Annotated in this window: 53 protein-coding genes and 2 pseudogenes (1 of these 55 only partly in view); 22 read left to right on the top strand and 33 right to left on the bottom strand. The window is 61.5% G+C overall.

Annotated elements, in window-relative coordinates; all coding sequences use genetic code 11:
- Positions 1-15, top strand: partial view of a bifunctional diguanylate cyclase/phosphodiesterase gene (locus K6N12_RS00275; protein WP_222148545.1) — the 3' portion only. 2,310 nt of this gene lie to the left of the window's left edge; the window shows 15 of its 2,325 coding nt (coding positions 2,311-2,325); the start codon falls outside the window, past its left edge; its stop codon occupies positions 13-15.
- 40 nt (positions 16-55) lie between these two features.
- Here K6N12_RS00275 and K6N12_RS00270 read toward each other — a convergent pair whose 3' ends face one another.
- Both K6N12_RS00270 and K6N12_RS00265 read right to left on the bottom strand, forming a co-directional pair.
- On the bottom strand, positions 56-778 hold the full coding sequence (locus K6N12_RS00270) for a response regulator transcription factor (RefSeq protein WP_183778158.1): 723 nt from the start codon (positions 776-778) through the stop codon (positions 56-58).
- Between the two features lie 13 nt (positions 779-791).
- On the bottom strand, positions 792-2,030 hold the full coding sequence (locus tag K6N12_RS00265; RefSeq protein ID WP_183778160.1) for a GAF domain-containing sensor histidine kinase: 1,239 nt from the start codon (positions 2,028-2,030) through the stop codon (positions 792-794).
- 279 nt (positions 2,031-2,309) lie between these two features.
- On the opposite strand from K6N12_RS00265, the gene K6N12_RS00260 reads away from it, so the two are divergent.
- The 8 genes from K6N12_RS00260 to ligD (K6N12_RS00225) all read left to right on the top strand — a co-directional run bounded on the left by K6N12_RS00260 (position 2,310) and on the right by ligD (K6N12_RS00225) (position 11,980).
- Entirely contained in the window at positions 2,310-3,326 is a 1,017-nt protein-coding gene (locus tag K6N12_RS00260) for an ABC transporter substrate-binding protein (protein WP_183778162.1), read from the top strand.
- 72 nt (positions 3,327-3,398) lie between these two features.
- Positions 3,399-4,850 carry a sugar ABC transporter ATP-binding protein gene (locus K6N12_RS00255; protein WP_183778164.1) on the top strand — a complete coding sequence of 484 codons (1,452 nt, stop codon included), beginning with the start codon at positions 3,399-3,401 and terminating at the stop codon, positions 4,848-4,850.
- The gene (locus K6N12_RS00250) at positions 4,847-5,794 is read left to right on the top strand and encodes an ABC transporter permease (protein WP_183778166.1); all 948 of its coding nucleotides are present in this window, start codon (positions 4,847-4,849) and stop codon (positions 5,792-5,794) included. The genes K6N12_RS00255 and K6N12_RS00250 overlap by 4 nt, the downstream gene beginning before the upstream one ends.
- A complete protein-coding gene (locus tag K6N12_RS00245; RefSeq protein WP_183778168.1) occupies positions 5,791-6,738 on the top strand; it encodes an ABC transporter permease in 948 nt (315 codons plus the stop codon). Before K6N12_RS00250 ends, K6N12_RS00245 begins: the two co-directional genes overlap by 4 nt.
- Positions 6,739-6,755: 17 nt before the next feature.
- A complete protein-coding gene (locus K6N12_RS00240) occupies positions 6,756-7,670 on the top strand; it encodes an SMP-30/gluconolactonase/LRE family protein (protein WP_183778170.1) in 915 nt (304 codons plus the stop codon).
- Positions 7,671-8,007: 337 nt separating this feature from the next.
- Complete coding sequence (locus tag K6N12_RS00235; RefSeq protein WP_183854503.1) at positions 8,008-9,192, top strand: MFS transporter; 1,185 nt, start codon at positions 8,008-8,010, stop codon at positions 9,190-9,192.
- Positions 9,193-9,395: 203 nt separating this feature from the next.
- Positions 9,396-10,601 (top strand): MFS transporter, encoded by a 1,206-nt coding sequence (locus K6N12_RS00230; protein WP_183778174.1) that lies wholly within the window; start codon positions 9,396-9,398, stop codon positions 10,599-10,601.
- A gap of 326 nt (positions 10,602-10,927) precedes the next feature.
- Positions 10,928-11,980 (top strand): non-homologous end-joining DNA ligase, encoded by a 1,053-nt coding sequence (ligD, locus tag K6N12_RS00225; protein WP_183778176.1) that lies wholly within the window; start codon positions 10,928-10,930, stop codon positions 11,978-11,980.
- A 20-nt stretch (positions 11,981-12,000) separates the two neighbouring features.
- On the opposite strand, the gene K6N12_RS00220 is transcribed toward ligD (K6N12_RS00225), so the two are convergent.
- Genes K6N12_RS00220 through K6N12_RS00195 form a run of 6 tightly spaced genes read right to left on the bottom strand, consistent with a single transcriptional unit; the run spans position 12,001 to position 17,042 of the window.
- Positions 12,001-12,309 (bottom strand): YciI family protein, encoded by a 309-nt coding sequence (locus tag K6N12_RS00220; RefSeq protein ID WP_222148544.1) that lies wholly within the window; start codon positions 12,307-12,309, stop codon positions 12,001-12,003.
- A complete protein-coding gene (locus tag K6N12_RS00215) occupies positions 12,306-13,154 on the bottom strand; it encodes a dioxygenase family protein (RefSeq protein WP_183778180.1) in 849 nt (282 codons plus the stop codon). The genes K6N12_RS00220 and K6N12_RS00215 overlap by 4 nt, the downstream gene beginning before the upstream one ends.
- A 20-nt stretch (positions 13,155-13,174) precedes the next feature.
- Entirely contained in the window at positions 13,175-14,233 is a 1,059-nt protein-coding gene (locus tag K6N12_RS00210) for a maleylacetate reductase (protein WP_222148543.1), read from the bottom strand.
- A 1-nt stretch (position 14,234) separates the two neighbouring features.
- Positions 14,235-15,215, bottom strand: coding sequence for a gamma-resorcylate decarboxylase (tsdA, locus tag K6N12_RS00205; RefSeq protein WP_183854496.1), 981 nt, complete (start codon positions 15,213-15,215; stop codon positions 14,235-14,237).
- A gap of 44 nt (positions 15,216-15,259) precedes the next feature.
- Complete coding sequence (locus K6N12_RS00200; RefSeq protein ID WP_222148542.1) at positions 15,260-16,492, bottom strand: flavin-dependent monooxygenase; 1,233 nt, start codon at positions 16,490-16,492, stop codon at positions 15,260-15,262.
- Positions 16,493-16,502: 10 nt separating this feature from the next.
- Positions 16,503-17,042, bottom strand: a complete 540-nt coding sequence (locus K6N12_RS00195; protein WP_183778194.1) for a flavin reductase family protein — start codon at positions 17,040-17,042, stop codon at positions 16,503-16,505.
- Between the two features lie 201 nt (positions 17,043-17,243).
- Here K6N12_RS00195 and K6N12_RS00190 point away from each other — a divergent pair, with 201 nt between their 5' ends.
- From K6N12_RS00190 to K6N12_RS00180, 3 genes are all read left to right on the top strand, one after another.
- On the top strand, positions 17,244-17,696 hold the full coding sequence (locus K6N12_RS00190; protein ID WP_183778196.1) for a MarR family winged helix-turn-helix transcriptional regulator: 453 nt from the start codon (positions 17,244-17,246) through the stop codon (positions 17,694-17,696).
- Positions 17,697-17,878: 182 nt separating this feature from the next.
- Positions 17,879-19,174: an MFS transporter gene (locus tag K6N12_RS00185; RefSeq protein WP_183778198.1), complete on the top strand. Its 1,296-nt coding sequence runs from the start codon at positions 17,879-17,881 to the stop codon at positions 19,172-19,174.
- Positions 19,175-19,672: 498 nt separating this feature from the next.
- A complete protein-coding gene (locus K6N12_RS00180) occupies positions 19,673-21,718 on the top strand; it encodes an SPFH domain-containing protein (RefSeq protein ID WP_222148541.1) in 2,046 nt (681 codons plus the stop codon).
- Between the two features lie 42 nt (positions 21,719-21,760).
- On the opposite strand, the gene K6N12_RS00175 is transcribed toward K6N12_RS00180, so the two are convergent.
- The 3 genes from K6N12_RS00175 to K6N12_RS00165 form a co-directional block, all read right to left on the bottom strand.
- Positions 21,761-22,042: a hypothetical protein gene (locus K6N12_RS00175; RefSeq protein WP_054184529.1), complete on the bottom strand. Its 282-nt coding sequence runs from the start codon at positions 22,040-22,042 to the stop codon at positions 21,761-21,763.
- 173 nt (positions 22,043-22,215) lie between these two features.
- Complete coding sequence (locus K6N12_RS00170; RefSeq protein WP_183778203.1) at positions 22,216-22,680, bottom strand: NUDIX hydrolase; 465 nt, start codon at positions 22,678-22,680, stop codon at positions 22,216-22,218.
- Between the two features lie 327 nt (positions 22,681-23,007).
- Positions 23,008-23,406, bottom strand: a complete 399-nt coding sequence (locus K6N12_RS00165; protein ID WP_179612893.1) for a RidA family protein — start codon at positions 23,404-23,406, stop codon at positions 23,008-23,010.
- A 157-nt stretch (positions 23,407-23,563) separates the two neighbouring features.
- Here K6N12_RS00165 and K6N12_RS00160 point away from each other — a divergent pair, with 157 nt between their 5' ends.
- Positions 23,564-24,157: a TetR/AcrR family transcriptional regulator gene (locus K6N12_RS00160; RefSeq protein WP_183778205.1), complete on the top strand. Its 594-nt coding sequence runs from the start codon at positions 23,564-23,566 to the stop codon at positions 24,155-24,157.
- Between the two features lie 36 nt (positions 24,158-24,193).
- Here the strand turns inward: K6N12_RS00160 and K6N12_RS00155 are convergent, their stop codons facing one another.
- From K6N12_RS00155 to ligD (K6N12_RS00120), 8 genes are all read right to left on the bottom strand, one after another.
- Positions 24,194-24,874: a redoxin domain-containing protein gene (locus tag K6N12_RS00155; RefSeq protein ID WP_183778207.1), complete on the bottom strand. Its 681-nt coding sequence runs from the start codon at positions 24,872-24,874 to the stop codon at positions 24,194-24,196.
- A 123-nt stretch (positions 24,875-24,997) separates the two neighbouring features.
- The gene (locus tag K6N12_RS00150; protein ID WP_183778209.1) at positions 24,998-25,897 is read right to left on the bottom strand and encodes a carbohydrate ABC transporter permease; all 900 of its coding nucleotides are present in this window, start codon (positions 25,895-25,897) and stop codon (positions 24,998-25,000) included.
- Positions 25,898-25,907: 10 nt separating this feature from the next.
- A complete protein-coding gene (locus K6N12_RS00145; protein ID WP_097629031.1) occupies positions 25,908-26,840 on the bottom strand; it encodes a carbohydrate ABC transporter permease in 933 nt (310 codons plus the stop codon).
- 143 nt (positions 26,841-26,983) lie between these two features.
- Positions 26,984-28,288, bottom strand: a complete 1,305-nt coding sequence (locus K6N12_RS00140) for an ABC transporter substrate-binding protein (RefSeq protein ID WP_183778213.1) — start codon at positions 28,286-28,288, stop codon at positions 26,984-26,986.
- A 157-nt stretch (positions 28,289-28,445) separates the two neighbouring features.
- On the bottom strand, positions 28,446-29,513 hold the full coding sequence (locus K6N12_RS00135) for an ABC transporter ATP-binding protein (RefSeq protein ID WP_183778215.1): 1,068 nt from the start codon (positions 29,511-29,513) through the stop codon (positions 28,446-28,448).
- 147 nt (positions 29,514-29,660) lie between these two features.
- Positions 29,661-30,650, bottom strand: coding sequence for a D-erythronate dehydrogenase (gene denD / locus K6N12_RS00130; RefSeq protein WP_222148540.1), 990 nt, complete (start codon positions 30,648-30,650; stop codon positions 29,661-29,663).
- A 49-nt stretch (positions 30,651-30,699) separates the two neighbouring features.
- Positions 30,700-31,425, bottom strand: a complete 726-nt coding sequence (locus K6N12_RS00125) for a FadR/GntR family transcriptional regulator (protein WP_183778219.1) — start codon at positions 31,423-31,425, stop codon at positions 30,700-30,702.
- Positions 31,426-31,620: 195 nt separating this feature from the next.
- Entirely contained in the window at positions 31,621-34,263 is a 2,643-nt protein-coding gene (ligD, locus tag K6N12_RS00120) for a DNA ligase D (protein ID WP_222148539.1), read from the bottom strand.
- Positions 34,264-34,455: 192 nt separating this feature from the next.
- Between ligD (K6N12_RS00120) and K6N12_RS00115 the strand changes: the two genes are divergently transcribed.
- Entirely contained in the window at positions 34,456-36,222 is a 1,767-nt protein-coding gene (locus K6N12_RS00115; protein ID WP_183778223.1) for an SLC13 family permease, read from the top strand.
- Between the two features lie 66 nt (positions 36,223-36,288).
- On the opposite strand, the gene K6N12_RS00110 is transcribed toward K6N12_RS00115, so the two are convergent.
- Positions 36,289-36,528, bottom strand: a complete 240-nt coding sequence (locus tag K6N12_RS00110) for a hypothetical protein (protein ID WP_183778225.1) — start codon at positions 36,526-36,528, stop codon at positions 36,289-36,291.
- A gap of 179 nt (positions 36,529-36,707) precedes the next feature.
- Between K6N12_RS00110 and K6N12_RS00105 the strand changes: the two genes are divergently transcribed.
- Positions 36,708-37,193 (top strand): DMT family transporter, encoded by a 486-nt coding sequence (locus K6N12_RS00105; RefSeq protein ID WP_183778227.1) that lies wholly within the window; start codon positions 36,708-36,710, stop codon positions 37,191-37,193.
- Positions 37,190-37,630: a DMT family transporter gene (locus K6N12_RS00100; protein ID WP_183778229.1), complete on the top strand. Its 441-nt coding sequence runs from the start codon at positions 37,190-37,192 to the stop codon at positions 37,628-37,630. Before K6N12_RS00105 ends, K6N12_RS00100 begins: the two co-directional genes overlap by 4 nt.
- Positions 37,631-37,672: 42 nt before the next feature.
- Here the strand turns inward: K6N12_RS00100 and K6N12_RS00095 are convergent, their stop codons facing one another.
- The 11 genes and pseudogenes from K6N12_RS00095 to K6N12_RS00045 form a co-directional block, all read right to left on the bottom strand.
- Positions 37,673-37,891: a hypothetical protein gene (locus K6N12_RS00095; protein ID WP_097629041.1), complete on the bottom strand. Its 219-nt coding sequence runs from the start codon at positions 37,889-37,891 to the stop codon at positions 37,673-37,675.
- Between the two features lie 71 nt (positions 37,892-37,962).
- Positions 37,963-38,808 carry a pirin family protein gene (locus K6N12_RS00090; RefSeq protein WP_183778230.1) on the bottom strand — a complete coding sequence of 282 codons (846 nt, stop codon included), beginning with the start codon at positions 38,806-38,808 and terminating at the stop codon, positions 37,963-37,965.
- 179 nt (positions 38,809-38,987) lie between these two features.
- The gene (locus K6N12_RS00085) at positions 38,988-40,148 is read right to left on the bottom strand and encodes an amidase family protein (RefSeq protein ID WP_183778232.1); all 1,161 of its coding nucleotides are present in this window, start codon (positions 40,146-40,148) and stop codon (positions 38,988-38,990) included.
- 10 nt (positions 40,149-40,158) lie between these two features.
- On the bottom strand, positions 40,159-40,866 hold the full coding sequence (locus K6N12_RS00080; RefSeq protein ID WP_183778234.1) for an ABC transporter ATP-binding protein: 708 nt from the start codon (positions 40,864-40,866) through the stop codon (positions 40,159-40,161).
- Entirely contained in the window at positions 40,859-42,616 is a 1,758-nt protein-coding gene (locus tag K6N12_RS00075) for a branched-chain amino acid ABC transporter ATP-binding protein/permease (RefSeq protein ID WP_425517700.1), read from the bottom strand. Before K6N12_RS00075 ends, K6N12_RS00080 begins: the two co-directional genes overlap by 8 nt.
- Entirely contained in the window at positions 42,609-43,442 is an 834-nt protein-coding gene (locus K6N12_RS00070) for a branched-chain amino acid ABC transporter permease (RefSeq protein WP_131710811.1), read from the bottom strand. Before K6N12_RS00070 ends, K6N12_RS00075 begins: the two co-directional genes overlap by 8 nt.
- 51 nt (positions 43,443-43,493) lie before the next feature.
- A complete protein-coding gene (locus K6N12_RS00065; RefSeq protein ID WP_131710810.1) occupies positions 43,494-44,642 on the bottom strand; it encodes a substrate-binding protein in 1,149 nt (382 codons plus the stop codon).
- Between the two features lie 30 nt (positions 44,643-44,672).
- Positions 44,673-45,518: a nitrilase family protein gene (locus tag K6N12_RS00060; protein WP_097629047.1), complete on the bottom strand. Its 846-nt coding sequence runs from the start codon at positions 45,516-45,518 to the stop codon at positions 44,673-44,675.
- Between the two features lie 194 nt (positions 45,519-45,712).
- Positions 45,713-46,336 (bottom strand): ANTAR domain-containing response regulator, encoded by a 624-nt coding sequence (locus tag K6N12_RS00055; protein WP_097629048.1) that lies wholly within the window; start codon positions 46,334-46,336, stop codon positions 45,713-45,715.
- 1 nt (position 46,337) lies between these two features.
- Positions 46,338-47,471 carry a transporter substrate-binding domain-containing protein gene (locus K6N12_RS00050; RefSeq protein WP_097629049.1) on the bottom strand — a complete coding sequence of 378 codons (1,134 nt, stop codon included), beginning with the start codon at positions 47,469-47,471 and terminating at the stop codon, positions 46,338-46,340.
- Positions 47,472-47,613: 142 nt separating this feature from the next.
- Positions 47,614-48,486: pseudogene (locus tag K6N12_RS00045) on the bottom strand (zinc-binding metallopeptidase family protein); the annotation flags it as partial.
- Here K6N12_RS00045 and K6N12_RS00040 point away from each other — a divergent pair.
- Positions 48,466-49,035 (top strand): annotated as a pseudogene (locus tag K6N12_RS00040) (MmgE/PrpD family protein); the annotation flags it as partial. The pseudogenes K6N12_RS00045 and K6N12_RS00040 overlap by 21 nt on opposite strands.
- A 68-nt stretch (positions 49,036-49,103) precedes the next feature.
- Here the strand turns inward: K6N12_RS00040 and yghX are convergent.
- Positions 49,104-49,991 carry a YghX family hydrolase gene (gene yghX / locus K6N12_RS00035; protein WP_097629058.1) on the bottom strand — a complete coding sequence of 296 codons (888 nt, stop codon included), beginning with the start codon at positions 49,989-49,991 and terminating at the stop codon, positions 49,104-49,106.
- A 330-nt stretch (positions 49,992-50,321) separates the two neighbouring features.
- Between yghX and K6N12_RS00030 the strand changes: the two genes are divergently transcribed.
- The 5 genes from K6N12_RS00030 to K6N12_RS00010 all read left to right on the top strand — a co-directional run bounded on the left by K6N12_RS00030 (position 50,322) and on the right by K6N12_RS00010 (position 55,735).
- Positions 50,322-51,479 (top strand): Gfo/Idh/MocA family protein, encoded by a 1,158-nt coding sequence (locus K6N12_RS00030; RefSeq protein ID WP_116409423.1) that lies wholly within the window; start codon positions 50,322-50,324, stop codon positions 51,477-51,479.
- 13 nt (positions 51,480-51,492) lie between these two features.
- Positions 51,493-52,377, top strand: a complete 885-nt coding sequence (locus K6N12_RS00025; RefSeq protein WP_049735830.1) for a carbohydrate ABC transporter permease — start codon at positions 51,493-51,495, stop codon at positions 52,375-52,377.
- Positions 52,374-53,231 (top strand): carbohydrate ABC transporter permease, encoded by an 858-nt coding sequence (locus K6N12_RS00020; protein WP_222148538.1) that lies wholly within the window; start codon positions 52,374-52,376, stop codon positions 53,229-53,231. The genes K6N12_RS00025 and K6N12_RS00020 overlap by 4 nt, the downstream gene beginning before the upstream one ends.
- A gap of 73 nt (positions 53,232-53,304) precedes the next feature.
- Complete coding sequence (locus K6N12_RS00015) at positions 53,305-54,510, top strand: ABC transporter substrate-binding protein (protein ID WP_097629061.1); 1,206 nt, start codon at positions 53,305-53,307, stop codon at positions 54,508-54,510.
- A 91-nt stretch (positions 54,511-54,601) separates the two neighbouring features.
- Complete coding sequence (locus K6N12_RS00010) at positions 54,602-55,735, top strand: ABC transporter ATP-binding protein (protein WP_097629062.1); 1,134 nt, start codon at positions 54,602-54,604, stop codon at positions 55,733-55,735.
- A gap of 364 nt (positions 55,736-56,099) precedes the next feature.
- On the opposite strand, the gene K6N12_RS00005 is transcribed toward K6N12_RS00010, so the two are convergent.
- Positions 56,100-56,891, bottom strand: a complete 792-nt coding sequence (locus K6N12_RS00005) for an SDR family NAD(P)-dependent oxidoreductase (RefSeq protein WP_097629063.1) — start codon at positions 56,889-56,891, stop codon at positions 56,100-56,102.
- Positions 56,892-57,111: the final 220 nt, after the last annotated feature.

Below are 57,111 nucleotides of genomic sequence, written 5' to 3'. Positions count from 1 at the left end.
AAAGCGATCGCCTGACCCGCCTGGGCAGAATTGTGGGTTTTCCAGCCGCTCCGGACTACTTTCCGTCGAGCCATTCTTGCAGTTCCGCCTCTGCCCGCTCCAGTGCGCTGTAGTTCAAGAGCTTGCGCAGGAAAGCCACGGTGACGGCGCGGGCGCGGAGATTGAAGCGGCCGTCCTCGTGATCGTCACCGGCGCTCTGGTAGACGTCGAGCTTGTCGTAGAGCTGCTGCAGGCGGTTCTGCACGCTGCGCAGCGACAGGCCCCGGCGTTTGGCGATCGCCCTGTCCGTCAGGCCGAGCGCGATATCGACGAGGACCTCGTATTCGGAATCGGTAAAACCGTTGGTCTGGCCGAGACTTTTCTGCTGCAGGCCGCGCACCTCGCGGTCGATGACGCACTGGCTCTCGATGAAGATCGAGCGCAGCGCCAGCTTCAGCCGCTCGTCCGAGGCGGATTTCAGCACATAGCCATAGGCGGCGCCATCCGGCACGATGCGCGAGACGCCGCGCACATAGGCCTCGTCGGAATAATTCGACCAGAACAGGATGCGGGTCTCGGGCCGCTCCTTCCAGATGGTGCGCGCCGCCTCGATGCCATTGCGGCTCGCCATTTGCAGGTCCATGACGATATGCGCCGACTTGTGGTCGCGGGCGAGCTTCTCGCCGACCGTTCCGTTCTCGGCCTCGATCACCGTGTCGCATTCCGGCAGGGCGGCGTTGACCGCCTCGTGCAGGTAGGAGCGGTGCAGCGGGTCGTCCTCGACGATCAGAACCTTCATTGCGCGTTTCTCCTCAGTCCGGCCCGCTTGCCGGGTTGTGCGGGGTCAGCGGCAGCACGACGCGCACCACGGTCCCGCGATTGTTGTGGCCGGGCCCGGTGGTGAAGCGCGCCGAGATCAGCCGCGCACGGGTCTTCATATTGTCGATGCCGCCGCCGATCCGTCCCCGCGCCTTGGCAAGCCCCGTTCCGTCGTCGAAAATTTCGATCGACAGCCGTTCCTCATCGGCCTCGAGCCGCACCGTCACGGCGAGGGGCGCGGCATGGCGCACCGCATTGTTGATCGCCTCCTGCGCGATCCGGAACAGCGCGACGCTGACGGTCGGTTCCAGCCGCTCCAATGCGCCGTGCGTTTCGTCGACCAGACCCCATTCGATGGCCGATCCCGTGTCGCGGGTCGAGCGGTCGAGATGATGCTCGATTGCCTGCGCGAGACCGAAGAGCTGGAGCACAGATGGTTTTGCCTGTTCGATGATTTGCCGCAGATCCTGCATGCAATGCTGCAGCGAACGCGAGACCGGCTCCAGCGCCTCCGGTGTCACCTCGCCGTTGCGCGACAGCCGATCGATCCGGCGGGCGAGCCGCGTCAGGTCGGCAAGCGTCTGGTCGTGCAGGTCCATGCCGATCCGCTGGCGTTCCTGCTCCAGCGCCTCGGTCAGCTTCAGCGCGCCCTGCCGCAGCCCCTCCTCGCGGGCGCGGGCCTCGGCCTCGACGATCGCCGAGCGTTGCGCCTGTTCGGCAGCCTGCAGCGCGAAGAAATAGGGCGTCAGCAGGTCGGCGATGATGCGGGCGCGTTCGATATCCTCCATCGTATAGACACCAGCCGTTCGCGATGAACAGGAGAGCGCCGCGATGATCGTGCCCTGCACCTTCATCGGCACATGCAGACGGCTTCTCAGCGACTCCTCGACGATCGGCCGCTTGAACGCACCCTCGAAATGGAAACGCGGGTCCGTCATGGCGTCTTCCGCCAGCAGAAAGTCCACCTCGCCCCAGAGCAGCGAACGGATCGGGCTGTTGACCACCGGCGCGCCGGCAAGATCGCCCCAGGCGGTTTCGATGCCCGTCTCGTAGGCCGTGTGGTAGTTGCCGCCCTCCAAGAGCACGCAGACATCGAGGTGGTCGTGCGGGATGATATGGGCGACCTCGGCCGCAACCGAACGGATGGCCGAGCGGAAGTCGAGCTGGCCCGCGAGCAGCCGGGAAATACCGAGATAGTGGTCGAACATCGCTGCGGGTGTGAGATGCAGCATTGTGATTCCTCCCCGAGACGGCACAGGCTCCTCAACCCGCCGCGATCCCTTCGCAGTAAGCGCCCGCGGAAGCGCCGCCGTCTTGCGTAAACCCGCAGCTAATTGCGCAAAACCCGCAAACGACTTGCTGCCTTGCCCCTGTACAGGCCGGTCGATCTCCCGCATCCTGCCCTTACTGAGAGGAGGAAGCTCAGTGCAAGAACAATTTTCACTCGGCCCCGATTGGGCAGGCAGGAGTGAAGCGATCCGCCGACCGGCGCGATCATCAGGGAGGAAGACATGACAATCCGCAAGATGCTTTTGGCATCGGCCGCTATTGCTTGCGCCGCGATGCCCGTTTCTGCCTTTGCCGACACGTCGGCCAAGAAAATCGCTCTTTCCAACAACTATGCCGGCAACTCATGGCGCCAGGCCATGCTGACGAGCTGGGGCAAGGTGACGGGCGAGGCCGTCAAGGCCGGCACCGTTGCCGCAGCCGACCCTTTCACCACCGCCGAGAACCAGGCAACGGAACAGGCCGCGCAGATCCAGAACATGATCCTGCAGGGTTATGACGCAATCGTGCTCAACGCCGCCTCGCCGACGGCGCTGAACGGCGCGGTCAAGGAAGCCTGCGACGCCGGCATCACCGTGGTGTCCTTCGACGGCATCGTCACCGAACCTTGCGCCTGGCGCATCGCCGTCAACTTCAAGGAAATGGGCCGCAGCGAAGTGGAGTACCTGTCGCAGAAACTCCCGCAGGGCGGCAACCTGCTCGAGATCCGCGGTCTTGCTGGTGTCTTCGTCGATGACGAGATCTCGGCCGGCATTCACGACGGCGTCAAGCAGTACCCGCAGTTCAAGGTCGTCGGCTCCGTTCACGGAGACTGGGCGCAGGACGTGGCGCAGAAGGCGGTTGCCGGCATCCTGCCGAGCCTGCCCGACATCGTCGGCGTGGTGACGCAGGGCGGCGACGGTTATGGCGCCGCGCAGGCGATTGCGGCGACCGACCGGAAGATGCCGACCATCATCATGGGCAACCGCGAAGACGAACTGAAGTGGTGGAAGGAGCAGAAGGACGGCAAGGGCTACGAGACCATGTCCGTGTCGATCGCGCCCGGCGTCTCCACGCTCGCCTTCTGGGTCGCTCAGCAGATCCTCGACGGCAAGGAAGTCAAGAAGGACCTCGTCGTGCCCTTCCTGCGCATCGACCAGGACAATCTCGAAACCAACCTCGCCAATACCCAGGCCGGCGGCGTCGCCAACGTGGAATACACGCAGGCAGACGCAATCAAGGTCATCGAGTCGGCAAAGTAACTCTCCCGGCGACTGCCGCGCGGCCGCACATGGCCGCGCGACATTCTTTGTGAAGCGGATCTGGCGGGCAGGATGAATGAGGTTTTGAAGGCGGTGATCGCCGTCGATGACGCCAAGGTGAGCTTCGGCGCGGTCAAGGCGCTCGACGGCGTCACGCTCCGCGTCATGCCGGGCGAATGCGTCGGGCTCGTCGGCCACAATGGCGCCGGCAAATCGACGATTGTCAGCGTGATCAACGGCGGTCTCACCCCGCACGAAGGAAGCGTTGCGAGCGACGGCGAACGGCTGGAACGCTATGGCATCAATGCCGCGCGTGCCCGCGGCGTGCGCTGCGTCTTCCAGGAGCTTTCGCTCTGCCCCAACCTTTCCATCGTCGAGAACACGCGCATCATGCATCGCCATCTCGGTGGCTTCGGCTGGCGGCGGCGCGCCGCAAAAATCATCGAGACGAGCCTCGACGCCGTCTTTCCCGGCCACGGCATCGACAGCGGCCGGGCCGTGGGCGATCTGTCGATTGCCGAGCGGCAGATGGTCGAGATTTCAATGGCCTTTTCCAACGCCGGCGTGGCGCCGCGCCTGGTGATCCTCGACGAGCCGACCTCGTCGCTCGACGCAAGCCTTGCCCGCCAGATGCTCGATCATGTCCGCCGCTTCGTCGCCGCCGGCGGCTCGGTCATCTTCATCTCGCATATCCTGCACGAGATCCTCGAAACCTCCGACCGCATCGTCGTCATGAAGGACGGCCGCGTCGTTGCCGAGCGTCCGGCGCCGGGCTTCGACCATCATGGTCTCGTCGAAGCGATGGGGACCGTTGCGAAGGAGGAGACCGCGCAGCGCTCGACGCGCGAACAATCCACCGCTCCGCTCATTCTGTCCCATCAGACGAAAGGCCTTCCCTTCACGGCGCTGAAGGGTGAGATCATCGCACTGGCGGGACTGGCCGGCCACGGGCAGACCGAATTGCTGCTCGCCCTGCATGCCGCCCAGTCCGGCAACTGGCTGCCCGAGCGCGATCCGCTCGTCACCTTCGTCGCCGGCGACCGCCGCCTCAATGGCGTCTTCGAACTCTGGAGCATCCTGCGCAACTTCTCCATCGCCTCGCTCGGTGACCTTACCCGGCACGGCCTTATCCTCGCCGATGAAGAGCAGACGAAGGGCGTCGATTGGAAGCGGCGGATCGAGATCCGCACACCCGATATGGCCAACCGCATCCTGTCGCTTTCCGGCGGCAACCAGCAGAAGGTGCTGTTTGCCCGCGCGCTGGCGACGCGCGCGCCTGTCGTCCTGATGGACGATCCGATGCGCGGCGTCGATGTCGGAACCAAGCAGGAGGTCTACGCGATCATCCGCGAGGAAGCGGCGCACGGCCGCACCTTCATCTGGTACTCCACTGAGATGGACGAGGTCCGCCTCTGCGACCGCGTCTATGTCTTCCGCGAAGGCCGCATCACCGCCGAACTCGCCGGCGACGCCGTCAACGAGACGAATATCATCGCCGCTTCCTTCGAAGGGGTCGCCGCATGACGTTCCGGATTTCGTCCGACGCCTTGCGTCTTACCATCCCCGCTCTGTCGCTGACGCTGCTGCTTGCCGCCGTCTTCTGGCTGCAGCCGCGCGCCATGAGCTATGTCGGGCTCAACCTGCTGTTCAACCTGGCTGTGCCCATCGCGCTTGCGACAATCGCCCAGATGCTGGTGATGGCGGTCAACGATCTCGATCTGTCGATGGGCACCTTCGTCAGCTTCGTCGCCTGCGTCACCGCGACCTTTCTCCGCGATGCCCCGGCGGTCGGCATCCTGATCCTTGCCGGCGCAATCGCCATCTATGCGGGCCTTGGCGTCGTCATCCATCTGCGCAACCTGCCCTCCATCGTCGTGACCCTCGGCATGAGCTTTGTCTGGGGCGGCCTTGCCGTGCTGCTGCTGCCGGCACCGGGCGGCCAGGCGCCGGATTGGGTACGCTGGCTTATGACCGTCAAGCCGCCGCTGGCGCCGATGGCGATCGTCGCCAGCATCGCCATCGCCGCCGTCGCCCATCTCCTCGTCATGCGCTCTTCGCTCGGCGTGCTGATCCGCGGCATCGGCGGCAACCAGCGCTCGGTCGAGCGCGCCGGCTGGTCGATCGTCGCTGCACGCGCCGGCGCCTACGGCCTTGCCGGCCTGTTCGCGGTGCTTGCTGGCATCGCCCTCGTCGGCCTGACGACCTCGGCCGATGCCAATATCGCGCTGCGCTACACGCTGCTGTCGATTGCCGGCGTGATCCTCGGCGGCGGCGAGTTCATCGGCGGCCGCGTCTCCCCTGTCGGCGCCGTCATCGGCGCGCTGACCCTGACGCTCGCCGGCTCGTTCCTGTCCTTCCTGCGCATCTCGCCGGACTGGCAGATCGGGGCGCAAGGCGCGATCCTGATCGTCGTGCTCGCACTTCGCCTGATGCTCAACCGCCTGGAGAAGCGGGAGAAACGCCGATGACCCCGCTGTTCGGTCTGTTCGGCAAACCCTGGATATGGTCGTGGCTTGCCGCCTTCACCGTCTGGTTCCTGACGATCATGGTGACACTCGGCGCCAGCACGCTTGGTCTGTCGCAGGCAGCCCTCACCTTCGCCGCCTTCTCGGTCATCGTCGGCATCGGCCAGATGTTCGTCATCACGCTGGGCCCCGGCAACATCGACCTCTCGGTTCCCGCCACCATGACGCTGGCCGGCACGGTGGCGCTGAAGCTGATGAATGTCGAAAACGGCATGATCCTGCCCGGTCTTCTCATTGCCATCGTCCTCGGCCTTGTTGTCGGCCTCGGCAATTATGCGCTGATCAAGGTCCTGCGCATTCCGCCGATCATCGCCACGCTGTCGATGAGCTTCATCGTCCAGTCCGCGGCGATCTGGACGAACCGCGGATTGCGCATCAAGCCTCCGACCATGCTGGCGGAGTTCACCACGTTGAACACGCTCGGTGTGCCGAATGTGGCGATCGTAGCACTCCTCATCTCGCTGCTTGCCTGGTTCCTGCTCGAAAAGACGATCTACGGGCGCTGGATCTCGGCGATCGGCCAGAGCATGCCGGCGGCGCGCATGGCCGGCATACCGGTCGACGGCACGCGCTTCGTCACCTACCTGTTCTGCGCCGTGCTTGCCGCGGTCGCGGGCTATCTGCTCGCCTGTTTCTCCGGCGGCGCGGCGCTCAACATGGGCTCCGAATATCTCTTGATGTCGATCGCCGTCGTCGTGATCGGCGGCACCGCCGTCGCCGGCGGCGATTCCAACGTGCCGGGCATCTGGGGCGCATCGCTCTTCATGTTCCTGGTCGTCTCCATGCTCAACACCTACGGGGTCGGCGCGGGCATCCGCCTCATCATGACCGGCCTCATCATCATCAGCGTCATCATGCTCGCCGGCGGCCGCCGGGCCGGCATGTGATAAACGGGAAGACCGCCATGGCCGAGGCCAGCATCTACGAAATCCACGACCCGCGCTTCCGGCAGATGATCGTAACAAGCGCCGGCCTCGACGAACTCTATTCCGGCTGCCGCTGGGCCGAGGGTCCCGTTTGGTTCAACGATGCGAACCAGCTGCTCTGGAGTGATATTCCCAACCAGCGTATGATGCGATGGACGCCCGAGAGCGGCGTCTCCGTCTATCGGCAACCGTCCAACTTCACCAACGGCCATGCGCGCGACCGGCAGGGTCGGCTGATCTCCTGCGAGCACGGGACGCGCCGCATCACCCGCACCGAGATCGACGGCTCGATTACCGTGCTCGCCGACCGTTTCGAGGGCGCAAGGCTCAATTCGCCGAACGACGTGGTGGTGAAATCCGACGGCACGATCTGGTTCACCGACCCGACCTACGGCATCATGTCGGATTATGAAGGCTACCGCGCCGTGCCGGAGCAGCCGACCCGAAACGTCTACCGGCTCGATCCGGCGACCGGGGGGCTTGCGGCTGTCGTCACCGATTTCATCCAGCCGAACGGCCTTGCGTTCTCCCCCGACGAGACCATTCTATACGTGGCGGATTCGGCGGCAAGCCACGATGAAAGCCTGCCGCGCCACATAAGGGCTTTCGACGTGGCCGACGGCCTCAGGCTTGAAAACGGCCGCGTCTTCTGCCTCATCGACAACGGCATTCCGGACGGCATCCGCACCGACGTGAACGGAAACCTCTGGTCGAGTGCCGGTGATGGCGTGCATTGCTTCGATCCGGCCGGCAAACTGATCGGCAAGATCCGCGTGCCGCAAACCGTCGCCAACCTCACCTTCGGTGGTCCCAAGCGCAACCGGCTGTTCATTGCGGCGACGCGTTCGATCTATTCGGTCTATGTCGCCGTCAGCGGTGCTCAGATGCCGTGACAGCGTGATTCTACTCGGCGTCTCGCTATCGTCGGTGGAACGGCGGGCCGCTAAAAATGGAGCCGCGGTTGCGGTTGGCGCTTTAGACCGCCAGCATCGGCCGGGCAGAAGCGCCCGCATGGCGCTTGATCCGGAACGTCCCCGCCGGCAGCGGTCGAGAAAGCCAGCCGCCCTGCCTATGGTTTGGCAGCCCAGGCAAATCGCCGGTCCGTCCCCAAGATCGCTTGCTCCGTCGCATCTCCTCAGAAAAAAGTTTTGATCTCCGGCCCTGTGAGTTAGATATCACAAGTCCAAAAGCGCGCGTTCGGCTTCGAGCGTCAATTCCCGGAGTTGCATCATGAAAATCGCGCCGCAGCAGCGGATCTATGTCTGCTTCTTTCTCTTCGCCGTGTCGCTGGGGGCGCTGTTGTCGAGGATGCCGGATTTGCAGGTTGCGCTTGACGTCGACAAGTCGGAGCTTGGGTTGACATTGATAGGGGCTGCGATCGGCGCCTTGATTTCGTTGACTTTGTCTTCGCCCGTGATCGCCCGGCTTGGCGCGCGGACAACGGCATTCATTACTGTTCTCGGCACGTCTGCGCTGCTGTCGCTGGTGCCGTGGATTGGTGCGGCGCCGGTCGTGTTCTGTGTGCTTTTCGTCGAGGGGATGCTCGCCGGGGCGCTGGAGATCAATCTCAATGTCGAGATTGATCGCATCGAAGCACAGTTAGGACGCGGCGTGATGAACAGGGCGCATGGTTTCTGGAGCCTCGGCTTCTTCGTCACGGCGCTTGTCTCCTCGGTCGTCCGCCAAGCCGGTATTTCGATGCAACTGCATCTCGCCGTGACCTTTGCAGCGGTGCTTGTGCTCGGCGTCTGGGCGATTTCAGGTATGCGCAATGCGCCCGCGCGGACCCCGTTGAATGAAGGCAAGGCGCCACTGGTGGCGCTTCCCACCCGGAGCCTCATGCCGCTCTGCGTGATCGGCATCGCGGCCTTTCTCGTCGAAGGTGCCGGGATCGACTGGTCGGCGATCTATATGCGCGACGTGTTTTCAGTCGAGCCCTTCATTGGCGGACTAGGATTGACCCTCTTTACTTTCTGCATGGCACTGGCGCGCCTGTTCGTCGATCCGCTGGTCGATCGGTTTGGCCCGCGGGCCGTCGCCACGATGTTGCTTGTCCTTTCGGCTATCGGCGTTTGCGCTGTCTGGGGCGCTCCGCATGCCTATGTGGCACTGGCGGGCTTTGCCGCGATGGGCGCCGGCTGCAGCGCGGTCTATCCTCTCGCCGTCTCGGCGGCGGCCCAGCGCACAGATCGGGCGGCGCATCTCAACGTCGCCGCCCTTGGCCAGATGACCTTCGTCGTCTTCTTCCTGGCGCCGCCGCTGCTCGGTTTCATTGCCGAACATGCGGGCATCAGGACATCCTATCTCGTCTGCCTTCCGTTGATCGTCTACGCGCTCTTTTCGGTTAAGGTGCTTGCTCAGCGCCGGGCGGCCTGCGGCGGCAGCGTTGCGAGCGTTCGGAGCGTCAACGGGTGATCGATCGAGCTGGCTGTTTCGGCGGCTTGATTGGTTCGGCGAAAAGCATAGGCGAGCACGCCGTAGCGCATGCTCGGCGGTCCCATTTGTATGCGTTTTAGGCCGCCGGCGTCGCAGATCCGACAGTCCGCCGACTGCTCATGCTAGATGATCATCGCGTCGAGCCGGAGCGCGAACACGGTTGCCAACAGAGGTCGATCATCATGACTAGCGTGCGTATCCATGATAACGTCCTCCTAGCCGTCATGATCGCCTGCGTCGGCACGTGTTACGGATTCGGCCTCAGCCTTTTTCCTCAGATCATCCCCGACATGCGGAAAGATCTTGCCTTCGACTATTCCTTCGTCGGCACGGTCACCGGCCTAGTGCAGTTTTCCACAGTGGCATTCGCCGTGCTCGGTACCTGGCTCGTCCATCGCATCGGCGCCGCACGGACGGTGGTGGCGTCCGTGTCGCTCTGCGGGCTCTGCCTGTCGAGCATCCCCATCAGTGACAATCTCTATGTGGTTGCCGGCCTGCTGATGGTCGCCGGCGCGACTGGCGCATCGACTTTCGTGCCGATGATTAATCTTGCCTCGCGGGTGGTAAGAGCAGACCAGCGCGGCTTTGCCATGAGCCTGATCTCCAGCGCCCCGGCCTTTGGCGTCCTCATCAACAGCGCACTCGTGGCGGCATACGCCGGAAGCGGTCACTGGCAGATGGTCTGGTTCCTCACAGGCGCGGCCACGATCGCACTGGCGGTTGTCACCCACATTCTCTTCGGGCGGGCCGGCCTCTTCGACAGCGGGACAAGTCACCAAACGCTGGCGCCAACTGCTGGCGGTTCAGCAAGCCTGCGCTCCATCATGCCATGGGTGACGCTGATCTTCGCGCTCGGCTTCATCAACGGGCTGATGCCATATCCCTATCTCACCTATCTCTCGCCGTTCCTGCGCGAGGAACTCGGCTACTCCGTCGGCTTTGCCTCATGGCTCTGGGCAACGATCGGGGCGGTGGGGATAAGCGCAGGCTTCGCCATTGGCACGATATCGTCGCGTCTCGGATCGCGCTATGCCATGCTTACCTGTTACTCAAGCTTCCTCGCCGCCGGCGCCCTCGTCGTCCTCGATCCCTCGATGGAACTCTCGACTCTGTCCGGCATCTTCTTTTCGCTGGGCTTTTATCCGATCTATGGCTTGCTGCCGGCCTACGTCTCACATCGCGCCACGCCCCGCGTCGCGGTCACTGTCTTAGGCATCTGCACCGTGCTCCAAGGCATCGGCGGCACTGCTGGGAACTTCTTTGGCGGCGTGATCCAGACCTCGACTGAGAGTTTCAGCGGCATCTATCTCGCCGTTGCAGTTACGGCCGCCGTCGCCGCGGCGATGACAATCTCGCTGCCGAAGGACCAGAGTGTGCAGGCCGTGTAGCGTCTGCCGATGCTGCCTTTGCCCTGGGCAAAGGCTATTATATGTTGGCATCATCGCGGACATCGCGCCATACCAAGACCGGCAGATCGTCGTCCTCGAGCACAAGGCTTGGGCCGACTGGCTCAATTCAACTGTTCCGCGAAATCGTTGGTCTCCCTGCCCCCCCCCAGGGACCCTATCTGTGGAGGAAGTCGGCCGAAACGCGCCAGGCTATGGTTCTTGCCGAAATACTCACCGGACCTAAATCCCATTGAGCAGAGTGGGAAAGGCGACATCGTGTTTGGAGAAGAGCCTGAAAACCAGTCCGGGAAGGACAGACAACGATCATGACACGCTCGCGCCGCCCCTCATTGCCATTCCTCAACGAGTCCAATGCAACGCTGCAATCTCGTCCGATCCGCAAGCGCGATCCCGACCAGCCAAGCCTTCCGTTCGATCCAATGCCGGCGAGGGTCGAGCCATGCCTCGCACTGCTGAAGCCCCGCGTGCCGATCGGGCCGGATTGGCTCTACGAGGCGAAGTGGGATGGCTACCGGCTTGCGATCCACATCGAGCCGAAGGGCGTTCGTGTCATCACCCGCGGCGGCCATGACTGGACGCATCGTTTTCCCACCATCGCCGCGGCCGCCAAGGAACTCGGCGTGGCCACCGCCATACTGGATGGAGAAGCCGTGGTTATGGATGATCACGGCCGGTCGGATTTCGGCGCGCTGCAACGTTCGCTCGGCGGTCGCGGCGGCAAGCGGGCCTCGAACGAGTCCATTCTCTACGCCTTCGACCTTTTGTATCTTGACGGGCATGACCTCACAGGCACCGAGCTCGCCGTGCGCCGGCACCTTCTTGAAGACCTGATACCGGAAGGCAGTGGGACGATCCGCTTTTCCGAAGAAATAGACCTGCCGGGTGACGAGCTCCTCGATCACGCCTGCCATCATGGGCTGGAAGGCATCATCGCCAAGCATCGCGATCAGCCCTACCGCAGTGGCCGCACGGGCGACTGGCTGAAGATCAAGTGCGTCGAGAGCGAGAGCTTCATGATCGTCGGCTACGAACAATCGGCGGCCGCCCGCGGCGGCATCGGCAGCCTGCTGCTCGCCGGCAAGAAGGGTTTCGACTGGGTTTCCGTGGGGGCGGTCGGAACCGGTTTTAGTGCCAGCGATGCCGAAGACCTGAAAAAAACGCTCGACCGGTTGAAGACGAACCGGCCGGCCGTCCCCTTGAGGGGCAAACGCTACGTCTTCGTGCAGCCGACCCTCATCGCCGAGATCGAGTTTCGCGGCTGGACGGATGACGGCAGCCTCCGTCATGCGTCGTATAAGGGGCTGCGCGAAGTTCAGGACAACGCCGCCGTGTTCGATATGACCGGCTTTGGCAGTTGAGGTCGGCGATCGTCAGGTTTTCAGCTGCCGTCGGAGAGTCTCTCCAGAAGAAGCCCAAGCGTGGGCCGCCATTCGAAGATCTCGACGCTCGCGTAAACACCGGAGCGGACGAAGGGATCTCCTGTGCTGAAGGCCTCGAACTCGGCGAGCGTCTCGACCTCCGCGATCACGAGGGCGGTTGAACCCCTGCCCGCCGCCGGCGGCGCGGAAGGGCCGGAAAGCAGGATGCGGATCGCTGTGCCCTGCAGATAGGCCTTGTGTTCCTCCAGCAATCGCGAGCGCTCGGCGCGCTTGCCAGGGTCGGATACCGCATAGCGGGCAACGATCATCGTCCGTCCTCGATCGGCGTCAGCACGAAATCGAAATCGGAGCGCCAGATGGTTGGACGATCTATGCGCTCGAAAGGTGCGACAAGGCTGTGTTTGACGCCAAATACGGTATCGGATTCCAGGTAGGGATCGTCGCCGACGAAAGTGTGGGTTACGAGCTTCTGATAACCCGGAGCCGTGATCAGGTAATGGGTGTGGGCGGGACGATAGGGATGGCGGCCGAGGGATGCCAGCATCTGGCCGACCGGGCCGTCATCCGGGATCGGATAAGAGACCGGCTTGATGCCGACGAAACTATAAGCGCCATCGGCGCCGGTGACGAAAATGCCCCGGTTGTTCCATTTCGGCTGGATATCCGGCTGCTGGACGTCGTAGAACCCATCGGCATTATCCGACCAGACATCGATCCGGGCTCCCTCGATCGGATTGCCGTTAAGATCGAGCACCCGCCCGATGAACAGACAACTCTCGCCCTTGCCGTCGAGCGAGATGTTTTCACCCATATGCCGTATGGGCGCCCCTTCGACATGGAACGGCCCGAACACGGTGTTCTCCGTGGCGCCCGGCGGACGCCGGTTGTTGATCGCATCCACCAGCATCGAGAAACCCAGCGTATCGCTGAGCAGGATGAACTCCTGTCGCTCGTCATGACAGAGATGGCCGGTTCGGGTCAGGAAGCCGATGGCCAACGCCCATTCCTCCTGGCTCAGGCTGACATCCCTGGCAAAAGCATGCAGATGCTTGACCAGCGACGACATGATTTCGGCCAGGCGCGGATTGATGTCCCGCCCCATGCGCGCGTTGACGGCTTCCACGGATCTCTCTTCGCTGAAATATTCAGGCACGTGGCCATCCTCCCTAGCCGTTAACGCGGCCGCGCGCCCTCCCAGGCGCTCTGCAACAAAGCCCGGATCGCTTTTCCTTCGAGCGGACGCGGGTTCCAATAGGGATTCCGAGCGGCGATTTCGGCCGCGCGGTCCAAATCGGCCTCCTTCATACCGAGATCTCGCAGCGCCAAGGGGGCGCCGATCGAAGCGGCAAAATCATAAAGACCGCGGCCGAGCGAGCCGCCGAAAAGCTCGGCGGCAGGCCTTAGCGCATCCGTTGCGGCTGCGGCGTTATAGTCGGCGGAATGGGGAAGAACGACCGCATGGGTTTCGGCATGCGGCAGATCGAAGCTGCCGCCGAGCGTATGGCAAAGTTTGTGATGCAGGGCCATCCCGACCGTTCCGAGGACCGTGCCGCACAGCCAGGACCCGTAAAGCGCTTCGCTTCGCGCTTCGATGTCCCGAGGGGCCTGGACGATCTGAGGCAGAGCGTGCTTCAGCGCCCGCAGGCCCTCGATCGCCATCATCGACGAGATTGGATTGCGGTCCTCTGCGTAGAGACCTTCGACCGCATGCGCCATTGCATTGAGCCCGCTGCTGACGCTGATCTCGACCGGCAGGCTCAATGTCAATTCAGGATCGTAGATCACCACCTCGGGCAGGATGCCCGCTCCACGCACTGTCGTCTTCTGGCCGTTCTCCGTCTGGCCGAGGATCGGTGTGACCTCCGAGCCCGCATAGGTCGTCGCCACCACGATTTGCGGTGCGTCGTTGCGATAGGCGATCGCCTTGCCGAGGCCGATCGTTGATCCGCCGCCGATTGCGACGACGCAATCGGCGCCGGCTTGGCTATATCTAGCCATTGCGCGCTCGGTCACATCGACCGGCGTATGCATTGCCGCCTCGTGGAACAGTCCCGCCGCGAGCGGGCCGAGGGAGGCAGCGATCCGTTCTGCCTCTTGCTTCTGGTGCCGGGTCGAAAGGATCAGCGCGCGTTTGCCGCCCTGCCCTGCAACCGCCTCGGCGAGACGGCTCAGTGAACCGCTCCCGAAGATGATCTCAGCCGCGCTGGCCGTGTATCTGAAAGGTGCGACCATGCTATCGATCGAGTTTGAACAGTGAAACCGCATTGGTGCGACCGATCTTCAGCCGATCGGCTTCGGAAATGGTGGCGCTGTCGAACCAGTTTGCAGCATGGTCGATGTTTTCGAATGGCCAGTCTGTCGAAAACAGAATTCTGTCCGCGCCGATTTCCAGCATAGCATCGATCAGTGATTGTGTGCGGAAATTCCCCGACGTCGTGATGTAGAAATTCTCGTTGAAATAATCGGCGATCGGGCGTTTGGCCGGATAGTTCTTTTCCACCTTGACCCAGGCATTCCGGTTGTCGATGCGCCACATCATGAAGGGCAGCCCCTCCCCCATGTGACCGACGATGATCCGCAAAGCCGGATGTTCGTCGAATAGGCCGGATCCCATCAGGCGCAGCGCATGAACTGCGGTCTCCTGTGCGAACGCCCATGTCGGACCCATCAGCCAGGAGTGGCCGGCATAGATGCGGCTATCCTGCGGCAGCGGGTTGCGCGGGTGCAGATAGAAGGGAATGTTGAGTTTTTCGACTTCGGCCCAGAACGAACGGTATTGCGGCAGATCGTAATAGAGCGGCGTCGTTCCGTCGCCCTCCTGCGAGAAGCCGTTGACCAGTGCGCCGACGAAGCCCAGCGTCGTTACGCAGCGCTGCAGTTCCTGCGTCGCCGCATCCGGATCCTGCAGGGGTAAAGCGGCAAATCCCAGAAAACGGTTGGGGTTCTTGACGCATTGCTCCGCCAGAAAGTCGTTGGCGCGCCGGGAAATCTCCAGGGCCTTGGCCTTGTCCGGGATTGCCTGCACGGCCGGAGCGTTCAGCGACAGGATCATTTTTTCGATGCCGTGGGCATCCATCAGGCGCAAACGCTTGTCCTGGATATCGAGAAGGCGGGCGGATAGTTCAGTCCAGTAGTCGCCCGGCACGAATCCAGCCGAATCCTGCAACGTCTCGGGAATGGCGAAATGTTCTTCAAGCGCGATCTTGCCTTGCACGATATGCTCTCTTTCCTGTCTTTCGAAACAATGACGGTGGCGGGTCAGAATTGTCCCTTGGGCGGAAGGCCGAGCAACTGCTGGCCGACCATGGTGCCGACGGCATCCCAGTTCATGGAAATGTGGCGCCCGACGGCATTGGTATCTCGCCATGCGCGCTGGACGGGATTGGACATCTGCAGGCCAAGGCCGCCTGTCGACGCGTTGAGTGCCTCCACGGCCCGAAGCGCCAAGCTGACCGCAAAGGACTGGCTGCGGCGGGCGAGTATCCGATCTTCCCCAGTGATCTCGGCGGCGCCATCCTCGCGGGCCTGGGCCAATTGCTGCGCCCGGGCAATATCGCGCAGAAGGATTTCGCGGGCGGCATCGACGGATGCGGAGGCTTCCGCCACGCGAAGCTGGATCGTCGGAAATTCCGCGATCTTGTTGTTGCCGCCGGCAACCGCACCCCGCGTCACACGGGTCCCGATGTGGTCGATATAGCTATCCAGTGCGCCCTTCGCCGCACCGACGGCGGCGCTGCCGAGGCAGAAGGGAATGCCCATGAGGAGCGGAATGTTGAAAAGGCCGATGCCCTGGTAGCCACGCCCGCCCGGTGTTCTGCCGGAGGTCGCATCCGCAAAGCTCAGCATGCGGTATTCCGGAACGAAGACCTCCTTGAGGATCAGGCTCTTCGAGCCGGTGCCGGCGAGGCCGACGACATCCCAGGTCTCGGCAATGGTATAATCGCCGGCCGGAACCAGAAGAAACGCCGGCACTGGACGCTCGCCCTCGCCTTTTGGCGGAATGATCGCCGCACAGAGCGCCCATCCTGCATTTTCGCATCCGCTGGCAAAGGCCCAGTCGCCGGATAGCCGGAAACCACCGTGGACGCGCTCAGCCATGCGGACCGGCGCATAGGAACCGCAGAGCAGCGCATCCGGATTGTCGCCCCATACTTCCTGCTGAACCCGTTCGTCGAACATGGCAAGCAGCCATTGATGCGCGGAAAGCAGGCCGGCAACCCAGCCGGTGGAGGCACAGGCCGACGACAGTTCGATATTGGCATCGACAAGCTCCGCAAACGATCCTTCGGCGCCGCCGAAACGGCCAGGCTTGACGATATCGAAGTAGCCGGCCGAGCGTAGCAGATCCATATTGCGCGCCGGCACCCGGCCCGATTTTTCCGTATCGCGCGCACCGGCACGGATTTCATCCAGCACCGGGGCGATGCGGTCTGCAAGACATGCGGTCTCGACCCGCGCCGAGGCGGGAAACAGGGCGGCTGTATTGTTCATGGAACGACCTTCAGTTCTGGGATGCGGGAAGTGCGTGCTGTGGCGCGCAATATTTCGAGTTCTCGTACATCAATGCGACGGTGTCGTTGGAAACGCGTGTATCCACCACCTGCCCGATGAAGATCGTGTGCGTGCCATAGGGAACGACGCCCATGCGGCGGCAGACGACCGAGGCATGGGCGGTGCCCAGCACCATCATTCCACGCTCATGGCGAACCCAATCGGCAGCGTCGAACCGACGCTCGGGCGCAATCTTGCCGCTGAAACCTTCCGATACGGCGGCCTGCCTGTCGGTCAGAATGCTGACCGCGAATTCCGGCACCTCGAGCAGCATGTCATGCAGATAGGTGCGATTGTTCAGGCAGATGAGAAGAGAGGGCGGATCCATTGAAAGTGATGTGACGGCCGTTGCCGTCATTCCATGATCCGCACCGTTGCGGCAGGCGGAAATGACCGTCACCGTCGCCGGGAAACGGCGCATGGTCGATCGAAACGCGTCGCTGATCGGTGCGGGGGCCGGCGATATGCCGAGGGCAGCAGTGGCAGACATGATTTCCTCCCGTGTCTCCTCGGGCTTCAAATTATTGCATATGCAACTATTGTCAATGCAAATTTATAATTCAGGCGCGAAAATGTTTGTTCTGCCAAGCCGTTTTCAACGGCTGAAAGCCTATCATGTTGTCATCCCGGCAATTTAGGTGCATGTCGGAGGAAGCCTTCAGCAAGCCGAATCCCGCCAGCAGACAGAGACATGTACAAACTTACCGATTCCGTTCCTTATCTTCTCAACCGCGCCGGCGTGCGGATAGCCGAGGTGTTCTCGCAGAGAATTGCCGAAGACAATCTCAGCGTGGCGATGTACCGGGTTCTGGCCATGCTCAAGGAGCGCCGGGAGAGCACGCTTGGAGATCTCGCCGACGTCGTCTCCGTCGAGATCTCGACGCTGTCACGCCTCGTCGGCACGTTGGCCAAGCGCAAGCTGGTGTCGAGAACACGCCCGGAAGACAATGGCCGTATCGTCATCGTCAGGCTGACCCCGCAGGGCGAGGCGCTGACGGAAAGGCTGATGCCGCTTGCCGTGGAGCTTGAACGCACTGCGGTTCAGGGCATGTCGGACGAGGAGGTAGCAGCCCTGAAGAATGCGCTGCGCCGCATGCACGCCAACCTGCCGGCAATATCCCAAAAGGGAAAAGCTGCCGGCTGAGAAGTTTGCAGTTGCAAATATTTTATTCGCAAGTATTTAATAGCGTGTCGTCATTGTCTTGACATCGCCCGCTCGTGGGTGAGTCTGGCGCTGGGAGGAACCACGCCGGCAATGATCGAGGAGGATTTGTACATGGATTGACGCGGACCTGCCGTTGGCAGGAGCGGACTTCCTGTACTCAAATGTATGGGGAGGGAAAATTGGCCATACAAGATCTCGCTATTTTCAAGGAACGCGTTCGCAGCCCGAATATCATCATCGTGCTTTGCGGTCTGCTGATCCTGTTCGACGGCTATGACCTGATCGTTTACGGCGCAGTAGCCCCGGCATTGCTCGCCGAAGCCAGTTGGGGCCTGACGCCCGGCATGGTCGGACGCGCTGCCGCCATCACCCTGTTCGGCATGCTGCTCGGGGCTCTCGTTGCGGGAACGCTCGCTGACAGGATCGGACGCCGCAAGGTCATCATCGGCAGTCTGCTGAGCTTCTCGATCATGATGATCGGCAGCGGGCTGGCGCCGAACTTTTCCGTTTTCGAGGGCACACGCTTTCTTGCCGGTCTGGGCCTTGGCGCTCTTTTTCCGACGGTAACCGCGTTGATCATCGAGTTTTCTCCGCCGAAGCGGAAGGCGATGGCCTATTCGATTGCGCTTCTCGGTTATCTCGCCGGCGGCATCATTTCGGGCATCCTCGGAATGCTGCTGATACAGAAATACGGATGGCGTCCGCTGATGATCATCGGCGGCGCACCGATCCTGCTTCTGCCTTTCTTCATCCGCCTCATCCCTGAATCTCCCGAATGGCTGGCAACGAAGAACCGCCAGAGCGAAGCCAACCAGATCGCAGACCAGTACGGGCTGCCCAATCCTATCGCCAAGCCTATTGTACAGGTCGGCATCCGGTCGCTGTTCTCCGAAGGTCGCCTGCTGCCGACCTTGAATGCATGGGGCATCCACTTCTGTTCGCTGCTGCTGACATTCGGTATGGTCAACTGGCTTCCGACTATCATGAACAAGATGGGCTATGACCTCGGTTCCGCCCTGCTGTTCTCGGTAACCCTCAATCTCGGAGCCGCAGTCGGCCTGCTGATCGGCGCGAGGATTGCCGACCGCGGCAATGTCAAGATTGTCGTCGCAGGCATGTTTCTGCTCGGAGCCTGCTCGATCTGGCTGCTGACGCAAGTGGATCAGGGCCTGCAGGTCTACGGCCTTGTCGCACTTGCGGGTACGGGAACGATCGGCACGCAAATCCTCGCCAATATTCTCGTTGGAAACCTCTATCCGGTCGAGATCCGTGGAACCGGCCTTGGCTTCTCGCTCGGCATCGGCCGTATAGGCGGCATGATAGGACCGGCCATCGGCGGTGCTGTTCTGGGTGCAGGCCTGGCTCCGCAGTGGAATTTCTACATCTTCGCAACTGTCGGAGCCGTAGGATGCGTCCTCGCACTCCTGACAATGCTCTATCGCAAAAAGGCTGCCTGATGGCGGATTGCCGGCAGGTGTGGAATCCAAACCTGCCGGCAATGCAAATTTCGAAAAGCCAGTTGATCTTGATCAGCGAGGTCGCTCAAGTCGTGTTGCTGCAACGTCGGACAGGTTCATCTAAAGCAAAACGCTGGCCGAAACAAACAGGCTGACGCAGCTTAATTCAGTAGAATTGAATGCTCGAAATATCGAAATCGTTGGAAGTACTTGCCTGATTTCCCCATCGAGCATCTTTAAACCTCAAGGCGCAATCCTTACGTCCCCTATCGTCATGTCTTTCAAGGCGACACCGATGTGAGATCACTCACGACCACGCCGCCCCTCATCGGGGACTCGGGACGCGCGGTCGTTTTTCCCAGACAATGAGCAGCCCAGGCGTTAGATACACCTTTAGTGCGTCGAACGAGCAGGCGCGCCATCTCCCCGTCTTATCAACCAAACACCAACCGGCGGCCATCGGGTGGAACGAACCCGTGCGCCCATATGAGAAAAAAGATGGAAACCCTACAATATCTGAGCCCGATGGGATGGAAGGCGATCGAAATCTCCGTCACGCTCATCGTGCTGGCAATCCTGTTCCGGTGGAGCGGCGTGATCCGCTATATCCCCAACGACAGGCTCGGCATTCTCGAAAAGCTCTGGAGTTTTCGCGGCTCTGTCGATAACGGCTTCATTGCGCTCTATGGCGAGGCCGGCTTCCAGCCAGAAGTCGTGCGCGGTGGCCTGCATTTCTTCATGCCGTTCCAGTATGCGATGCATCGCGCCAATCTCGTGACCATTCCACAGGGCCAGATCGGCTATGTCTTCGCCCGTGACGGCGAGCCGCTGCCGCCGACCCAGACGCTTGCCTCGAATGTCGACGCCGATGATTTTCAGGATGTGCGCGGCTTTCTGACAAAGGGCGGCCAGAAGGGGCCGCAGCGCAAGATCCTGCGCGAAGGCACCTATGCCATCAATCTGGCGCAGTTCATCGTGCTGACCGCACAATCGACCTATGCCGTCAACTTGAACGCGTCGGAACAAGGACTGTTTGCCGACATGTCGACGCTGATCAGTGAGCGGAACGGTTTCGAGCCCGTCGTCATCCACGACGCCGAGGACCTGATCGGCGTCGTCACCATCCATGACGGTCCGGCGCTGCCGGATGGCGAGATCATCGCGCCGACCGTTGCCAACAACCCCAAAGATCCGAACTTCCACAACAACTTCCAGGATCCGGAGAAGTTTCTCAATGCCGGCGGTTATCGCGGCCGGCAATTGCAAGTGCTTGCCGACGGCAGTTATTTCCTCAACCGAATCTTTGCGACCGTCGAACTTGTGGAGAAGACGATCATCGACGTCGGCACGGTGGGTGTGGTCGTATCCTATACCGGCCGCCGAAGCGCTGATATCTCAGGCCAGTCCTATCGCCACGGCGAACTGGTCGAGACCGGCGCACGCGGTGTCTGGTCGACGCCGCTCCTGCCGGGCAAATATGCGTTCAACACCTATGCCGGCAATATCATCATCGTGCCGACCACCAACTTCGTGCTCAAATGGACGAAGGAACAGTTCGGCGAGCACAGGCTGGACGAAAATCTGTCCGAAGTGTCGCTGATCACCAAGGATGCGTTCGAACCGGTGCTGCCGCTCTCGGTCGTCGTGCATATCGACTACATGAAGGCGCCTCTCGTCGTGCAGCGTTTCGGCGATATCAAACGGCTGGTCGAACAGACGCTCGATCCGATGGTCTCGGCCTATTTCAAGAATATCGCCCAGACCAAGACCCTGATCGAACTGCTGCAGGAGCGCAGCGAAATCCAGCGCAAATCCGGCGACGAAATGCGCGAGAAGTTCAACTCCTACAGCCTCGAACTGCAGGAAGTGCTGATCGGCACGCCGCGGGCCAGCAATGGCCAGAACAGCATCGAGCAGATCCTGATCCAGCTGCGCGAACGTCAGATCGCCGTTGAAAAGGTCGAGACCTATAAATTGCAGGAGGCGGCGGCGATCCAGGAGCGCACGTTGCGCGAGAAGGAGGCGCTCGCCGAACAGCAGGCCAAGATCACCACATCAGCGCTGACCATCGAGATCAGCGAGAACGAAGGCAAGGCGCAGCTCGCCCGCACCCGCCAGCAGGCAGAAACCATTCAGGTCACCGCCAAGGCAGAGGCCGAGAAAGTGCGTCTCGCCGGCCTCGGTGAGGCCGATCGGATCAAGGCCGTGGCGCTTGCCGATGCCGAACGCATCAAGGCGACCGGTCTTGCCGATGCCCAGAAGGTGCGCGCCATCGGTCTGGCGGAAGCCGAGGCCACGGAGAAGAAGGTCGCGGCCTTCGGTGGGCCGGACTATCAGCTCCACTCGCAGGTGCTCATGCGCTTTGCCGAGGCGATCGAAAATGGCCGGCTGCCGCTCGTGCCGCAGATCCAGGTCGGCGGCGCCGGCGGCGAAAAGGGCGCCGCCAATGGTCTTGTGGAAATGATGCTGTCGATGCTGGTCGCCGATCGGCTTGGACGGTCGGCGTCACCGGCTGCAGTGCCGGCGCCGATCGAGCAGCAGTGATGACGGACGGGCCGGCTCTGCCGGCCCGATTTGCGCTTTGCGTTAATGCTTCATTCCGCCTGGTTTCACCCTGCTGGAGAATTGGTGGACGAGCATGATACCCTGCTCGAGGAGCAGCTCGGCTGCCCGCAGATCGCGCGGTGCAAGCTCCCCGGATAATCCGCGGATGGTATTGGCGATACAGATGGAATTGGCGACGAAGCGGGCGTCGCCCTCCCCTTCGGCCTCCTCGGCGGTTGCCTCCAGGGCGTCGGCGACGGTGTCGAGCAGGCTCGACCGCTCGACCAGCGTCATGTCGTTCAGCGTTTTCGATATGCCGTTCATGATTGTCTCCTCGCGCGTGCCCAAGACGGGTCGCAGCGCCGGTTGTCTCGATTGAGTGAGGCGGCTGTGACTGTCAGATGGAGATGGATGTCTGCAGAAGCAACGCATGGCTGCCGCGCGCTTCACGCATGCGTGCAGCGAAACGGGCGGTTCAAGCAATCATTTCGCGCCGATCACCCCTGATGCTTCAGAAGGTCGGCAAGCATCGGTCGCTGCCCTTTCAACAGCTTCGTTCCCGCCTCGGCCAGGGAAAACCATCCCGCGCGGTCAACCTCCGGAAAGCTCTTCATCTGGCCTGATCTCGGCGGCCATTGCATTTGAAATTCAGAGCTTCGTACTGCGTTCACGTCCAATACCGGATCGGCTTCGATCGACCACGCGACGACGATCTTGCCGCCAGGCTGCCGATATTCGCCGAGCGGCGTCACTCTGCCGTCGATGGCGACTCCAAGCTCTTCTGCCGTCTCCCTCATCGCCGCCGCAAGTTCATCCTCATCCGGCTCGACCAATCCCTTCGGGATCGACCAGGCAGCCTCGTCTTTCCCAGCCCAGAAGGGGCCGCCTGGATGAACGAGAAGGACTTCGAGGTCGTTGGATACGCGCCGATAGATGAGAAGTCCGGCGCTCCGGATTGCCATCGCGCTACGCCCTTGCCGCGTTCATCATGGGGCCAGACATTCCTCGCAGATACCGCAGCCGTCATCGTCCATCCATCGACACCGGCGTTTGCAGCATAGGCAAGCACGGCCATCGGGCTGGTCTTCTCTGTCTTCCGGAGGAATGATCTCGATCGTCGTATCGAAGAGAGTGTCAACCACAAGTTCCACCATCTCGTCGCTCCATCAAGTCTGTTCGACATGAGATAGGGGCGGCTAGCGATCTCGGCAAGTTCTTGACACGACCGGCGGCGCAAGTTGCATGTTTTCACCTTGAGGGCGTTTCCCGTGCCGCCGGGTGTGGCGCTGTCATTTGCTTGCCGGAATGCGGGCGATAACCTTTATCTCGAAGTCGAAGCCGGCGAGCCAGTTGACGCCGAGTGCAGTCCAATTCGGGTAAGGTGGCTTGCTGAAAATCTGCTGCTTGACGGCCATGATGGTTGCGAACTGATTTTCAGGGTCGGTGTGGAAGGTGGTGACATCGACGATATCGTCGATCGTGCAGCCGGCTGCGCTGAGCGTCGCCTGCAAGTTTTCAAAGGCCAGCCGGACTTGGCGTTCGAAGTCGGGCTCGGCTGTTCCATCCGGACGGCTGCCGACCTGTCCGGAGACAAACAGCAGATCGCCGGATCGGATCGCGGCGGAATAGCCGTGCTCCTCGTAAAGGGCGTGCCTGTCGGCCGGAAAGATTGCTTCGCGTTGCGTCATCCTCATCTCTCTTTATCGTTGGCAACGACCGATCAGCGCGGCGTGGCGCTTCACAGGCTTGCGCAATATTTGATATACGGTACGTATGTGTAATATTCTACATACGTGGCGTATGTCAATCTGGTATACGCGACGTATGTGAATGCAAGAGGGCTGGATGGCGAGGACACGTAGCGAAACGATGCAGGAAAACCGTGGCAAGTTGATCGCGGCTGCACGAAAGGCTTTCGCGGAAAAGGGGTATACCGCAGCATCGATGGACGAGCTGACGGCGGACGCCGGTCTGACACGGGGGGCGCTTTACCACAATTTCGGCGACAAGCGCGGGCTGTTGGCAGCGGTTGTTGAGCAGATCGACACTGAGATGGCGGCCCGCGCTAACGCGATCGGGGCTGGGGTGGGCAACGATTGGCAGGGCCTGCTCGCCGAGGGTGCGGCCTATATCGAGATGGCGCTCAATCCGGAAGTCCAACGCATCGTTCTGCTCGACGGGCCTGCGGTTCTTGGCGATCCCTCGCAATGGCCGAGCCAGAACACCTGTCTGCAGGTGACCAAGAGCACCGTCGAGCGCCTGATCGCACAAGGCGTCCTGAAGCCGCTTGACGCGGAGGCGACGGCCCGATTGCTGAGCGGCGCAGCGCTTAATGCGGCACTCTGGATCGCCGCCAGCGAAAATCCGCAGAGCGTGCTGCCAAAGGCGGTCGAGGCCTTTCATGCCTTGGCGGCAGGTCTGCTTTTGGAGCCTCTGTGATCCGCTAGCAGCGCTGGCGGCAGAATTCGCTGCAGGTCAGCGTCCAAGGCTGCCGGCGGCGGCGATGATCTCTGCCCCGGTCGGGAAGACGGAGAGGCTGTTTGGTCCGTCGAGTGCCTCGATCCGTGCCCAGCCGATAGTGCCGTTCGCATTCACCAGGAAGTGCCCGACGAGCTGGGTCGCATGGTCAGCGAAGATCGCACGATCGGCTTCGACAAGCTCGAAGCCGTCCTTGGCGTTGAGTATCGTGTTGGCTTCCATCGGGTGCAGCGGTTCCGGCAGTTCGCCGGTGGGGTTGATGCGTGCCGTCTGGAACTGCGCCATCGTTGTTCTATAGGGCCATTCGGGCTGCTCGCGACTCCCATCGGGTAGGAACTCGGCATGCGGCACACCGTAGGCCCGGTGCGTGCGGCAATCCGGGTCACATAGAAGCGTTATCGGCGTCGGCCGGTGGCGGAAATATAGACGGGCACGTTCCGCCGGCGTGTTAATAACAGCCACGGTCTCCACCCCGGCGGCGCGCAGGGTTGGCTGTACCGCCGCAAGCTGTTCCAGCTGCCGCCGGCAGAATGGGCAGTACAGCCCGCGAAAGAAGCCGATCAGGAATGGGCGACCGCTCAAATCGGCGAAAGAGACGGTTCCATCGAAGTTGGCCGTGGCCAGTGCGAATCCGGGCGCGGCTTCTCCAGGTTGCAGCGGGCGTTTCTGGTCTCCCATGGAATAATTCCTTTATCGTATCGTCCGGAGGACGACCGAAATTTAACTATACCACGTGTCGCAAGAAGGCCCAGTGCTCGATGTCGAGACGCTGAACGCGGTTCGGCATGCCATTTGCGGCTGTCACTCCTTCACCGCCCCGGTCATCGACGACACGTAATAGTCGACGAAGAACGAGTAGAGGATGACCACCGGCAGCGAGCCGAACAGGGCGCCCGCCATCAGTGCCCCCCATTCGAAGACATCGCCGCGCACCAGCTCGGTGAGCACGCCGACGGGAATGGTTTTATTCTCCGATGACTGAATGAAAGTAAGGGCATAGATGAATTCGTTCCAAGAGAGCGTGAAGGCGAAGATCCCGGCCGAAATCAGCCCCGGCACGGCGAGCGGCAGGATGATCTTGGTGAGGATCTGCCATCTGTTGGCCCCATCCACCAGCGCGCTTTCCTCCAGCTCGAACGGGATCGAGCGGAAATAACCCATCAGCAGCCAGGTGCAGAAGGGAATGAGGAAGGTCGGGTAGGTGAAGATCAGCGCCAGCCGCGAGTCGTAGATCCCGAGCTTGAAGACGATGAAGGCAAGCGGGATGAAGAGGATCGACGGCGGCACGAGATAGGCGAGAAAGATCACCAGGCCGACCGAGCGCGAGCCGGTGAAGCGGACGCGCTCGATGGCATAGGCGCCCAAGACCGAAGCCACCAGCGAGAGGAAGGTGGAGCAGACCGCCACCAGCATCGTGTTCCACAGCCAGCCCGGATAGGATGTCTCGAGGAACAGATATTTGATGTGTGCAATGGTCGGCCCGACCACCCAGAACGGGCTGTAATTGGTATAGTCGGTCAGCTGCTCGTTGGGTTTCACCGCGGTGATCGCCATCCAGTAGAACGGGAAGAGCAGCACGAAGACGAAGACGGCCATCGGCAAATAGAGCATCACGATCCGCCGCGGCAGGCGGTTCAGATAGCTCATGCCTTCGGCATTGTCGGTCACGATCTGATCGGCGGTGTTGGAATGTGTCGACATCGTCATTCTCCTAATCTTGGCCGCCCTGCTGCCACTTGCGCCGCTGCAGGCCGAAGAAGCTGAACATGATCGCGCCGAGCAGAAAGGGCACCATGGCGACCGCGATCGCCGCACCCTCGCCGAGCTGGCCGCCGGGAATGCCGCGCTGGAAGGAGAGCGTCGCCATCAGATGCGTGGCATTGACGGGGCCGCCCTTGGTCAGCACGTAGATGAGCTGGAAATCGGTAAAGGTGAAAAGCACCGAGAAGGTCATCACGACGGCGATGATCGGCGTCAGCATCGGCAGCGTCACATAGCGGAAACGCTGCCAGCTCGTGGCGCCATCGAGCGAGGCTGCCTCCTGCAGCGAGGCCGGGATCGTCTGCAGCCCCGCAAGCAGCGAGATCGCCACGAAGGGAATGCCGCGCCAGACATTGGCGACGATGACGGATATGCGGGCATTGATTGGATCGCCGAGGAAATTGATCGGCCCGCTGATCAGCCCCAGTTTCATCAGCGACCAGGAGATGATCGAAAACTGGGAATCGTAGATCCACCAGAAGGCCAGCGCCGAAAGCACGGTCGGCACCACCCAGGGAAGCAACACGATGGCCCGGAAGAAGGATTTGTAGGGCAGATGCTGGTTGAGCAGCATCGCCAGCCAGAGGCCGAGCGCGAATTTCAGCACCGAGGCGACGGAGGTATAGAGAATGGTGTTGAACACAGACAGCCAGAAGACGGAATCATCCATCAGGAACTGGTAGTTCTCCAGCCCAATGAAGATGCCGTCGCGGCCGATCCGGGTATCGGTGAAGCCGAGCCAGACGCCGAGCCCCAGCGGATAGGTGAGAAAGCAGACCAGGAAGACCGCCGCCGGCAGCATGAACAGGAAGCCGAGCACATTGTTGTTCTGCAGGAGCGAAGAGACCGGCCCACGCCTATTCCCCGAATTTGCCATCGACATTGCTTATCTCCAGATCGCGTTTGGACTCCCGGAGGAGCTTGCGGCATGCCGAAAGGCCGGCACGCCGCGTCCTTTTTTGTTTCCATGCATGTCGTTGTCCCGGAACCGCTACCCACTTCCGGGCGACATGCATTAAGCGGGGCTCAGACGCGATAGTAGCGGTTGGCCCGGCGTTCGGCTTCCTTCATCGCATCTTCCGGCGACATCTGGCCGGTAACGGCGGCGGCATACATGTCGACCAGAACATAGTCGGCCATGGTTGCCGCCGAGGCGTAGCCGAGCGGGCCGGCATAGCCGTTCGGGCGCAGCTTCTCCGAAGCGCGCGCATAGGGCGCGTGGACCGGATCGGCCGTCCAGATGGGATTCTTGGCGAAGGCCTTGAGCGGCTGGCAGCAATAGGCGCTGGATCCCTGGATCCAGGCGTTCATCTGGTCGGCTTCCATCATGAACTTGATATAGGCCTTGGCCGCCTCAGGATATTTTGTGTGCTTGAACAGAAGCAGCGAGCTCGTCTGGCAAAGCTCGACACTCTTGCCGACGGGGCCGATCGGGAAGTTCGTCGTGCGGATGTCCTTGGCGATCTCGGCGAGCTTCGGATCGTTCTTGGCGGTGTAATAGACCGAGACGCCGTTGGCGATCAGCGAGACCTGGCCTGCGAGGAAGGCGCGGTTGTTGTTGACGTCCTGCCAGCTTTCAGTGCCCGGAATGAAGGTCGCGTAGAGCTCCTTTGCATAGTTGATCGAAGCGAGCGTCTCCGGGCTGTTGATCGTCACCTTGCCGCTTTCATCGACCATCATGCCGTTATGGCTCCAGAGCAGCCAATGGGCGTAGTTGTTGCCGTCGCCGACCGCCTTGCCGTGCGGGAAGCCGGCCGGCGTGCCCTTTGCCTTCATCGCCTTGCAAAGCTCGAGGAACCCTGCGGTGTCATTCGGGAATTCAGCGAAACCGGCGGCCTTCACATGGCTGTCGCGATAGACGACGGCGTTGCCGATTGCCGTCAGCGGCATGGCGATGAAGGTGTCGCCGCGCGTCGCATATCCCTTTACGCCGTCGTACCAGCCCTCATACTTGTTGCCGAGATAATTGCCGAGCTCGGTGAGATCGACCAGCTTGTCCGGATATTGGTGGGCATCGTCGAACCAGCACATGATGAGATCCGGGCCGGAGCCGACATTGGCGGCAACCGCAGCCTTCGGGCGGATGTCTTCCCAGCTTTCCTTGTCGATGCGCACTTCGACGCCGGTCGCTTCGGTGAATTTCTTGGTGTTGGCGATCCAGGCCTCCTCATCGCCCTTGACGAAAGGCGTCCAGCGCAGCAGCCGCAGGCTTGCGCCGCTTTCCGGCGTGTAGGTCGGTTCGGCCTGCGCAAAGGATGGCTTGATGCCGAAGCCGGCAGCGCCGGCAACGGCTGCCGATGCCGCAAGAAATTCACGTCTCTTGATCGTCATGAGATTCCTCCTCATTGAAACAGCGGAAGCAATTCTCCGGCGTCCACCTCCCGCTTGGGTGGACGGCGGCCTGGCATCCCCGGAGCGGAAGCGCCCACGGAATGCTTGCGCTCCGGCGGCGGGGAAGGCTCCTCCCCTCCCGCGCTGCCGGATGGCATCAGTCGGTCAATCTCTGTCCGCCATCGGCATCGAAGAGATGGACGTGCGAAGCGTCGATCGCGACGCGGATCGCCTCGCCCGGGCGAGCATTGACGCGCTCCCGGAATACGCAGCTGACATCGCTGCCGCCGAGGCGAACGGTCAGATGGGTCTCATAGCCAGTGGGTTCGATCACCACGATCTCGGCCGGCACACCGTTCGGATCGAGCGAGATATATTCGGGGCGCAGCCCATAGACGAGTTCACGGCCCACCGCACTTGCCGGCGGATTGGCGACTGGCAGCCGCGTGCCGTTGGCGGCGACGAACTGCCGGGCGTCTTCCGGGTCGAGCCTGCCCTTGATCATGTTCATCGCCGGCGAGCCGATGAAGCCGCCGACGAAGAGATTGGCGGGCTTGTCGTAGAGCTCGAGCGGCGAACCGATCTGCTCGACGATGCCGTCATGCATGACGACGATCTTGTCGGCCATGGTCATCGCCTCGATCTGGTCGTGGGTGACGTAAACCGTGGTGGTTTTCAGCCGCTGGTGCAGCTCCTTGATCTCGGCGCGCATGGCGACGCGCAGCTTGGCATCGAGGTTGGACAGCGGTTCGTCGAACAGGAAGACCTCCGGATCGCGCACGATCGCCCGGCCCATGGCGACACGCTGGCGCTGGCCGCCGGAAAGCTGGCGGGGATAGCGGTCGAGCAATTTGTCGAGGCCGAGGATGCCGGCGGCATATTTCACCCGCTTCTCGGCTTCCGCCTTCGGCGCCTTGTTGAGCATCAACGAGAAGCCCATGTTCTGCTCCACCGTCATATGCGGATAGAGCGCGTAGTTCTGAAAGACCATGGCGATGTCGCGGTCCTTCGGCGGCAGCGTGTTGACCACGCGCCCGCCGATCTTGATCTCGCCGCCGGAAATATTCTCGAGCCCCGCCAGCATCCGCAGAAGGGTCGACTTGCCGCAGCCCGAGGGGCCGACCAAGATGACGAATTCCCCATCGGCAATGTCGATGTCCACCCCCTTGATGACAGGATGCACACCGAAGGATTTCCGCACATCCGCGAATTGAACGCCTGCCATACTCACTCCTCCCAGAAATCGAGCGCTACATGCTTTAAATATTCGTATCTCACTCTGTCTTGCCGGCGGCTGCCATCTCTCCCAAGTCCGTCAGCCACCGCAATCCCGCATCTGTGGGGGTGCCGCGCGGGGGCCTCCGCCCTCTCCTCAATCTCCTTGCGCCGCCGGAGCGTCCTCGGCGAGGTAGACCTCGATCAGCTCGTCGACGCTGGTTTCGGCGGAAAAACCCAGTTGCGTCGCACGATCGGGCGTAAAGGATTTCGGCCATCCGGCGACGATGCCTTCGATGACCTCGTCGCGGCGGCGGTCGATCAGATCGACGGCCTCGGCGCCGGCGGCACGGCGCAACGCGGCGATCTGGTCGGCAACGGTGGCGGCAACCCCCGGCATGGTCAGTGTGCGCCGCGCACCCAGCGACGATGTGTCGAGCGTCGCGGCGTGAATCAGAAATTTGACGGCGGAACGCGGGCTTGCCAGCCAGTGCTTGACCGTTTCCTCCACGGGGAGGACCGCCCGCTGGCCGGCCAGCGGCTCCCGCAGGATTCCGGAAAAGAAGCCGGACGCGGCAGCATTCGGTGCACCCGGCCGGATCACGATGGTCGGCAGTCGAATTCCGACGCCGTCGATGAAGCCGCGGCGCGAATAGTCGGACAGCAGAAGCTCGGATATCGCCTTCTGCACGCCATAGCTCGTGAGCGGCGCCTGGATGTAATCGTCGGGGATCGGATCGGGAAACGGCGCGCCGTAGACCGCGATCGACGAGGAGAAGACGAGCCGGGGAACATAGGCTTGCCGGCTTCCCTCATGGCGGATCGCCTCCAACAGCAATCGCGTGCCATCGAGATTGACTCGGTAGCCCAGTTCGAAATTGCGCTCGGCCTCGCCGGAAACGATCGCGGCGAGATGGAAGATTACGTCGGCCCGGCGAGCCGCCAGGGCTTGCGCAGCATCGCCTTCGGATATGTCGGCAGCCAGCGCTTCGACCGAGGCAACGTTGCTCGCCGGCACCGGCGGCGGCGCGATATCCACAAGCGTCATGCGCGTGATCGTTCGAGCGCCGAGGGAACCGCTGCGCGCCAAGCTGGCGGCGAGCTTCCGGCCGATCATTCCTCCTGCCCCGATAATGAGAATATGCATTCTATTCCCCTGTCTTCGATGTCTCGTCTCTGCGCTCTTTGCCTGCGAACTACGCTAGGAGCAGCTTGGTTGTCGTATAAATGCGGGTTTCATGGATCGCGAAGGCCGCACATGCGGCGTCTGGATCTCGCGTCTCCAGGCCGGCGAGGATCAGCCGGTGATCGGCGATGCTGGTGGCGATCGTGCCGGGCTGCGATACGACGCGCCTGCGGTGGCTGAGAAGATAGGAGTAAAGATCGGCGGCGATGTCGGCCAGCACCGCATTGCCGCTGGACCGGTAGATGGCGGTGTGAAATTCGCGGTCGCAAATCAAAAACCGGACGGGATCGTCACAGGCGGCTTCCTGTGCGGCGATCGACTTGCGGAGATAATCAAGTGTCGACGCTTCCATCTTGACCGCGGCGGCCCTGACGACCTGCGCTTCGATCAGCAGCCGCGCCTCATGAACATTGTCGAGACTATAGGCCGCAATGTCGCGATAGCGCGCCGCCTGGACAGCCAATTCGCCGACATCTTCCGATGCCACCACCGTGCGCGTTCCCTGCGCAACCGAGAGAATTCCATGCGTGGAGAGGATGAGAATCGCACCGCGGACGGTCTCGCGGCTGACCGAAAGCGCGCCAGCCAGTTCACGTTCGCTGGGCAGCGGATCGCCTATTTTGAGGATGCCGGTGGCGATGAAGGTCGCAATCTTCTGCACGACGAAGTCCTTCATCGACTTCTTCGGAGCGCCGCCCAGCGTCGCAACCTCTTCGAGAATGGCTCGCACATCCATCGCCATGCCCTCCCCCTGAGGTCTACTGGTCCGGTAAGTGGGCCAGTAGACCGCAGGGGAAGAGGATTGTCAAACGCTTGATGTCGGCGATCCACTCCGCTGTAATTTGGAGCCGTTTTCTGGAGGGCAAGATCGGCACGCGGAGAAAATTCATTCCGGCAAAACAGCCCGCCACGGGCGGACTGTTGTTCGCGCTCAGGCCGCGTCGGAGACTTTGCCCAGGCGTTTGATCGCCTGCTCCAGCGGGCGCTGGCCGTCGCTATAATCTTCCCAGGCCGATGATTTCGACAGCAGGACCGGCACCGTGCGGATGGTGAAGCGTTTCGGGTCGAGATCCGCTTTGACCTGGCTCCAGCTCAGCGGCATCGAGACGGTGGCGCCGGGTCGCGCACGAGGCGACAAGGGTGCCACCGCCGTCGCCATCCGGTCATTGCGGAGATAGTCGAGGAAGATGCGGCCGTTTCTCAGGCTCTTGGTCATCTTGATCAGATAGAGATCGGGATTGTCACGCGCCATCTGCTGGCAGACGTCGTGCGCGAAGCTTTTCGCCTGCGCCCAGGAAAGCGGCTTGCGTTTGTTGAGCGCAAGCGGCGTGACGACGTGCAGGCCCTTGCCGCCGGTGGTCTTGCAGAAACTGATGAGACCGAGCGCGTCGAGACGGTCGTGCATCTCGCGGGCGGCGGAAACGACTGTCGAGAACGGTACGTCGGGGCCAGGGTCGAGATCGAACACCAGCCGGCCCGGCACCTCCGGCTTATGCGGTTGGCAATTCCAGGGGTGCAGCTCGACAGCGCCGACCTGCGCCACGGCGGCCAGGCCTTCGACCCGGTCGATCTGCAGATAGGGCTTTTTGTCGCCGAAGACCTTGACCAGTTCGAGCAGGTTCGAGGTGCCGGGCATCGCATGGCGCTGGAAGAACTGCTCGCCGCCGAGCCCATCGGGCGCACGGATGATCGAACAGGGGCGTCCCTCGATATGCGCGATCATCCAGCCGCCGACGGCTTCATAATAGCGGGCCAGATCCTCTTTGGTCACCGGTTTGCGGTCATTGGCATCCGGCCACAGCGGCTTGTCCGGATTGGAGATCATCACGCCCATGACCTCGGCTTTGGCGCCCTTTCGGCGGGCGGCCTTGGCCTTCTCAGCCGCCGGCTCCGGCACGTCGGTTTCTGCTGGCTTGGCCGGCCGTTCGGCCTTGACCTCCTTGGCCGGCTTGTCCTCCCGCAGGCCCTTGAAGGCGGCCTGGCGGACGATGCCGTCGGCGGTCCAGCCTGCGAACTCGATTTCCGCCACGAGCTTGGGCTTCAGCCAGGTGACATCGGCCTCCTTCTTCGGCGCGCCGATGCCGGTGAAGGGCGACTTCGCCGCCTCGAGCGCCTGCAGCTTCGGCAGCAGCGTTTCAACTTTCCTGGCGCCATATCCCGTGCCGACGCGGCCGACATAGACGAAGTGGTCGCCGCGGTAGACGCCGACCAGCAGCGATCGGAATTTGCCGTTGGTCTTGGCATAGGCGCCGATCACCACTTCGTGCCCGGCGCGGCATTTCGACTTCGCCCAGCTGTCGGTGCGGCCGGATTGATAGGGTGCATCGCCTTGTTTGGAGACGATGCCTTCCAGCGATAGCTTGCAGGCGGAGCGCAGGACCGCATCGCCGCCGGTCTCAAAATGCTCGACGAAACGGATCCGAGGGTCATTGCCGGCATCCGCAAGAGGGCTCTGAAGCCGCGCCTTGCGCTCGACCACAGGCAGAGATCGCAGGTCCTCGCCGCCGTCGTAGAGAAGATCGAAGGCGAAATAGACGAGATCGCCTGTCCTGCCTTCCGAAATGGCGGCCTGCAGGGCTGCGAAATCCGGTACGCCATGGTCGTCGAGAGCGCAGATCTCGCCGTCGATGATGGCGTCGGGCAGCGCCGATGCCGCTTCGGCGATCTCTGGATATTTGCCGGTCCAGTCGAGCCCTTTGCGGGTCTTCAGCGTCACCTCGCCCTCGAGTATGCGCATCTGGATACGGTAGCCGTCGAACTTGATCTCGTGAATCCAGCCCTCGCCGGGCGGCGGACGCTCCAGGGTCTGGCAAAGCTGCGGCGCAATGAAGTCCGGGAGATCGATCCTTGCCACCGTTTTCGGCGTCTTGCCGACTCGGCCCTCCTCTTTCCTCTCTTCGGCGGCCAGCCCGTGATTGCTGTCCCAGACCGCGTCCGCCTTGAGATCGCCGCCCTTGAGCATGAACGGCTTTGGCTTGCGGCCCTTGCCGGCGGCGATTGCGTCCATCGTCCGGCCGGAGGCGACGGAGGTGTCGTTTTCCTCCAGGACCGCTGCGCCGTCCTCCTCGACCGAGAATGCGTCGTGGTGCTTGATCAGCAGCCAGTTGGTTCGCTTGCCGCCATCGCGATCGTTGCGCATGCGCACCAGAACGAAACTGCCGTGCAGCCTTTCGCCTTTCAGGATGAACTTGAAGTCGCCCTTGGCGAGCGCCTGCTGCGGGCTCTTCTTTCCCTCGGGCTCCCAATAGCCGCGGTCCCACAGCATCACCGTACCGCCGCCATATTGGCCTTTCGGGATCGTGCCTTCGAAGTCGCCATAATCGAGCGGGTGATCTTCGACCTCGACGGCCAGCCGCTTGTCGTGCGGATCGAGCGATGGGCCTTTGGTGACAGCCCAGGATTTGAAGACGCCGTCGAGTTCCAGTCGCAGGTCGTAATGCAGCCGAGTGGCGTCATGTTTCTGGATGATGAAGCGACGGCGATTGCTGCGCGCGATCTGCTTCTCGCCGCTCGGCTCCGCTGTTTTTTTAAAGTCGCGCTTCGATCGGTATGTCGAGAGGTTGTCACTGGCCATGGTCGTTTCCGAATCAGCATCCCCAAAGCACGAAATGCCGGCTGGCGGCATAGAGTTCCATGATGGTCTCAATGGAGGGCGGGCTTGTCAGCCCATCCGATTTGCCGGCGACCGGAGGCGATGAAAAAAATCGCCATCGTGTCGTATCGTTCTCCTGCTTCAAACGTTAATTCCTACCACCGGGATGCAAACATGCGCGTTGACCAATGGCTCTCTCTTCTCATCATCGCGCTCATGATGGGCGCCTTTGTGTGGGGGCGTTACCGATACGACGTCGTCGCCGTGAGTTCGCTTCTCGTTGCCGTCATTGCCGGCATCGTCCCTGCCAAAATCGCCTTTTCCGGTTTTTCAGATGACATTGTCATCATCGTCGGCAGTGCGCTGATCGTCAGTGCGGCGATATCGCGATCCGGGATCATGGATCTGGCGCTGCGCCGATTTTCTCCCGAAAGACGCGGGCCGCGGATGCAACTGATCATCTTGGTTGCCATCGTCGCGGCCCTGTCGGCTTTCGTCAAAAATATCGGTGCACTGGCAATCATGATCCCGGTTGCCGTGCAGATGGCCCGGAAATCACGCGTATCACCGTCGATGTTCCTGATGCCGATGTCTTTCGCCTCGCTGCTCGGAGGGCTTATGACTCAGATCGGCACATCGCCGAATATCATCGTTTCCCGGGTGCGCGAGGAGATTACCGGGCAGCCGTTCACGATGTTCGACTATACGCCTGTCGGCCTGGCGCTGTCGGTCGCCGGCATTGTCTTTCTAGGGCTGTTCTACAAGCTGCTTCCTGAAAGATCGCGGGTGGAAACGTCGATGGACGAGGCGGTGGCGATCAAGAACTACACGACCGAGGCGAAGGTCATAACGCCGTCGGGGGCGATTGGCCGGTCCGTCAGCTGGCTGCAGAAGCCGGCCGGCGGCGATGCGATGGTGACCGCGATTATCGGCGGCAGCGGCCAAAGACGAACGCCTCTTCCCGACACCGTGCTCAAGGATGGCGACCTTCTTATCATCGAGGGCGAGCAAAGCGCCCTCGACAAGATCGTCAGTGAAGCCAAGCTTCAACTGTCCGATCGTAAACATGAGTCCGAGATGCGCCAGGATATCAGTTCCGTCGAAGCCATCGTCGGCGAACATTCCCGCCTGATAGGCGTCAGCGCAAAGGACGTCTCCCTCTTCCACAATACCGGCCTCAATCTTCTTGCCGTCAGCCGCCGGGACAGGCGCTTCACCGAGCGTCTGGGCGAGATCAAGATCCGCAACGGCGACGTTGTGGTGCTGCAGGGCGACTTGCAGAAGCTGCCGGATCTCCTGCGTGAATGGGGCTGCCTGCCGCTGGTCGAACGGGATCTGAAGCTCGGCAACGCGCGCAACGGCATGATCCCCGTCATGATCCTGCTGGCGACGATGGCGGCGACGGCCTTCGGCGGCATTCCCGTGGCGACGGCATTTTTCGCCGCCGCCTTTCTGATGGTGATGACCGGGTCCATTCCCTTGCGCGAAGTCTATCATCATCTCGATGCGCCCATTCTGATCATGCTGGCCGCCCTCATCCCGATCAGCGATTCGCTCCGAACCACCGGAACGACCGACATCATCGCCGACCTCCTGTCGCGCACCGCCGAGATGCTGCCGCCGTTCGGCGCTCTGGCATTGATCCTGGTTGCGGCCATGGCCGTGACGCCGTTTTTGAACAATGCCGCGACCGTTTTGGTCATGGCGCCGATTGCCGCGACCTTTGCCGCCAAGCTTGGCTACCGGCCCGATGCCTTTCTGATGGCGGTGGCAATCGGCGCCGGCTGTGATTTCCTCACGCCGATCGGCCACCAGTGCAACACGCTGGTCATGGCGCCGGGCGGATATCGATTTGGCGACTATGCGCGATTGGGCCTGCCACTCTCGCTCATCGTCGTGCTCGTCAGCGTGCCTGCCCTGCTGGCCGTCTGGCCGATTTGACCGGGCCAATTTGACTAACCCCTGCGAGGCAATTCAGGCTGCGCCCCTTGGCGCAGCCTGGCAGCATTACTTCCACTGCGTCCCGTCGGCGCCGGCGCAGCCCAAAGGTGGCAGGGAGCCGGCGAAGGTGGTTTTCAGCTTGGCGCAGCCCCAGTTGTTGATCGGGCCGGGCATGGCATCGTTGAGGGTGATGCCGATTTCATCATAGGGGCTGTCGGTGTTGCTGACATAGCGATACCAGCGAAAACCTGTAAAGACGACGACGGCCAGAGCGATTACCAGCAGCAGGCGAAGCAATTTTCTCATCATATTTCCTTTAAGTGCAAACGCCGCCGTTTAGCACTCCGATGTCGAAGCTGAAAGGTCCGGCCGGATGCAAGATGCTGCGATTCTGCAGCGTCTTTTGCGCCTCCTGAAAAGCTGCGCCTGCTGTGGTAGCAATCTGAAAAATACCGGCCGCAATCGATTCTTTGACGGGATCTGCAATGACCATCGAAGCAGGACGTAATTCGCATCCCATACATTTCATCGGCGCTTTTGCGACCGGTGGGCTTCTGACATTCATGGTGCATCTGAATGGGGAGCTGGCACGTTACGGCAATCCGCTGTTTTCATCCTGGACCGCGCACGGCACAGGCATGGTCGCCGCCGTCGTTCTTCTTTTGGCGCTCTACCGCCGACGCACGCCGATGGCGGGAAAGCCCGGCCGCGCACCTTTGTGGGCCTATCTCGGTGGGGTATCCGGCGCCGCAACGGTCATTTTGACCTCGACAGCGGTCAACTCGCCGCTCGGGCTCTCCGGCACCTTGGCTTTGGGTTTGGCAGGTCAGGTCGCTTTCAGCCTGGCGGCCGACAATTGGGGACTGTTCGGTCTGCCAAAGCGGCGCCCGGATGTCCGGGACATCGCCGCGCTCGGCCTGGTGGTTACCGGCGGCGCGCTGATTATCCTGTTTGGGCGAGGTGGGGCATGACGGTGTTCATTCTCATTGCTTGCCTTGGCGGCGTGCTCGTCGGCCTCAGCCGTCAGCTCAATGGGCGGTTGAGCATATCGACCACGCCGCTCATCGCATCCTTCTGGAACCATGCCGTCGGCTTTGCTGTGCTGAGCTGCCTCGGTCTCGTTGTCGGAGGCCTGCTTCCTGCCGGCGCCGGCGAGGCGCCTTGGTATATCTATCTCGGTGGTCCGATCGGCGTCGTTTTCGTGGCGGCAGGCAGCTGGGCGATTGCGCGCATCGGCGCGGTCAATACGGCTCTGCTGATCATTGGCGGCCAGATGGTCACCAGCGTGGCGCTGGATTATGCGCGCGCCGCTCCGACCTCGTTCTGGGCGAACGCGACCGGAATTCTTCTGATCGTCGGCGGAATGATGGTCAGCCGGAGGCGACGCAAAAGCGGCGGCTCGCAATAGCCGCCGGCAATTTTGCCGAAGCTGTCAGGGACGGAATCTGGGCTAATTTGTGCGTCCCAGGGTGGAAAGGGCGTCCTGCAGTCTGAGTGCCGCAAGCGCCTCCGTCGCCTCATCCGGAGACCATCCCGCCTCCAGCGCGGCAGCCAGCACCAGCGATTCCGTTTGAAGCTCGAGCTTCTCATAAAGCGGCTCAAGGGCTTCGCGCGCTGTGACAAGATGCTGGTCCGGGGGAGTTATGGATGTCGCGGCAACCGTAGGCATGAAATGCTCCTCCTATTGAACGCTAAGGTTCGAAACCCATTAGGGGCATCCTTGTTCCGTCTTGTTTCGCTTCACATCGCCTTTTTGCCCTTCGGGCGGCGTTGCGAAAAAAGACGATACCACATATGGCGAAATTTCCTCCACCTTAGAAATGCGCGGATGAAAATTGCTGACGGGATCTTCCTGTGATCGCCGATCGTCCCCTGCCTAGTGACCGGGGCGTCCGGATCGAGCAGAAAGGCGACCAGCATGCTCGGGACCGCCGCTTCGGCGTCGAGCCTGCCACCCGATAAAGACAGCCCCTGCTCGCCTTCGGCGAACACCTGTGAACCGACGACAACGGACCCAGTGAAGACGTAGAAATAGAGGTCCCGGTCCTGCCTATAGGGGAATTCCACCTTTGCGCCCGCCTCCAGCCGGATGTCGAAGACGTCGACCGCGCTGCGGACATAAAACGGCGCGTCTTCCCCCTCGGGCCCGACCAGGTGCCGCCAGGCGTTTGCCGCGGCCGCCGGCAGCGGTCCGTACTGGATTTTCGGCTCGAGATCGGCTGCACGCGGTCGAATAAGGATCTGCAGCATCCGCAGCGGCCGATCGGATGCCAGCGTCTCTTCGGAATGCCAGAAGCTTGCTCCGGCATTTATCACCATCAGGTGGTCGCGGTCGATCACCAGCCGGCCGGTGGCCCTGTCGTCGTGACGCATGACGCTGTCAGGCACCCAGGAAATGATCTCGTCGTTCCGGTGCTCGTGCATCGCGATCTGCCGGCCGGGATCAAGGAGAGATTCGACGACCATGGCGAGAGGGCCATGGCCGTGATCGGTCGGCTTCGGCCTCAGCCATCCCGGCATGTTGACGTGCACGACGAAGCCGCCCGAGTCCCGCACCACGAATGTCCGTTCGCCCTTAAGCAGCATCGCATCCTCCGTGCTTGCAAGGCAGTGACGACACTAGGCCATGACAGCGCCGCGCCTCCATTGAGAAACGGCCGTTTTGAATTGCTGTCGAGGATAAATTATACGGCAGTCTTGCACCAGAAGAGCACGACCGATGCGATCGCCGACCACGCGATCCTCCCCGCCCGTAGCATGCTCGTTCACTCAGCTCTTATTTGTCGAGCCACATAGACAAGCATCCTGTCGGTGCTCCTTGCGCCGAGCAACGAAAGCGAAATATTGCCCGCGCAATCGGTGATTGGGAACGCCAACTGCGTGCAGCCGCTGAGGCCCGAGAGACACAGAAGCTTGACACAAGCGGAACGAAATGCGGCAAAACTTTCCGGTTCGGCATCGCGGGTTGGCGCGCTCATGGCCAAGGTCGGAAGAGCGACGACTACATTTTCGCCCAGCAATCGGTCGATTTCCCCGGAAAAGAGCTTGGCAATCGCACGCGCCTCGCGCACTTCCCAGTCTTCGAGGCGAGATCCTGACAAAAGGCGCGCGGCAATATCGGGCGCAATTGCCTCCGGGGCCTGCTCGAAGAGCGTTTTGTTGCTTTCCCAGGCCTCCTTTTGCAGGATGGTGATGAACGCCACAGCAAGATCCGCGAGGCTGAATGAGGAAATAGAGTCGATCTTGCGAATAGGCATGACCGCCGATCGAATGCTGGCGATCATCTCATCGGCGATCGCGCCGTCGATGGTTTCGAAGATATCTGCGGGAATGAGAATGGATATTGGTCGGTCATTTGCCGCGGGCATGCCGACGGCGCTCATCACCGCGTCCATGGGTTCCAGACTTCTCGTCATGAAACCCGGCACATCGAAACTTGGCGCCAGCGCACGCAATGCCCTGTTGTCGAGGCTTCCATGTGTCGGCCGCCAGCCGATGAGGCCGTTGATGGCGGCGGGCAGCCGGATGGAGCCGGACGTGTCTGTTCCAAGCCCGATATCCGCAAGGCCGGCGGCAACTGCGACGGCCGAACCGGAAGACGATCCACCGGGAATAAGGTCAGGATCGCGCGGGTTTCTCGGCATGCCGAAATGGACGTTGCCGCCGATGAGGGAATAGGCGAGTTCGTCCGTATTGGTTTTGCCGACGAAACAGGCGCCGGCATCCAGAAGCGCCTGGACCAAAGGCGCCGTCGCTGCCCTGATGCCCGATGCAGCGAGCACCGCGGCATTGCCGGCCGCAGTTGGATAGCCGGCAACGTCGAAAAGGTCCTTTACCGCCAGGCGAAGGCCGGAAAGTGGGCCGGTGGACGCATGGCCGACATCGACGTCGGGATAGGGCATGAATGCATTCCACCGGTCCTGCACTTACCGCTCCCTAGATCTTCAGATGTTGCAAGACACGGCTGCGGCTGTCCGGACCATTGGCGCTTTCGTCTTCGATCGCTCCAAGTTTGAGAATGGCCCAGCGATCCGCTACCGAAAGGGCGAAATCCAGGTTCTGTTCGACCAGCAGGATGGTCGTGCCGCGTTTCTCACGGTCGTCCCTCAACGCCTTGGCAATGTTCTGGACGACGGAGGGCTGCAGGCCTTCGGAGATTTCGTCGATTAGCAGCAGCGTTGGCCGCAGCATCAGCGCCCGTGCCAGGATCAGCATTTTCTGCTCACCGCCCGATAGCGTGCCGGCATTCTGGGTCAACCGGTCCTTTAGGAACGGGAAATAGCCGTAGACCCTCTCCAGGGCGGATGCCAGGTCCCGGTCGCCCTTTAGCGCCAGGCGCAGATTGTCGCGGATGGAAAGATCCTGAAACAACGGCAATTCCTGGGGCGCATAGCCGATTCCGGAAGCGATCAGCTCCGCCGGTTTCCTGTCGGTGATAGGGGCGCCATCGACCTCGATCTTGCCTTTGCCGACCCGCAGGAAGCCGAGGATCGTCTTCAGCAGCGTCGTTTTGCCCATGCCGTTTTTGCCCATGAGGGTGAGGATCTCGCCGGGCCGGATGGCGAGCGACACCTCATTGACGACATCGACCGCGCCATATCCGCTCGACACAGTGCTGAGCTCGAGTTTGAACGCGTCAGCCATGTGCGCCTCCTGCGTAGATGGTGCGAACCGTTTCGGAATTGACCACGTCATTCACCGTGCCGTCGAGAACCAGTTTGCCCTGATGGAGAACCACGATGCGGCTCGATATCTCACGCACGAAATCCAGATCGTGTTCGACCAGGATGGCGGCGAAACCCATCTCGTCCGTCAGTTTCTTGAGGATGGTGCCGATGGTCATGCGTTCGGTCTTGGTAAGACCCGCCGTTGGCTCGTCGAGAAGAATGATGCGAGGTTCCAGAGCGACGACCATCGCCAGTTCCAGAGCCTGCCTTTGACCGTGCGACAGCAGCGAGACCGGTTTGTCCAGCATGCCTGCCATGCCGGTGAGCGTCAGGATTTCGGCCGCAGCGGCCGGCAGCATGATCTCGGCGGACGATCGCATCGGGTTGGGCGTCTCGCGGCTGAGACGCGCCATCTTCAGGCATTCGCCGATGGTCATGCTGTCGAAGATGCTGGCGACCTGGAATTTCCGGCCGACGCCGAGTGCGACGATCCGTTCGGGTGCACGACCGGCGATATTGGTGCCGATGATATCCACTTGACCTTCGATCTGCTCGGTACCGTCCGAAAGACAACGCATCAGCGTGGTCTTGCCGGCGCCGTTCGGGCCGACCAGGCTGACGAGTTCTCCGGCGCCGATTTCCAGGTCGATGCCCTTCAGCACGGCCAAGCTGCCATAGGACTTGCCGAGACCGCGGATCGACAGAAGGCTTTTGCCTGCCACCGCACCATTCCTGGCGACGATGCGCGTCGGCAAGGACTTCAGGGCGCTGTTGGAGCTTGCGGACTTGAGGAAACGCGTCACCAGGGAGGCGAGGCCGCCCGGCAGAAGGATGATCATGATGACGAACAGCGCACCGACGATCAGCTGCCAGAGGAAGGGCAGATCGCCCGAAAGACTAGCGCTCAGATAGTCGATACCGATTGCGCCGAACAACGGCCCGATGATCGTTCCCCGGCCACCGAGCGCCGTCCAGACGACGAGTTCGGTTCCGAAGACGAAACCGGTATTCTCTGGTGCGACGACACCGGATGCATTGGCATAAAGGAAGCCCGCAAGGCCGCATACGCCGGCAAGAACGCCCGTCAGGACGATCTTCAACCGGGCCGGATTCATGCCCAGATAGGCGACTCGGGCTTCATTGTCGCGGATTGCCACAAGCAGACGGCCGGCATCCGACCGGACAAAGACGATCGCAACAATCGCCAATGCCAGTAGACAGGCGCCCGACAGGCGGAAGTAGCCGGGAAGCCCGAGCGGCAGAGTGTCGTAACCGACAAGGCCGCTCGATGAACCGGTCCAGGTGCCGCCCGAAAAGACGAGCTGTGTGACGACGATCGGCACAACGAGCGAGATCACGGTGGCGTAAAGCGGTGTCGATCCGTGATAGAACGACAGCCAGCCGACGGCGAGGCCAAGCACGAGCGGAACGAGCACGGCGGCCACAAGGGCGACGACGAAAAGCGCCGGGCTTGCGCCGATATGGGTGAGAACCATGGCGGTGGCATAGGCGCCGACGCCAAAGAATGCCGCCTGCCCGAAGGTGAGAACACCCGTATAGCCCCAGAGCAAGTCGACAGTGATCGCCAGCATGGCGTAGATCATCGAACGCGTCAGGACGTTGAGGCTGAAGCGGCCGAGAAACGTCGGTCCCAAGACGATCAGCAGGAGGGCTGCAAGCGCCAGCGCCAGTAGAAGGACAAGCCGGAGTTTTTGTCTGTCACGCACGGGCAAATCCTTTCGGACGTATGCGCAGTGTGATTGCGCAGAGGACGGCCACGGTGATGCCGCCGAGGATTGGGCTGAAATAGGTGCTGACGAGCACCTGGGCGGCCCCGAAGATGAGGCAGGCGCCGGCAAGCGCGGCGAACGAAGAGCCCGCGACCATCACCAGCATGAAGGCGCCCGTCAGCCAGGCGACGCCCATATTGGGATCGACGCTGGTCAGCGGCGCCAGCAGTACGCCTGCCAGGGCGGCAAGGCCGGTGCCGATCATGAAGGTCGCGAGCCGCACCTTTTCGGTGTCGATACCGAGTCCGCGCGCCAGTGTTTCATTCATGATGACTGCCCGGGCGGAAAGGCCAAGCCTTGTCCCATCGAGCAGCAAGGTGAAACCGAGGCCCAGACCGATAGCCGCGGCAATGGCGAAAAGGCGGTAGGCCGAGTAGCCGGTGCCAAAGAGATCGAAGGTGCCGGGCAGCAGCGCCGGCGTGAACTGCACGTCGCGGCCGAACCAGAGCGTGATCAACTGGCCGATGACGATGCCAAGGCCCCAGGTTGCGAGAATGGCGTCGAGCGGCCGGCGATAGAGAGGCCGCACGATGAAGCGTTCGGCGATACCGCCGAGGATCGCTCCGACTAGAAACGCGAAGGGAATGGCAAGCCACGGATTGAGGCCGAACCCGCTGACGACGACAGCGCAGTAAGCCCCGATGGTCAGCCACGCGCCGTGCGCGAAATTGATGATCTTCAGCACGCCGAAGATCGCAAGCAGCCCGGCGGCAACGATGAAGAGAATGGCCGCGGTGCTGACGATATCGAGAAAGAGGGTCATTTCTAGAACTCCGATGCTGGAGGCGGGGCACCCTGCCCCGCCTCGCTGGTTTCAGAGATTCGGGCACTGATCGCCAGGATCGACATCTTTGAAGCTATCGACGACTGCAACGCTGCCGTCGTCCTTTACCTGGCCAAGATACATCGTCAGCGGCGCGTGGTGCTGCTTGTTCATGGAGATCTTGCCGCGCGGACCGGTGAAGGAGACGTCGGGAAGGGCTTTGAGCACATCAGCCGTATCGGTGCTGCCGGCCTTCTCGACGGCCGCTTTATAGAGGTAGATCGCCTCATATTGCGGCACCGAAAGATCGTTCGGCGTGCGCAGTTCCTTGCCGAACTTCTTTTCCATGGCCGAGAGAAATGCCTTGTTCTCGGGGCTGTCGATGCCGGTGACGTAGGAAGCGGAGAGGAAGATGTCCTTGGCATCCGCGCCCATGCTCTTGGCGGTGCCTTCGTCGACCGCCAGATTGCCGTAAGGCAGGGTGACGCCGGACGAACGCAGCTGCTTGGTCAAGGTCACGTTCGGTGCGCCGCCGGCCGTCGAGGTGATGATGGCGTCGGCGCCGGAGGAGCGGACCTTGGAGATGATGGCCGTCCAGTCGCTGCCGTCCATCGGCAGATATTCCTCGCCAACGACCTCTCCGCCGGCTTTTTCAATATAGGCTTTGGCGAAGGTCAGCATACCGCGCCCGAAAGAATAGTCCGAACCGATCAAGAAGAACTTCTTGGCGCCCTGTTTGCCGATGAAATTGTCGACGACAGGCGGCACCTGCTGTTCAGGCACCCAGGCATTGACGAAAAGCTTGGCGTTGCAGGATTTGCCTTCGTAGAAAGACGTGTAGATATACGGCACGTCACCCTTGGAAATGATCGGCAGTCCGGCATTGCGTGCAGCACTCGTTTCCATGGAGATGACGGCGTTCACCTCCTTCTGGAAAACCAGGGAATCGAAGGCCTTTTGCGCGCCGGCGGCCCCGGATGCATCGTCGGCGATCTCAAGCGCCAGTGGCCGCCCGAGCACGCCGCCTTTGGCATTGATTTCTTCGACGGCGAGTTCGGCAGCCTGGACGACCGACGGGGCGACCACGCTGTTTGCGCCTGACAGCCCCACCGGCACGCCGATCTTGATTGGATCCTCGGCAAAAGCTGCGGTGGCGAATGCCGCTGATGCCAGTGTCAGGATGATGGTTTTCATTTGCATTTTGTTCCCCTTTCTTGAGTTGGGTCGAGATTACCCGTAGACATCGGCTCGGCGGTCGCTGAGCAGATGATTGAAGCTGTTGAGCGTGCGGGTCTCCGTGACGCTCGACAGATCGATTTTTGCAATCAGGATTTCCTCGCGATCGGCACTGGCCGGACCGGAGATGGGCCAGCCTTGCGGGCCGACGATAAAGCTGCGGCCGATGAAGGATTGGCCGCGCTCGACGCCGATCCGGTCGGCGCAGGCGATGTAAAGGCCATTGGTGTGAGCGGCTGCCTTGTGCAGGATGTTGGCCATCGGCTCCGCAACGCTTTCCGCACCGGGCATCGGCACCCAGTTGGTGGGCACACAGACCAGTTCCGCGCCGGCCAGCGCCAACTCGCGGAATGTTTCCGGAAACCATCCGTCGTAACAGATGGCGATGCCGATACGGCCGAAGGGCAGGTCAAATACCGGCAGCCCGATATCACCCTTTTTAAAAAGACGGTTTTCGTTGTTCCAGAGATGGAGCTTGCGGTATTTGCCGATATATCCCTCCGGACCGCAGAGAAGAGCGCTGTTATAAAACCGCTCGCCATCCTGCTCGGCAACGCCGCTGACGATGTAAAGGCCAAGTTCCCCGGCAAGGCGGCAGAGCGTCTCGGCAGTCGGGCCGCCGGGTACCGGACCGGCCAATGCGGCAACCTCGTCGCCGTCACGGAAGCTGTAGCCGCTGTCGGCCAGTTCCGGCAGAACGACGATCTCTGCGCCCTTGGCCTTTGCTGCCCTCGCCAGCCGCTCGATGGCGGCGAGGTTATGGGCACGATCGCCGACGATGGGTTCGAACTGGACGGTTGCGACGGTTGCCATCCGTGCGGTCGAGGTCTTGATGCTCAATCTCGTCTCCAAACGCAAAAAACCTCTGGCACGGAATTCAATCCGTGAACCAGAGGCTACATAGCCATGATGTTAATACGGCAGCCCTGCCGCTGAGCAAACCTGCTCGTTATCTTTAGGCTGGCACGAAAGAATACGACCGTCAAGCCGCTCTATTCAATATTTTCAAGACGTGCGCGACCACAACTCAAGGCTTAAATTTGCGTTTTTGCGCCGATCGACAGTCCAAGGCTTTTCATCGTGTCTTGCGCGGCAATGATCGATTCGGCGATCGTCGCCATCGGAACGCGCCTTGACGTCGCCTGATCGCGCAAGAGCTTATAGGCCGCCTCTTCATCGAGGCCATTCATGACCCGCAGCGCCGAAACGGCCTTTTCGACCAGCCGCCGGCTTTTCAACGTTTCCTCGAGTTTTTGCACCTTGCCGGCGAGCCGTTTTTCGTAGCTTTGCCGATAGCGTGCAAGCGCAAATTGCGTCAGAATGCCGAGCGGCCGCAGCGGTTTGCTGATAACGCCGTGGGCGTTGAGATCGATGATCGCCTGGAGTGCCGTCGGGCTCTCATATGTCAGGATGGCGATGACCGCCGTCTGTTGGAGATCGATGATCTCGAGCGCATGCTCGAGTTGGACATCCTCGACATGCAGGAAGACGGTGTCTATGTCGGGCGGCAAGGCAGGCGGGAGCGGCCAGGTCGCGCGAACCTCGCAGCCGAGGCGTTTGAGGTGGGCGATCAGCAAATTGCCGTCCTCGTCGCGCGGATGGACAACCAGAACGCGTGCGCGCCGCAGATCCTGAACGATCCGGCTTGGTCCCGCCATCTCAGGCCCCCAACCAAACATCTTCGAACCGCGAAGCGGTCAGGTACGGGTCCGGCCTGATCGGGCCGGGCGCCTGCCAGGCAATATCGAAAAGCCCGTCGGCCCGCGCCACGCCGATGCGGGGATGCAGCCAGAGATGCCGGGTATCGGCGTCAAAATTGATCCGCCCTTCCGGAGCAGAAAAATCCTCCAGGAGAATTTCCTCGGAAATGCGATGGGTCTCGAGCGAGCCGGCCCGGGCGAGTGCGCGGGCGAAAAGGTGAACCTGCGCATAGGCCGGCTGCGACCATACGCTGGTGGTGAAGTCCTGGCCGAAGCGGGCTTTAAACGCCGCCACGAAGCGCTCATTCGCCTCGTTTTCGACCGTCTGGAAATAGGTCGCCGAAAGAATATGGCCGGTGCAAGCGTCGGCTCCGATCTCGCGAATCTCGCTCTCGGCCATGGTCAGGCTGGCAATCGGAACCCGTTTGCGATCGATCCCCGCGTCGGCATACATGCGGTAAAAGCGCTGTGCCGGCCGGCCGACGATCGTCGAGAAAATGGCATCGGGCTCAAGACGGACGATATCGGAAATAACCGACCGCAAGGTTTGTTCGTCGGCATGAAGAGGAAGATATCGCTCGCTGACGACTTCACCGCCTTTTGCCTCGAGCACATCCCGCATCACCCGATTGGATTCGCGCGGATAGATGTAATCCGCGCCGACGAAGAGGATGCGGCGTCCATGGTGGCGCAGCAGATATTCTGCCAGCGCGAAAGTGTTCTGGTTGAGGGTGGCGCCGGTATAGACCACATTCTCCGAATATTCGAAGCCTTCATACATCGACGGATAAAACAGCAGTCCGTTGTGCCGCTCAACAATCGGCAGCACCGCCTTTCGGCTGGCCGACATCGACGCGCCGAAGATGATGTTGACGTCGTCGTCTGCGAGCAGCCGCCGCGCCAGGTTGCGATAAGCGGCCTGGTCCCCGCCCGGATCATAGGCGATCGGAACGATAGGCTTGCCAAGCACGCCGCCTGCTGCATTGACTTCCTCGATCGCAAGCGCGGTGCCAAGAAAGTGCTCGGTTTCCGTGATTTCGCTAATTCCGCTTCTGGAAAACAGCACTCCCACCCGCCATTCGGAGCTTGTCATCTTTGCCTTTTCCGAAATGTTGGAGGTTCGAACGCGGTGAATGCCTCAGTTCCGCGCTTTCGACTCCCATACCCTTAGTGCTTTTCCATGGGATCCTGCAAGCGGGTGCGATGCAGGTCGTTGCCGCAGACGGAGACGGGAACTACCGGCCATGAACCGTTGCGGGCATCACATTGCCGGGGATCGGACATGTATAGGCTTTGCCGCCGGTCCTTTCCCGCCACTCGGCTTTCGCGGCTGCCAGGAGGTCCGATGACGTCATCAATGCGAGCCCCGTCGTCGCAAGCGTCTTGGCCGCATGCGCCATGGCTTTGTGCGCGGCCGGGCTTTTTCCCTGTGCGACGACCTGCCATGTATGGGGATTGGTGCCGATCGCCCAGGCTGGCGCCCAGCATTGCGCGGTCGGCGTCACCCAGCTGACGTCGCCGACATCGGTCGATCCGGCCCGGAAATGCGATTGTCCCTCGAAATCGCGCAGACCGGTGTGCAAGGGCGTCGAGCCATCGACCTTGGCATTGGAGAACACATCGCCCCTGATCTGATAGAGGCGGATGCTGCTCTTGATCGCTTCCTCAGTGAAGGTGTCCTGGATTTTCCGGGCGAAGGCGATGTCGGCCTCGTCGAAGGCTATCGGCCCGAGCGTGACCATGTTCTCGTGCATTGCCGTTTCAAGCGTGATGTTGGGAAGAAGGTTCGTCGAGGCGGTGTCGAACACGCTCTCGACTTCGGTTTCGGTCATCATCGCAGCACCTCGTGCAACTTTCTCGACGCGCCCGGCAAGCGCAAGCGCCTGCGGCATGTCAGGCGCCCTGATCAGATAGAGAACCTCGGCGCTGGCCTGCACGACATTGGCGGCCCTGCCGCCGGTGTCGGTAATCGCGTAGTGAACGCGACAATCCTGCGGCATGTGTTCACGCAGGAAATTGACGCCGACATTCATGAGTTCGACCGCATCGAGCGCCGAACGGCCGAGATGGGCGCTGTTGGCCGCATGTGCCGCGACACCCATCGCGCGATCGATGCGCTTCTGGATCTGAAGCAGGAGCATGGACTTTTGGCGGGCGACATTGCCAGGATCGAGGCGAAAGTCGGCATATCCGCCGTCCGCAACCTCGCTTATCCCGAGCCCACCGATGAGATGCAGGCCCGCTTCTCGATGCAATACTGCCTGGCGACAGCTTTCCTCAATGGGGCTCTCAGCCTTTCGGACTTTACGCGGCAGGGGATCGGACGGCCGGAAATCCGGGAATTCATGCCGCGCATCGGCATGGAGTCCTATTCGGCCGAAGAGGAAAAAGGCGTGGAGCGGCTCCCGCATGTCGTCACGGTCACGTTGCGCGACGGGCGCATATATTGGAAATCACGTTTGCACGCCAAGGGGTCGCTCGAAGCGCCGATGAGTGATCACGAACGTGAAGTTAAGTTCATGGACTGCTTGCGCTGGGGAAATCGGAATGGGTACGACGCTGTTTTTTTCCTGCAACTTCGCAAGCTTGCCGATTTTGAAAACCTGTCCGGCGACGATCCCTTCTGGAGCCTGATTGCAGGCCATCAGTCGCTCTGACAAGCCACGACACGGATAGAAGGCGGGGAACCCGCCCCGCCCACTGCATCGTTCAGGCCACGCCCCTCTCAAGCAAGGTATTTCGTAAACCAGTCGACGGTTCGCTGCCAGGCGAGCTTGGCGGCCGCTTCGTCGTAGCGCGGCGTGGAATCATTGTGGAAGCCGTGGTTGACGTCGGGATAGACATAGGCCTCGTAGGTTTTCTGAGAGGATTTCAGCGCCGCTTCATAGGCCGGCCAGCCTTCGTTGATGCCCTTGTCCAGCCCGGCATAATGCAGAAGCAGGGGCGCCTTGATCTTCGGCACATCTTCGGCGCGCGGCTGCCTGCCGTAGAACGGCACGGCGGCGGCAAGTTCCGGATAGGCGACTGCCGCGGCATTGGCGACGCCGCCGCCATAGCAGAAGCCGGTGATGCCGACCTTGCCGGTGGTGAGGTCGCTCTTCATCAGAAACTCGACGGCCGCGAAGAAGTCGTTCATCAGCTTTTCCGGATCGACCTTCTGCTGCAGTTCCCGTCCCTTTTCGTCATTGCCGGGATAACCCCCGACCGAAGTGAGGCCATCCGGCGCTAGCGCGATGAAGCCGGCCTTCGCCACACGCCGTGCCACATCCTCGATATAGGGGTTCAGGCCTCTGTTCTCGTGCACGACCACCACGGCCGCGACTTTGCCGGTGGCGTTCTTAGGACGGACGAGATAGCCGCGGACGTCGCCATTTCCTTTCGGCGAGGGATAGGTGATGTATTCGGCCACGATGTCCGGATCGGTGAACTCGACCTGGGTTGCCAGCGCGTAATCAGGGCTCAGCGACGAGAGGATGGCGGCTGCCGTCAGCCCGCCGACGGCGAATTTGCCGGCCCGGTCGAGAAACTCGCGCTTGGTGATTTTCCCGTGCGCGTAGTAATCGTAGAGTTCGAGAATTTCCTGCGGGAAGTCCTTGGCTGTCATGCGGGTCATGATGGCTCCTCCTTGGCTTTGGGTTTCGCACCATCCTACACACGCAAAATCGTGACTCTTTTCAACATTTCGCGAGTTTGGCGTGAGCTTGCCGCAGCGATCGCCACTTGCGGCGGCAGAGGCTGATTTCGCCGCCGCCGCCTCAAGCGGTGCGCGCTTTTCCATTTGCAATCCGCGCCCTGCCTGTCGCAGCCGGCAATCGGCAGCCGCCTACCGATCTATGAAAATAAATTTCATACTCGTGCTGTGAGGCCCGTTTTCTATTGACGCCTCTCGTTTTTTGTCCCAACTTAAAGAAAATAAATTACCTAAACTGGGAACTTGATCGGCATGAAAGTGGGAATCATCGGGCTCGGATTCCGGCTCGGCTATCTCGGCTACGTCTTCAAAGCGATCGATAGCAGCTTCGACATTGTCGGCTATGTGGATCCGGATCCCGCCGGGCTTCCCGGATTGACGGAAAAGGGAATTTCGGTCGGCAAGGCATATGGCTCGCCGCAGGAACTGCTCGCCTCCGAAAAGCTCGATCTGCTGATGATCGGCTCCCCCAATCACCTGCACCTCGATCATATCAGGCTCGGGCTGCAAGCCGGCCTCAAGGTCTTCTGCGAAAAGCCGATCGTCACATCAATCGCCGAGAGCATCGAGCTTGCCCATCTGATGGCGAAGTTCGGTCACGAGCGGCTGATGGTTGGTCTGGTGCTGCGTTATTCGCCCCTCTACAAGGATCTGCGCGCCATCCAGGCCGAGGGCAAACTCGGCCAGATCGTCTCGATCGAGGCTTCCGAACATATCGAGCCCTATCACGGCGCCTTCTTCATGCGCGATTGGCGCCGCTACGAGCGCTATTCCGGCAGCTTCATGCTGGAGAAATGCTGCCACGACCTCGACCTTTATAATGGCGTCGTCGGCGCAAGGCCGGAGCGGGTCGCCAGTTTCGGCGGCCGCAAGAGCTTCATTCCGGCCAACGATCCGGCCCGCGAGGGTATCAACGATCTCGAGCTTTTCCACCGCAAGCCGAGCGGCTGGATGGGCTCCGACAAGGTCTTCGACAGCGATGCCGACATCATCGATTACCAAGTGGCGATCGTCGAATATGAAAACGGCGTCGGCATGAACTTCCACACCAATCTGAATGTGCCCGATCAATTCCGCCGCTTCGCCATCATGGGCTCGCGCGGCATGGCCGAAGGCGATTTCGTGCGCGGCTATCTCGATGTGCATGAGCAGCTGACCGGCAACAAGGTGGTTGAAAACAAATATGCCGCCACTGAGCTCTCCCAGCATTACGGCGCCGATGAGCAGATGGCGAGCGACCTTTTGGAAAGCGTGCGCACCGGGCTCGAACTGCCCGTGTCCACGCTGAATGCGCTCGAAGCCGGCATCCTGGCGCTGGCGATGGACGAAGCGAGGATGAAGAAAACCGTCGTCGACCTGCGTCCCATCTGGGACCGCTTCGACGAGGCCCTTCACGCAAGAGCGGCTTGAGGACGACGGCAAGATGAGTGTCCAAAGAAGCGCCTTCATCTTCGCCTGGATCCTCCTCCTTCCGGCCGTTCTCTATGTTCTCGCCATCGTCGCCTATCCCCTCGTCGATACCTTCATTCTCTCCTTCACCGATGCGTCGCTGAAGAAGACCACCAACTGGGTCGGCTGGGTCAATTACGAGAAGATCTTCAACGCCACCTTTGCCGAGGTCATCTTCCGCACCTTCGTCTGGACCTTCTTCTCGGTCGCGCTGAAAATGGTGATCGGCACCTTCGGCGCGACGATGCTGAATGCCGCCGTACCCGGCCGCTCGCTGTTCCGGCTATTGACCATGCCGCCCTGGATCGTGCCGATGGCGATCGGCATCTTCATGTGGGGCTGGATGTATAATGGCCAGTTCGGGATGATATCGGGCGTTTTGCAGCGCTTCGGTCTGGTCGACGGTCCGGTCGCCTTCCTCGCCTATGGCAGCACCGCCTTCTGGGCGACGATCGTCACCGACGTGTGGATCGGCGTACCGCTGGTGACGATCTACTTCCTGGCGGCGATCCAGTCGATTCCGAAGGATCTCTACGAGGCCGCCTGGACCGACGGCGCCGGCCGCTGGTACCGCTTCCGCCGCATCACTCTGCCGCTGATGGTGCCCGCCATCATCACCATGTCGATGCTGTCGCTGATCGCCACTTTCAACTCTTTCGACATTATCTGGATCCTGACGCAGGGCGGGCCGAGCGGCGAGACGACGACGATGATCATCGACACCTATCAGACCGCCATCGGCTCGAAAAAATACGGCGAAGGGGCAGCGCGCGCCGTGCTGATCTGCATCTTCCTGTCGCTCTTCTGCTTTGCCTATTTCCGCGTCACCCGCCGCCTCAACCCGGAGAAGCGCGCATGAGCAGTGCTGCCATGATCGACCGTTACCGCTGGTGGGAAATCATCCTGATCTATTGCGGCATCGCCTTGTTTCTGTTCTTCGTGCTGGCGCCCTTCTTCGAAGGTTTCATGGTGTCGCTGAAGCCGCTCAGCCAGCTCTTCTCCTCGCCCTACCGCTTCTGGCCGGAGAACGGTTCCTTCGAAGCCTATCGGACGATGTGGGTCAGCGTGCCGGGTTTCGGGCGCTATATCTTCAACTCGTTCTTCATCTCGATCATCGTCACGCTGATCGTGCTCTGCCTCGTCATTCCGGCGGCCTACGCCTTCGCGAAGTTCGAGTTCAAGGGCATGGGCATCCTGCTCGGCGCCTTCCTGACGGTGAACATGTTCTCCGGCGCCGTGCTCTTGATCCCGCTCTTCCGGCTGATGCGCAGCATTGGCGTGCTCAACACCTATCTCGCCATGATCGTGCCTGGCGTGGCCTTCCTGATCCCCTCGGCGATCTGGCTGCTGCGTACCTACATGATCCGTATCCCGCAGGAGCTCAACGAAGCCGCCTATATGGATGGCGCCAGCCACTTCTACACGCTGCGCCGCGTCATCCTGCCGATTGCGATGCCGGGGATCATCGTCGTCGCCATCACCACCTTCATCGGCGCTTACGCCCAGCAATTCATCTTCGCGCTGACCTTCAACTCGAAGACCGAATACATGCCCCTTCCGGTGGGTCTCTTTGCTTATTTCGGCAAGCAGGAGGTCATCTGGAACGAACTGATGGCGGCTTCCTTCGTCGGCATCGCGCCGGCGATGGTCGTCATCTTCTTCCTTCAGCGCTACCTTGTCGGCGGGCTGACCGCCGGTGCGGTGAAACAATAAGACCAAAAAACGAGTGAACAGCTAACACAAGAACGGGAGTCACGACGTGAGCATAACAATCAAGACAGGCCTTATGGCGCTCGCTTTGCTCGGTTCGACGGCATTGACTGCGGTCACTGCCCATGCGGCCGACAAGGAAATCAGCTGGATCTATTGCGGCGACACGATCGACCCGGTCCATACCAAATACATCAAGCAGTGGGAAGAAAAGAACGCAGGCTGGAAGATCACGCCTGAGGTGGTCGGCTGGGCGCAGTGCCAGGACAAGGCAACGACGCTCGCTGCCGCCGGCACGCCGGTGGCGATGGCCTATGTCGGCTCGCGCACGTTGAAGGAATTCGCGCAGAACGACCTTATCGTTCCGGTGCCGATGACCGATGATGAGAAGAAGACCTATTACCCCCACATCGTCGATACGGTGACCTTCGAGGGCAACCAGTGGGGCGTTCCGATCGCCTTCTCCACCAAGGCGCTCTACTGGAACAAGGATCTCTTCAAGCAGGCCGGCCTTGACCCCGAGAAGCCGCCGAAGACCTGGGCCGAAGAAATCGAAATGGCCAAAACCATCAAGGAAAAGACTGGCATTCCGGGCTTCGGTCTTTCCGCCAAGACCTTCGACAACACGATGCACCAGTTCATGCATTGGGTTTACACCAATAACGGCGCGGTGACCGATGCCGACGGCAAGGTCACGCTCGACAGCCCGCAGATTCTCGCCGCGCTGAAGGCCTACAAGGATATCGTCCCCTACTCCGAAGAAGGCCCGACGGCCTATGAGCAGAACGAAGTCCGCGCCATCTTCCTCGATGGCAAGGTGGCGATGATCCAGGCTGGTTCGGGTGCCGCCGACCGCCTGAAGAAGACGCAGATCAGCTGGGGCATCACGACGCTGCCGCTCGGCCCCGATGCCAAGGGCCCCGGCACGCTGCTGATCACCGACAGCCTGGCGATCTTCAAGGGCTCCGGTGTCGAGGACAAGGCGACCGAGTTCGCCAAGTTCATCACCTCGCCCGACGTCCAGTCGGAATACGAGCTGCAGGGCGGCGCCGGCCTCACCCCGCTGCGTCCTTCGGCAAAGGTCGACGAGTTCGTCGCCAAGGATCCCTATTGGAAGCCGCTCATCGAGGGCATCAGCTATGGTGGTCCCGAGCCGCTGTTCACCGACTATAAGGGCTTCCAGAACTCGATGATCGAGATGATCCAGTCGGTCGTCACCGGCAAGGCCGAGCCGGAAGCAGCGCTGAAGAAGGCTGCCGGTGAAATCGAAGCCTTCAAATAAGCCCTCCTGAGGCTCCCTGGGGTCGCGGCACGAGCCGCGGCCCCTCCCCTCTATTGAATGTGCGACGAAGACCGCCGGCGGAGACAGATTTTTGGGACAGCTCCTTCTCAACAAAGTTCAGAAATTCTACGGCGACTACGAAGTTCTGAAGGGCGTGCAGCTCGAGGTGAAGAACGGCGAGTTCGTCGTCTTCGTCGGGCCGTCGGGCTGCGGCAAATCCACGCTCTTGCGGATGATCGCCGGCCTCGATGCGACGACGGCTGGAGATATCGTCATCAACGGCATCAGGGTCAACGACCTGCCGCCGGTCAAGCGCGGCATCGCCATGGTGTTTCAGTCCTACGCGCTTTATCCGCACATGACGGTCTTCGAGAACATCGCCTTCCCGCTTCGGGTCGAGAGGATGGAAGAGGAAAAGCTCAAGGCCAAGGTGGAAAACGCGGCGCGCATCCTTCACCTCGAACAGCGGCTGCAACAGAAACCCGGCATGCTGTCCGGCGGCCAGCGCCAGCGCGTCGCGATCGGCCGCGCCATCGTGCGCGAACCGAAAATCTTCCTGTTCGACGAGCCGCTCTCCAACCTTGACGCAGCACTCCGCGCCGACATGCGCATCGAGCTTGCCAAGCTGCACCGGCAGCTGAAGGCGACGATGATCTATGTGACGCACGACCAGGTCGAGGCGATGACCATGGCCGACCGCATCGTCGTGCTCGATGCCGGAAATATCTCGCAGACCGGCGCGCCGCTGGAGCTTTATCACAAGCCCGCCAACCAGTTCGTCGCCGGCTTCATCGGCAACCCGAAAATGAATTTCCTGTCCGTCACCTGCAGGGGCGTCAGCGCCGCCGGCGTCGAAGTCGATTATCTCGGCCAGACCGCCGTCCTGCCGGTGACGGCGCGCGACGGCATGGCCGGCAAAACCCTGACGCTCGGCATCCGCCCGGAGCATATCCAGCTGAACGGCGGCGATATCGTCTTCACCGTGACCCCGACCGTCATCGAGCGCCTCGGCGCCAATACGGTCGCCTATGCCTCGCTCAACGGCGAGGCCGAGAATTTCTGCGCGATGCTGCCCGGCAGCGTCGGCATCCGCGCCGATGCCCCGGTTGCCACGGGCATCAATGCCGCCGACTGCCATCTCTTCGACGAGGCGGGTATTGCGTTTGAGCGGCGGGTGGAATTGACTGAAATCGATATGAACGTCATCAACCCGACGGCGGCTTGAAGCTGACGGTGTGTCGGCGGTTCGGCTTGCCAGTCGGCCAAGCGGGGGGACGTGACACTCGAAGCAATTGCTTGCCCCGTCGGCAGGAGGGCTGTTTTTCACTAACGAACTTATTGGCGGATCTCCCGCAGATAGCAGAATCTCGCGTGCACATTTGGGATGTCATCGGGGGATATGACTGCATTGCGCCTCCTTATCAGTCGCAATGGCAGACCTTGCCATTGCCGCAGAGCGGACTTCCGTTCGTTTTGACGTTAGAGCATCTGGACACGATTGCGGTCATCCAATCGACACGCCAACGCTGCCCCGGTCGTGCTCCGACTTTCGCAGACCGGCAATCACGACCAGCAGGCGAGGCATCACCTCAGAGCGTGTCGATCAGTCCTCCATCGACGCGCATGGAAGCCCCGGTCGTCGCGGATGCCAAAGGCGACGCCAGATAGGTTACGAGGTTGGCGATTTCCTCGACGCTTGCAGCTCGTTGGATGATCGAACTGCCACGATGCTTCTTGACGAAGTCCGCCGCTACCTCCTCGATCGGCTTGCCCGTCTTCGCACGCTCTTCGGCAAGCATCGCCTCGACGCCTTCGGACAGTGTTGGGCCGGGGAGGACCGAGTTCACGGTAACGCCGGTACCAGCCATGCGCTTGGCGAGCCCGCGGGCAACCGCGATATCGGCGGTCTTGCTGACGCCGTAGTGAATCATCTCCACCGGAATGTTAAAGCCGGATTCCGACGCGATGAAGATGACGCGACCCCAGTCGACGTTCTGCATGCCCGGAAGGTAGGCACGCGAAAGCCTGACGGCCGACATGACGTTTACCTGCCAGTGGCGATCCCACACCTCGTCGTTCGCCTCGAAGAAGTCGAGCGGTTGAAAAATACCCGCGTTGTTGATGAGGATGTCCACATGAGGAACCTTGGCGACGAGAGCGTCACACCCTTCAGCGGTTGCGACATCGGCTGCAACGGCGGCTACGGTGCCCCCGGCACCTTCGCCTTTCAGGCGTTTGGCGGCATTTGCGGTCTTTTCTTCTGACCGCCCGTTGATCACCACGTCCGCGCCAGCCCTTGCGAGCTGGCGGGCGATCGCGTAGCCGATACCTTCGGTCGATCCGGTAATAAGAGCGGTCTTGCCTACGAGGTCGATCTGCATCTGCTGCTCCTTGTGAGGTTGGATAGAGAACGTTTGAACTTGCGGTCGGTCTCGGTCATCGAGCCACCCGTCGCTGTTGCTGCAAAGCGGACATGACGCAGTGACAACGCGGCTCGCCGTTGCGCCAAAAGCCGCCATTCCGCCCCATGCGGGTGCTTAGATCACGAATTCCTCCTCGTATGTCTGGGGCTCGGGAACGACCGTAACCTCCACCGGAACG

It is taken from the genome of Rhizobium redzepovicii (assembly GCF_019793435.1).
Lineage (GTDB): Bacteria > Pseudomonadota > Alphaproteobacteria > Rhizobiales > Rhizobiaceae > Rhizobium > Rhizobium redzepovicii.
This window is presented reverse-complemented; position numbering and strand designations above follow the sequence as displayed.

Bases quoted from the DNA above. Each gene is read 5' to 3' on its own strand.
- K6N12_RS00250 (WP_183778166.1), top strand. From the start codon at position 4,847: ATGACGTTCCGGATTTCGTCCGACGCCTTGCGTCTTACCATCCCCGCT.
- K6N12_RS00150 (WP_183778209.1), bottom strand. From the start codon at position 25,897: ATGTCGACACATTCCAACACCGCCGATCAGATCGTGACCGACAATGCC.
- K6N12_RS00165 (WP_179612893.1), bottom strand. From the start codon at position 23,406: ATGACGCAACGCGAAGCAATCTTTCCGGCCGACAGGCACGCCCTTTAC.
- K6N12_RS00210 (WP_222148543.1), bottom strand. From the start codon at position 14,233: ATGGTCGCACCTTTCAGATACACGGCCAGCGCGGCTGAGATCATCTTC.
- K6N12_RS00015 (WP_097629061.1), top strand. From the start codon at position 53,305: ATGGCGCTCGCTTTGCTCGGTTCGACGGCATTGACTGCGGTCACTGCC.
- K6N12_RS00270 (WP_183778158.1), bottom strand. From the start codon at position 778: ATGAAGGTTCTGATCGTCGAGGACGACCCGCTGCACCGCTCCTACCTG.
- K6N12_RS00230 (WP_183778174.1), top strand. From the start codon at position 9,396: ATGACTAGCGTGCGTATCCATGATAACGTCCTCCTAGCCGTCATGATC.
- K6N12_RS00160 (WP_183778205.1), top strand. From the start codon at position 23,564: ATGGCGAGGACACGTAGCGAAACGATGCAGGAAAACCGTGGCAAGTTG.
- K6N12_RS00095 (WP_097629041.1), bottom strand. From the start codon at position 37,891: ATGCCTACGGTTGCCGCGACATCCATAACTCCCCCGGACCAGCATCTT.
- denD (WP_222148540.1), bottom strand. From the start codon at position 30,650: ATGCATATTCTCATTATCGGGGCAGGAGGAATGATCGGCCGGAAGCTC.
- K6N12_RS00260 (WP_183778162.1), top strand. From the start codon at position 2,310: ATGACAATCCGCAAGATGCTTTTGGCATCGGCCGCTATTGCTTGCGCC.
- K6N12_RS00070 (WP_131710811.1), bottom strand. From the start codon at position 43,442: ATGACCCTCTTTCTCGATATCGTCAGCACCGCGGCCATTCTCTTCATC.
- K6N12_RS00200 (WP_222148542.1), bottom strand. From the start codon at position 16,492: ATGAACAATACAGCCGCCCTGTTTCCCGCCTCGGCGCGGGTCGAGACC.
- K6N12_RS00030 (WP_116409423.1), top strand. From the start codon at position 50,322: ATGAAAGTGGGAATCATCGGGCTCGGATTCCGGCTCGGCTATCTCGGC.
- ligD (WP_183778176.1), top strand. From the start codon at position 10,928: ATGACACGCTCGCGCCGCCCCTCATTGCCATTCCTCAACGAGTCCAAT.
- K6N12_RS00145 (WP_097629031.1), bottom strand. From the start codon at position 26,840: ATGTCGATGGCAAATTCGGGGAATAGGCGTGGGCCGGTCTCTTCGCTC.
- K6N12_RS00080 (WP_183778234.1), bottom strand. From the start codon at position 40,866: ATGGCTGACGCGTTCAAACTCGAGCTCAGCACTGTGTCGAGCGGATAT.
- K6N12_RS00020 (WP_222148538.1), top strand. From the start codon at position 52,374: ATGAGCAGTGCTGCCATGATCGACCGTTACCGCTGGTGGGAAATCATC.
- K6N12_RS00245 (WP_183778168.1), top strand. From the start codon at position 5,791: ATGACCCCGCTGTTCGGTCTGTTCGGCAAACCCTGGATATGGTCGTGG.
- K6N12_RS00055 (WP_097629048.1), bottom strand. From the start codon at position 46,336: ATGGCGGGACCAAGCCGGATCGTTCAGGATCTGCGGCGCGCACGCGTT.
- yghX (WP_097629058.1), bottom strand. From the start codon at position 49,991: ATGACCCGCATGACAGCCAAGGACTTCCCGCAGGAAATTCTCGAACTC.
- K6N12_RS00240 (WP_183778170.1), top strand. From the start codon at position 6,756: ATGGCCGAGGCCAGCATCTACGAAATCCACGACCCGCGCTTCCGGCAG.
- K6N12_RS00115 (WP_183778223.1), top strand. From the start codon at position 34,456: ATGCGCGTTGACCAATGGCTCTCTCTTCTCATCATCGCGCTCATGATG.
- K6N12_RS00175 (WP_054184529.1), bottom strand. From the start codon at position 22,042: ATGAACGGCATATCGAAAACGCTGAACGACATGACGCTGGTCGAGCGG.
- K6N12_RS00140 (WP_183778213.1), bottom strand. From the start codon at position 28,288: ATGACGATCAAGAGACGTGAATTTCTTGCGGCATCGGCAGCCGTTGCC.
- K6N12_RS00190 (WP_183778196.1), top strand. From the start codon at position 17,244: ATGTACAAACTTACCGATTCCGTTCCTTATCTTCTCAACCGCGCCGGC.
- K6N12_RS00025 (WP_049735830.1), top strand. From the start codon at position 51,493: ATGAGTGTCCAAAGAAGCGCCTTCATCTTCGCCTGGATCCTCCTCCTT.
- K6N12_RS00155 (WP_183778207.1), bottom strand. From the start codon at position 24,874: ATGGGAGACCAGAAACGCCCGCTGCAACCTGGAGAAGCCGCGCCCGGA.
- K6N12_RS00125 (WP_183778219.1), bottom strand. From the start codon at position 31,425: ATGGATGTGCGAGCCATTCTCGAAGAGGTTGCGACGCTGGGCGGCGCT.
- K6N12_RS00105 (WP_183778227.1), top strand. From the start codon at position 36,708: ATGACCATCGAAGCAGGACGTAATTCGCATCCCATACATTTCATCGGC.
- K6N12_RS00065 (WP_131710810.1), bottom strand. From the start codon at position 44,642: ATGCAAATGAAAACCATCATCCTGACACTGGCATCAGCGGCATTCGCC.
- K6N12_RS00005 (WP_097629063.1), bottom strand. From the start codon at position 56,891: ATGCAGATCGACCTCGTAGGCAAGACCGCTCTTATTACCGGATCGACC.
- K6N12_RS00255 (WP_183778164.1), top strand. From the start codon at position 3,399: ATGAATGAGGTTTTGAAGGCGGTGATCGCCGTCGATGACGCCAAGGTG.
- K6N12_RS00170 (WP_183778203.1), bottom strand. From the start codon at position 22,680: ATGGCAATCCGGAGCGCCGGACTTCTCATCTATCGGCGCGTATCCAAC.
- ligD (WP_222148539.1), bottom strand. From the start codon at position 34,263: ATGGCCAGTGACAACCTCTCGACATACCGATCGAAGCGCGACTTTAAA.
- K6N12_RS00090 (WP_183778230.1), bottom strand. From the start codon at position 38,808: ATGCTGCTTAAGGGCGAACGGACATTCGTGGTGCGGGACTCGGGCGGC.
- K6N12_RS00265 (WP_183778160.1), bottom strand. From the start codon at position 2,030: ATGCTGCATCTCACACCCGCAGCGATGTTCGACCACTATCTCGGTATT.
- K6N12_RS00135 (WP_183778215.1), bottom strand. From the start codon at position 29,513: ATGGCAGGCGTTCAATTCGCGGATGTGCGGAAATCCTTCGGTGTGCAT.
- K6N12_RS00195 (WP_183778194.1), bottom strand. From the start codon at position 17,042: ATGTCTGCCACTGCTGCCCTCGGCATATCGCCGGCCCCCGCACCGATC.
- K6N12_RS00185 (WP_183778198.1), top strand. From the start codon at position 17,879: ATGTATGGGGAGGGAAAATTGGCCATACAAGATCTCGCTATTTTCAAG.
- K6N12_RS00050 (WP_097629049.1), bottom strand. From the start codon at position 47,471: ATGACAAGCTCCGAATGGCGGGTGGGAGTGCTGTTTTCCAGAAGCGGA.
- K6N12_RS00220 (WP_222148544.1), bottom strand. From the start codon at position 12,309: ATGATCGTTGCCCGCTATGCGGTATCCGACCCTGGCAAGCGCGCCGAG.
- K6N12_RS00235 (WP_183854503.1), top strand. From the start codon at position 8,008: ATGAAAATCGCGCCGCAGCAGCGGATCTATGTCTGCTTCTTTCTCTTC.
- K6N12_RS00180 (WP_222148541.1), top strand. From the start codon at position 19,673: ATGGAAACCCTACAATATCTGAGCCCGATGGGATGGAAGGCGATCGAA.
- K6N12_RS00100 (WP_183778229.1), top strand. From the start codon at position 37,190: ATGACGGTGTTCATTCTCATTGCTTGCCTTGGCGGCGTGCTCGTCGGC.
- K6N12_RS00110 (WP_183778225.1), bottom strand. From the start codon at position 36,528: ATGAGAAAATTGCTTCGCCTGCTGCTGGTAATCGCTCTGGCCGTCGTC.